General features: G+C 38.0%; 46 protein-coding genes, 1 tRNA gene and 2 CRISPR repeat arrays (2 of these 49 cut by a window edge). Of the genes, 17 read left to right on the forward strand and 30 right to left on the reverse strand.

Features of this window, described 5'->3' with window-relative positions:
* Positions 1–685 carry the 5' portion of an ATP phosphoribosyltransferase regulatory subunit gene (locus tag TOL5_RS12915; RefSeq protein ID WP_100885011.1) on the reverse strand. 482 nt of this gene lie to the left of the window's left edge, so only the first 685 of its 1,167 coding nucleotides appear in the window; it begins with the start codon at positions 683–685; the stop codon falls past the left edge of the window.
* A 355-nt stretch (positions 686–1,040) separates the two neighbouring features.
* Between TOL5_RS12915 and TOL5_RS12920 the strand changes: the two genes are divergently transcribed.
* On the forward strand, positions 1,041–1,550 hold the full coding sequence (locus TOL5_RS12920; protein WP_151781318.1) for a hypothetical protein: 510 nt from the start codon (positions 1,041–1,043) through the stop codon (positions 1,548–1,550).
* A gap of 65 nt (positions 1,551–1,615) precedes the next feature.
* Here the strand turns inward: TOL5_RS12920 and TOL5_RS12925 are convergent, their stop codons facing one another.
* The gene (locus TOL5_RS12925) at positions 1,616–2,158 is read right to left on the reverse strand and encodes a cysteine hydrolase family protein (protein WP_151781319.1); all 543 of its coding nucleotides are present in this window, start codon (positions 2,156–2,158) and stop codon (positions 1,616–1,618) included.
* 121 nt (positions 2,159–2,279) lie between these two features.
* Here TOL5_RS12925 and TOL5_RS12930 point away from each other — a divergent pair, with 121 nt between their 5' ends.
* Together TOL5_RS12930 and TOL5_RS12935 are read left to right on the forward strand one after the other, a co-directional pair.
* Positions 2,280–2,684, forward strand: a complete 405-nt coding sequence (locus tag TOL5_RS12930) for an Lrp/AsnC family transcriptional regulator (RefSeq protein ID WP_005029494.1) — start codon at positions 2,280–2,282, stop codon at positions 2,682–2,684.
* Between the two features lie 40 nt (positions 2,685–2,724).
* Positions 2,725–3,291, forward strand: coding sequence for an RNA 2'-phosphotransferase (locus TOL5_RS12935; protein WP_121775328.1), 567 nt, complete (start codon positions 2,725–2,727; stop codon positions 3,289–3,291).
* A gap of 3 nt (positions 3,292–3,294) precedes the next feature.
* Here the strand turns inward: TOL5_RS12935 and TOL5_RS12940 are convergent, their stop codons facing one another.
* Complete coding sequence (locus TOL5_RS12940) at positions 3,295–3,756, reverse strand: Lrp/AsnC family transcriptional regulator (protein ID WP_151713551.1); 462 nt, start codon at positions 3,754–3,756, stop codon at positions 3,295–3,297.
* Between the two features lie 149 nt (positions 3,757–3,905).
* On the opposite strand from TOL5_RS12940, the gene TOL5_RS12945 reads away from it, so the two are divergent.
* A complete protein-coding gene (locus tag TOL5_RS12945) occupies positions 3,906–4,649 on the forward strand; it encodes an AzlC family ABC transporter permease (protein ID WP_121775330.1) in 744 nt (247 codons plus the stop codon).
* Positions 4,646–4,945 carry an AzlD family protein gene (locus TOL5_RS12950; RefSeq protein WP_004831172.1) on the forward strand — a complete coding sequence of 100 codons (300 nt, stop codon included), beginning with the start codon at positions 4,646–4,648 and terminating at the stop codon, positions 4,943–4,945. Before TOL5_RS12945 ends, TOL5_RS12950 begins: the two co-directional genes overlap by 4 nt.
* Before the next feature lie 58 nt (positions 4,946–5,003).
* Here the strand turns inward: TOL5_RS12950 and TOL5_RS12955 are convergent, their stop codons facing one another.
* Positions 5,004–5,300, reverse strand: coding sequence for a hypothetical protein (locus tag TOL5_RS12955; RefSeq protein WP_004831174.1), 297 nt, complete (start codon positions 5,298–5,300; stop codon positions 5,004–5,006).
* Between the two features lie 119 nt (positions 5,301–5,419).
* Positions 5,420–6,442 (reverse strand): type I glyceraldehyde-3-phosphate dehydrogenase, encoded by a 1,023-nt coding sequence (locus TOL5_RS12960; protein ID WP_005029503.1) that lies wholly within the window; start codon positions 6,440–6,442, stop codon positions 5,420–5,422.
* 137 nt (positions 6,443–6,579) lie between these two features.
* On the opposite strand from TOL5_RS12960, the gene TOL5_RS12965 reads away from it, so the two are divergent.
* The 5 genes from TOL5_RS12965 to csrA all read left to right on the forward strand — a co-directional run bounded on the left by TOL5_RS12965 (position 6,580) and on the right by csrA (position 12,982).
* Positions 6,580–7,398, forward strand: coding sequence for a hypothetical protein (locus TOL5_RS12965; protein ID WP_042089570.1), 819 nt, complete (start codon positions 6,580–6,582; stop codon positions 7,396–7,398).
* A gap of 29 nt (positions 7,399–7,427) precedes the next feature.
* On the forward strand, positions 7,428–8,204 hold the full coding sequence (locus TOL5_RS12970; RefSeq protein WP_004831177.1) for a hypothetical protein: 777 nt from the start codon (positions 7,428–7,430) through the stop codon (positions 8,202–8,204).
* Between the two features lie 245 nt (positions 8,205–8,449).
* On the forward strand, positions 8,450–11,143 hold the full coding sequence (alaS, locus tag TOL5_RS12975; RefSeq protein WP_171496515.1) for an alanine--tRNA ligase: 2,694 nt from the start codon (positions 8,450–8,452) through the stop codon (positions 11,141–11,143).
* Positions 11,144–11,206: 63 nt separating this feature from the next.
* Positions 11,207–12,487, forward strand: a complete 1,281-nt coding sequence (locus TOL5_RS12980; RefSeq protein ID WP_004831179.1) for an aspartate kinase — start codon at positions 11,207–11,209, stop codon at positions 12,485–12,487.
* A 243-nt stretch (positions 12,488–12,730) separates the two neighbouring features.
* Positions 12,731–12,982, forward strand: a complete 252-nt coding sequence (gene csrA, locus TOL5_RS12985; RefSeq protein WP_004721174.1) for a carbon storage regulator CsrA — start codon at positions 12,731–12,733, stop codon at positions 12,980–12,982.
* Between the two features lie 80 nt (positions 12,983–13,062).
* On the opposite strand, the gene rnhB is transcribed toward csrA, so the two are convergent.
* Together rnhB and TOL5_RS12995 are read right to left on the reverse strand one after the other, a co-directional pair.
* Positions 13,063–13,632 carry a ribonuclease HII gene (gene rnhB, locus TOL5_RS12990; protein ID WP_151781321.1) on the reverse strand — a complete coding sequence of 190 codons (570 nt, stop codon included), beginning with the start codon at positions 13,630–13,632 and terminating at the stop codon, positions 13,063–13,065.
* 57 nt (positions 13,633–13,689) lie between these two features.
* Complete coding sequence (locus tag TOL5_RS12995; RefSeq protein ID WP_151781322.1) at positions 13,690–14,070, reverse strand: hypothetical protein; 381 nt, start codon at positions 14,068–14,070, stop codon at positions 13,690–13,692.
* 221 nt (positions 14,071–14,291) lie between these two features.
* Here TOL5_RS12995 and TOL5_RS13000 point away from each other — a divergent pair, with 221 nt between their 5' ends.
* A complete protein-coding gene (locus tag TOL5_RS13000; RefSeq protein ID WP_009583912.1) occupies positions 14,292–14,843 on the forward strand; it encodes a cytochrome b in 552 nt (183 codons plus the stop codon).
* 426 nt (positions 14,844–15,269) lie between these two features.
* Here the strand turns inward: TOL5_RS13000 and TOL5_RS13005 are convergent, their stop codons facing one another.
* The 8 genes from TOL5_RS13005 to TOL5_RS13040 form a co-directional block, all read right to left on the reverse strand.
* Positions 15,270–15,620: a hypothetical protein gene (locus TOL5_RS13005; RefSeq protein ID WP_151781035.1), complete on the reverse strand. Its 351-nt coding sequence runs from the start codon at positions 15,618–15,620 to the stop codon at positions 15,270–15,272.
* A gap of 68 nt (positions 15,621–15,688) precedes the next feature.
* Entirely contained in the window at positions 15,689–16,690 is a 1,002-nt protein-coding gene (locus TOL5_RS13010) for an adenosine deaminase (RefSeq protein WP_151781034.1), read from the reverse strand.
* Positions 16,691–16,809: 119 nt separating this feature from the next.
* A complete protein-coding gene (locus TOL5_RS13015; RefSeq protein WP_004831186.1) occupies positions 16,810–18,129 on the reverse strand; it encodes an NCS2 family permease in 1,320 nt (439 codons plus the stop codon).
* Between the two features lie 312 nt (positions 18,130–18,441).
* The gene (locus TOL5_RS13020; protein WP_058967754.1) at positions 18,442–18,633 is read right to left on the reverse strand and encodes a hypothetical protein; all 192 of its coding nucleotides are present in this window, start codon (positions 18,631–18,633) and stop codon (positions 18,442–18,444) included.
* 335 nt (positions 18,634–18,968) lie between these two features.
* Positions 18,969–20,366, reverse strand: a complete 1,398-nt coding sequence (locus TOL5_RS13025; RefSeq protein WP_221260396.1) for an efflux transporter outer membrane subunit — start codon at positions 20,364–20,366, stop codon at positions 18,969–18,971.
* A gap of 10 nt (positions 20,367–20,376) precedes the next feature.
* Positions 20,377–23,481: an efflux RND transporter permease subunit gene (locus TOL5_RS13030; RefSeq protein ID WP_221260397.1), complete on the reverse strand. Its 3,105-nt coding sequence runs from the start codon at positions 23,479–23,481 to the stop codon at positions 20,377–20,379.
* Positions 23,478–26,573 (reverse strand): efflux RND transporter permease subunit, encoded by a 3,096-nt coding sequence (locus TOL5_RS13035; RefSeq protein ID WP_151781031.1) that lies wholly within the window; start codon positions 26,571–26,573, stop codon positions 23,478–23,480. Before TOL5_RS13035 ends, TOL5_RS13030 begins: the two co-directional genes overlap by 4 nt.
* A 3-nt stretch (positions 26,574–26,576) precedes the next feature.
* Positions 26,577–27,785: an efflux RND transporter periplasmic adaptor subunit gene (locus TOL5_RS13040; RefSeq protein ID WP_046760286.1), complete on the reverse strand. Its 1,209-nt coding sequence runs from the start codon at positions 27,783–27,785 to the stop codon at positions 26,577–26,579.
* Between the two features lie 258 nt (positions 27,786–28,043).
* On the opposite strand from TOL5_RS13040, the gene TOL5_RS13045 reads away from it, so the two are divergent.
* Positions 28,044–28,562 carry an RNA polymerase sigma factor gene (locus tag TOL5_RS13045; RefSeq protein WP_046760298.1) on the forward strand — a complete coding sequence of 173 codons (519 nt, stop codon included), beginning with the start codon at positions 28,044–28,046 and terminating at the stop codon, positions 28,560–28,562.
* Positions 28,563–28,767: 205 nt separating this feature from the next.
* On the forward strand, positions 28,768–30,984 hold the full coding sequence (locus TOL5_RS13050; protein ID WP_046760287.1) for a TonB-dependent siderophore receptor: 2,217 nt from the start codon (positions 28,768–28,770) through the stop codon (positions 30,982–30,984).
* A gap of 198 nt (positions 30,985–31,182) precedes the next feature.
* Here TOL5_RS13050 and TOL5_RS13055 read toward each other — a convergent pair whose 3' ends face one another.
* The 11 genes from TOL5_RS13055 to efp all read right to left on the reverse strand — a co-directional run bounded on the left by TOL5_RS13055 (position 31,183) and on the right by efp (position 46,421).
* Positions 31,183–32,022 carry a sterol desaturase family protein gene (locus TOL5_RS13055; protein WP_221260398.1) on the reverse strand — a complete coding sequence of 280 codons (840 nt, stop codon included), beginning with the start codon at positions 32,020–32,022 and terminating at the stop codon, positions 31,183–31,185.
* A gap of 82 nt (positions 32,023–32,104) precedes the next feature.
* Positions 32,105–32,899, reverse strand: a complete 795-nt coding sequence (locus tag TOL5_RS13060; RefSeq protein ID WP_228136525.1) for a helix-turn-helix domain-containing protein — start codon at positions 32,897–32,899, stop codon at positions 32,105–32,107.
* A 160-nt stretch (positions 32,900–33,059) separates the two neighbouring features.
* A complete protein-coding gene (locus tag TOL5_RS13065) occupies positions 33,060–35,117 on the reverse strand; it encodes a TonB-dependent receptor domain-containing protein (RefSeq protein ID WP_151781030.1) in 2,058 nt (685 codons plus the stop codon).
* A 248-nt stretch (positions 35,118–35,365) separates the two neighbouring features.
* A CRISPR array of direct repeats spans positions 35,366–35,875; the repeat unit is 28 nt; unit sequence TTTCTAAGCTACCTATGCGGTAGTGAAC.
* A gap of 87 nt (positions 35,876–35,962) precedes the next feature.
* A CRISPR array of direct repeats spans positions 35,963–36,650; the repeat unit is 28 nt; unit sequence TTTCTAAGCTACCTATGCGGTAGTGAAC.
* Between the two features lie 484 nt (positions 36,651–37,134).
* A tRNA-Val gene (locus TOL5_RS13070) sits at positions 37,135–37,211 on the reverse strand.
* Positions 37,212–37,255: 44 nt separating this feature from the next.
* Positions 37,256–39,271 carry a transglutaminaseTgpA domain-containing protein gene (locus tag TOL5_RS13075; protein WP_151781082.1) on the reverse strand — a complete coding sequence of 672 codons (2,016 nt, stop codon included), beginning with the start codon at positions 39,269–39,271 and terminating at the stop codon, positions 37,256–37,258.
* A 9-nt stretch (positions 39,272–39,280) separates the two neighbouring features.
* Positions 39,281–40,189 carry a DUF58 domain-containing protein gene (locus tag TOL5_RS13080; protein WP_151781083.1) on the reverse strand — a complete coding sequence of 303 codons (909 nt, stop codon included), beginning with the start codon at positions 40,187–40,189 and terminating at the stop codon, positions 39,281–39,283.
* 13 nt (positions 40,190–40,202) lie between these two features.
* On the reverse strand, positions 40,203–41,162 hold the full coding sequence (locus TOL5_RS13085; RefSeq protein WP_151781084.1) for an AAA family ATPase: 960 nt from the start codon (positions 41,160–41,162) through the stop codon (positions 40,203–40,205).
* 164 nt (positions 41,163–41,326) lie between these two features.
* Complete coding sequence (locus TOL5_RS13090) at positions 41,327–42,370, reverse strand: 2-dehydropantoate 2-reductase (protein WP_151781085.1); 1,044 nt, start codon at positions 42,368–42,370, stop codon at positions 41,327–41,329.
* Positions 42,371–43,048: 678 nt separating this feature from the next.
* Positions 43,049–43,351, reverse strand: a complete 303-nt coding sequence (locus tag TOL5_RS13095; protein ID WP_004831204.1) for a YbdD/YjiX family protein — start codon at positions 43,349–43,351, stop codon at positions 43,049–43,051.
* A gap of 25 nt (positions 43,352–43,376) precedes the next feature.
* A complete protein-coding gene (locus TOL5_RS13100) occupies positions 43,377–45,479 on the reverse strand; it encodes a carbon starvation CstA family protein (protein ID WP_151781086.1) in 2,103 nt (700 codons plus the stop codon).
* A gap of 372 nt (positions 45,480–45,851) precedes the next feature.
* Complete coding sequence (gene efp, locus TOL5_RS13105) at positions 45,852–46,421, reverse strand: elongation factor P (RefSeq protein ID WP_004831207.1); 570 nt, start codon at positions 46,419–46,421, stop codon at positions 45,852–45,854.
* A gap of 404 nt (positions 46,422–46,825) precedes the next feature.
* Here efp and epmB point away from each other — a divergent pair, with 404 nt between their 5' ends.
* Genes epmB through TOL5_RS13120 form a run of 3 tightly spaced genes read left to right on the forward strand, consistent with a single transcriptional unit; the run spans position 46,826 to position 51,830 of the window.
* Positions 46,826–47,842: an EF-P beta-lysylation protein EpmB gene (gene epmB / locus TOL5_RS13110; protein ID WP_151779804.1), complete on the forward strand. Its 1,017-nt coding sequence runs from the start codon at positions 46,826–46,828 to the stop codon at positions 47,840–47,842.
* Between the two features lie 14 nt (positions 47,843–47,856).
* The gene (locus tag TOL5_RS13115) at positions 47,857–49,611 is read left to right on the forward strand and encodes a hypothetical protein (protein WP_004831209.1); all 1,755 of its coding nucleotides are present in this window, start codon (positions 47,857–47,859) and stop codon (positions 49,609–49,611) included.
* Positions 49,593–51,830, forward strand: coding sequence for an EAL domain-containing protein (locus TOL5_RS13120; RefSeq protein WP_151781087.1), 2,238 nt, complete (start codon positions 49,593–49,595; stop codon positions 51,828–51,830). The genes TOL5_RS13115 and TOL5_RS13120 overlap by 19 nt, the downstream gene beginning before the upstream one ends.
* Before the next feature lie 119 nt (positions 51,831–51,949).
* On the opposite strand, the gene rpmE is transcribed toward TOL5_RS13120, so the two are convergent.
* From rpmE to TOL5_RS13140, 4 genes are all read right to left on the reverse strand, one after another.
* Positions 51,950–52,174 carry a 50S ribosomal protein L31 gene (gene rpmE / locus TOL5_RS13125; RefSeq protein WP_004831212.1) on the reverse strand — a complete coding sequence of 75 codons (225 nt, stop codon included), beginning with the start codon at positions 52,172–52,174 and terminating at the stop codon, positions 51,950–51,952.
* A gap of 230 nt (positions 52,175–52,404) precedes the next feature.
* On the reverse strand, positions 52,405–53,385 hold the full coding sequence (locus TOL5_RS13130) for a bile acid:sodium symporter family protein (protein ID WP_151781088.1): 981 nt from the start codon (positions 53,383–53,385) through the stop codon (positions 52,405–52,407).
* A 164-nt stretch (positions 53,386–53,549) separates the two neighbouring features.
* Entirely contained in the window at positions 53,550–53,951 is a 402-nt protein-coding gene (gene gloA / locus TOL5_RS13135) for a lactoylglutathione lyase (RefSeq protein ID WP_004831214.1), read from the reverse strand.
* A gap of 311 nt (positions 53,952–54,262) precedes the next feature.
* Positions 54,263–56,449: an AmpG family muropeptide MFS transporter gene (locus TOL5_RS13140; protein WP_151781089.1), complete on the reverse strand. Its 2,187-nt coding sequence runs from the start codon at positions 56,447–56,449 to the stop codon at positions 54,263–54,265.
* 181 nt (positions 56,450–56,630) lie between these two features.
* On the opposite strand from TOL5_RS13140, the gene TOL5_RS13145 reads away from it, so the two are divergent.
* A protein-coding gene (locus tag TOL5_RS13145; RefSeq protein ID WP_151781090.1) for a Lon protease family protein crosses the window boundary here: on the forward strand, positions 56,631–57,671 show its beginning. It continues 1,584 nt past the right edge of the window; only the first 1,041 of its 2,625 coding nucleotides appear in the window; the start codon lies at positions 56,631–56,633; the stop codon falls past the right edge of the window.

Here is a 57,671-nt window from a genome sequence, read left to right on the forward strand (position 1 = left end):
TTTGCAAAGCATCTAAGTCACTTGCATAACGACCTAAAGCATAAAAATCAGCGCCATATTTTAATTCTTGCGTAAACTCAGCAAGTTCTGGTAACGCTTTACGTTGATATAAGTCTGACAACTGACGTTCTGTTGACTTATTTAAACCTGCAAGCTTGACCAAACTTCTAAATAGCCCAACATGCCCTAAATCAAGATGGATACCATCCACCATACCCGCTGTTTTAATCAGATTAAGCATGACGTCGATCATTTCAACATCAGCATCAATACTATCTGAACCAAATAATTCCGCACCAAGTTGTAAAGGTGCTCTCGTGGTATTAAAACCTTGTGGTTTAGTATGAAGTACTGTTCCTGCATAGCAGTAACGCGCCACACCTTGTACTTGATGTACATGGGCATCGATACGAGCCACTTGTGGTGTCATATCGGCACGCACACCAAGCAAACGACCAGAAAGTTGGTCGATGACTTTAAAAGTGGCTAGGTCTAAATCTTGATTCGATTCGGAAAGAGAAGAAAGTGATTCGATGTATTCGATGAATGGCGTATACACCAGCTGATAACCTCGGGATGCGAGGAAATCTAAAGCTTTACGGCGCAATTGTTCAATTACTTGCGCTTGCTCTGGTAATACATCAGCTACACCATCAGGTAATAACCATGTCTCTGAAATGGGCATGTTGTAAACCTAAATCCTGTCAGCGCGGAAGTAATCCGCATAAAAAAATCGGGAACACACCCGATTTCTCTTATTTTAGCACGATCATCCGCACCATGCATTAATAAAATAACTTTTGATTAATAAATTGCTAACAAGTATACAACTTACAGCAAAGTTAGAAACTGCAGCTTAAACTAAACACAATAGTTTGTATTTATTTAAATTTTCATTTTAAAGCCGATTGCTTTTTGCACTGTTCAAAATATAATTCATTTGCATAGAAAAGCATCACCAACATCAACATCAACATCAACATCAACATCAACATCAACATCAACATCAACATCACTTAAATATTAAAATCGGGGAACGCATGGAACTTCATAGCAACATTTATTACAAACACCCAAATCCAAACCTTATGCTAAAACTGGATGAATTATTTAAAGCACATCAAGGGGATCAGGATAGATTTATGACTTCTGCGGTTGAGATCAACCCAGAGATGGGACATGAACTGGCTGAAGATCTTTTAAATACTGTGGACAATGTTGAGTTTGACTTAGGTCCTGAGTCAATAAGTAGGATAGATGGTTATTCAATTGCCCATTTTGTACATGGTTCTTCAGGTGACGAATTTGTTGAAGCAATTGTGCTTTTCTTAAAATCTCTACTTGATGAGATTGATGTACGTGCGTGGGGATGCGGTGATGATGACCCGTGGGAATTCTGGTTTAAATTCGAAGAAGATGAATTAATTCGTGAAGACGACGAACCATTTAACGACCCAGAAGAAGATGAGGAAATTAAATCCTCAATCTATACATGGTGGCATGCAGGATTGCCTGAAAAAATTAAAGAAGGTTTTTTAAATCAAGAATAGAAGCTATTTTGATTTAAAATGGGAAATGCAAAAGCGCTATCCTTTTGCACTTCCTTTTATTTTGGTTATTTTAAATAATCATCGATACTGATGACTTGTGAAAACATCTGAAATGCAGATAAACATGCCGTTTGCACATCTTCAGCTTGTACTGTTTTACCAGCATAACTGAGTTGGCGTGTCGCTGTTGCTTCTGCAATGATTACAGGTTGATAACCCAATTCCGCTGCTACGCGAGATGTCGCATCGACACACATATGCGTCATCATTCCGCTAATAACCAAACGCTCTACTTTAAGCTGATCAAGCACTTGCTTTAAGTTCGTTTGAAAGAAACTGTTAGGATAGTGCTTTTCAATGATGATTGGGTTTTGATTGATCTGCAAGCCAGCATGCAATTCAGCACCCTCTGTTCCCTCTTGAAAAAAAGTTGCTTGCGCTTGTTTGGCAATATGTTGAATATAAATAATCGGTTGAGCATTTTTGATAAAATCAGCTTCCAATCGATTGATATTTGTTAAAGCTTGTTCTGCACCAAACAACGCCATCTTGCCTTGTGGAAAATAATCATTTTGAACATCAATCACCAATAAAGCAGTACGACTCATTTTCATTCTCACTGTTCTGTTGAAGTTTTTATAAGATTAAGCAAAATATCTAGCAGTTTGCAGACTCTCGTGAAAGAATAAATGTCTGACTACTTTCAAACTGAAAAAAGTTTAATTGCCCATGTTGCCAAATGACCCAATCGATCTAAAAATTTTAAAGATTCTAAAAACTGACTCTAGACTCAGTAATAAAGACATTGGACAATTGGTTCACCGTACAGGGCAAGCCGTTGGTAGTCGTATCGCCCGAATGCAAGACGAAGGTACAATTCAAAAATACACCATTGCTTTAAATCATCCAACGACTCAGTTTATCCGAGTAATGATGCAAAATAATGATTTTGAAAAGTTTGAAGCATTTGTTATGCAGTTTGAAGCGATCGAAAGTTGTTATAAAGTCTGCGGTTCTGCTTGCTATATGTTAGTGGCTCACTTTGACAGTCAAGCAATCAATCACTTTATCGAACAACTGTCCGAATGGGGACAATATTCGGTTGATAGTGTGGTAAAAACAATAGAACCATAAATTTAACTGTTTTTTACTAAAATTATGTAAGAATAAACCAATGAAATCTCAAGAAAAAAATCAGCAACAACACAGTAAGTTTCTCAGCTTAGTACTTAGACATCAACCAGAAACCATTGGAATCCAACTAGACTCCGAAGGTTGGACTGATGTACAGATACTTTTACAGCAATTGATTAAACATCACCACCCTCTTAAATTAGATGCACTTATTCAAATTGTTGAAAGCAGTGATAAAAAACGTTTTCAGCTTTCAAATGATCACTGCAAAATCCGTGCAGTACAAGGTCATTCTAGTACGCAAGTTAAACGTGATTATATCGCTATCACACCACCCAATACACTTTTTCATGGTACGGCAACACGCTTTGTCGACAGTATTTTAGATCAAGGTTTAATGTCTGGTGAACGACATCATGTGCATTTGTCCGCCGATCAAATTACTGCGGCTCAAGTTGGCAAACGGCATGGCAAAGTGTTTATTTTTCAGATTGATACTCAACAAATGCATCAAGATGGCTATCATTTTTATCAAGCAGAAAATGGCGTTTGGCTCACTGAACATGTTCCTGTAAAATATTTACGCCAATTCGTACACTCCGACTAACCATTAATCCAATGGCAAACTCGTGGTTAGTTTGATTTTTTGCAAAGGGATTTCAGTTTTTACATTCTGAATTCCTGATATTTTATTAAGATGATTGATTTGAAACTTTCGATAAGCTTCTAAATCAGAAACAACGATACGTAAGAAAAAATCACAATCGCCTGCCATCAATTGGCACTCTACGATCTGAGGAATATTCATAATCGAATCGATAAAACGGTTTACGGTTTGCTCATCCTGACTTTTCAACCAAATTCGAGCAAACACCGTCAAACTGAGATTGACTTTTTGCGGGTTTACCAAAGCCACATATCGGTCAATGATCCCTTCATCTTCAAGTTGTTTTACTCGTCTTAAACATGGGGAAGCGGATAATCCGATCTGCTCGGCTAACTCATTATTCTGCAACTTACCGTTTTGCTGTAAAGCGCGCAAAATACGACGATCTGTTTGGTCTAATTTCATAAAACCAGCCTTAGTATATAAATTTAAAAAATAACATATTTCAGCAATATTATTGCAAAATAAATTTTACAAGCAGAAAATTTAGAGAAAAATAGCCTATCAAGTGGCATAAAATAAACAAACACCGTATTTTCGACTTTGAGCTTCTCATGTTAAGTTTTAAAAACGCCGCAGCAGAACTGAATGATTCTATTGATTTCAGAGAATTTTTACGCGGTCTTAAAACATCCATTCCGATGTTATTAGGGATTATCCCTTTTGCCTTGGTACTGGGAACTCAAGCTGCTCAAAAAGGTTTCTCTGCTTTAGAAGTCCCTCTTCTTACAGGACTTAATTTTGCCGGTGGTTCAGAATTTGCCATTATTGAAGTATGGACCCAACCACCACAACTTCTTTTTCTGATCTTAATCACGTTTTTGGTGAATAGTCGCCATATTTTAATGGGCGCTAGTTTAGCACCTTATATTCGACATTTGCCCAACCGTAAAGCTTTGCCTTTGTTATTTTTTATGTGTGATGAAAGTTGGGCTTTAAGCATTACCGATGCCCACAAACAAAATCCACGAAATCCCTATGCAGGCTTTAGTGTTTTCTTTTATATCGGACTCTGCTTTGCACTTTATGTTATGTGGGTTAGCTTCACCACGCTTGGTGTTGGTATTGGCTCTTTTCTTGGAGATGTTACCAAATTTGGTTTTGACATGGCTTTTCCGGCTGTATGCTTAGTGCTTTTACGTGGAATGTGGAAAGGCTTTAAACCCGCATTACCTTGGTTGGTTAGCCTCATCGCTGCCACTTTGGCTTATTACTTTTTACCCAAAGGATGGTACGTTTTGGTGGGTTCTATTTCAGGAATTATTGCTGCCTTCTTGTTTATTGGAGATGACGAATGATTCATATGACCACCTTTATCGCGATTCTATGTGTTGGATTGACCACATATTCAACCAGAGTTTTAGGCTATTTGTTGTTAAAAAATCGACAGCTCAGTAAAAGAACCACACGGATTTTGCAAGTCATTCCAGGTTGCGTACTTGTTTCTGTCATCGCACCATATTTTGTTTCTGATCATCCAGCGAATTTAGTTGCAATTGCCGTAACCATACTGGCTGCTTGTTATTTGTCTTTACTTCCTACTGTAATGATCAGTATTGTCGCCACAGCGATGTTGAGATACTTGATCGCATAAAGTATCTCAACTGTTTGCGAGCATGATTTACCCATCCATCTCTACTTTCTTGAGCAAATTAAGGCTGTTTACTTTGTTGAAGTATTTTAATCAGTTCAGCATTTTGAAACTCAACTTGAGTCAAACGATTAGAGGTATTGTCCAAGACCTCTTGTTGTACATGCATCTTTTTTGCTAAATCCTGCATAATTTGTAATGTTTGTTTAAGATGATTCTCCTGTGATTGAATCAAATGTTCTTGGTGATTGGTTCGCTCAATTAAGGTGATATTTTGCTTATTCAACTTCCCCATTTGCCAAACCATAAAAATAATTGCCAAATAGACAATCACCAAAGTGATATACATAAAAAACATCATCATTCCCCAATTATAAGATGTGATCTATCATTATTTTATCTTTATTTCAGCACGTTAAAAGTGATGAATTCTCATCGTGTTGCATGCATTGTTATCACACACGCATCAGTGAATGTTCAATAGAATGATTCACACAGATCAAGCAAGCGATTCGCATAGCCCCATTCATTATCATACCAAGCAAAAACCTTAGCCTGCTGTCCTACAACAAGTGTTTGGGTGAGATCAACAATCAATGAATAAGGTGAATGATTAAAATCACTTGAAACCAATAGTTCATCTGTCACGGACATAATTTCCGCATAATCATATTTTGCAGCTTGAACCAAAGTTTGATTAATCAAATGCGTCGTCATCGCTGACTTTGCAACAAAGCTTAAATCAATTGCAGCCACATTAATGGTCGGTACCCGAATTGAAAAACCATCAATTCGATTTTCCATTTTTGGCATGACTTGCTTCAATGCACCCAGCGCTGAAGATGTGGTAGGAATTATGTTTTGACCTGAAGCTCTTGCACGACGCAAATCACGATGAGCATGATCCAATACCGATTGATCCGCTGTAACCGCGTGAATTTCTGTCATCAAGGCACTTTCTATACCAAAAGCATCATCAATAATTTTGACCAATGGCACCAACGCCTGTGTGGTACAAGACACACTGGAAATGATTTGGTCAGAGGCTTTGACTTCATGGTGATTAACACCATATACGATTGCAGCATCAACAGTATCAAATGGTGCAGCACCAACAATGACACGCTTAGCCCCAGCAATTAAATGCTGTGTTGCAGCCGCTCTAGAACGAAATAGACCCGTACATTCTAAAACAACATTAATATCCAATTCTTTCCAAGGCAACAGTGCTGGATTTTCTTGTCTTAAAATCAGAACTTTAAGTTTTATCTGACGAGCATCAATAGACATATAAAGCTGTCCATTTTCTTCAACAATATTGACTGCACCATCGAAACGTCCGTGAGTGGTATCATATTTAAATAAATGAACCAATGTTTCAACGTCTGCGATATCATTGATGGCAACAATTTCAAAATGAAAGTTCTTCGGATTTTCAAACCAAGCTCTTAATACATTTCGCCCAATCCGCCCGAATCCGTTTATTGCCACACGTTGCATCAGATGTCCTTTTACAGCCAAACTACCATAATCAGTTATATGGTATAAGATTTATGGTCACTACTGTTAATATATAGCTGACTTTAGCAAGAAAAATTTCGAAAACAATAGAATTTAAAACATCATTGGATAAAAAAATGTATTCATCTTTGCTCACCATGACTTTTATGCGGCATCTATTTTATTTTTGCTGTATTGCGATATGTATTTTTATATTGATTCCTTTCAGTTATGCCCAACAAATGAATATTCAAAATACTTATTCACGATGCAGCGAAACACAGACTCAGCAATTGCTTGATCAACTTAACCTAATTTCATCACAACACAGCGATACACGCTATCCAACATTTGAGACCTGTATCGAGCTGGATCAAAATCTGCAATTGATCGCAGTTAGTCAACCACTTCCTCTGTCGTCTGGGTATCCAGATTACGACTTAAATCTTTACTTAATTGACAATACATCTGAAAAAATTCTAAATCACTATCATTATCCGATGACGATTACTTCAGATATCGGTCAGTATGAAAACTTACAATTTGATATTCATCACTTTTCTACAGACTATGCCACACCCGTTATTGGTCTGGCTTTAACCTACAAGCATTTAGGCAGGATCGACAAAACAATACGTGAAATAAAGTTATTCAAAATCAACAATCACCAACTGCAATTGGTTTTAGATAAATTTATGACGAATTACTCAGGTAGCGAAAGACCGTCTATGTGTGAAAATAATCAACAAATCGAGACTCAAATATTACTCCACCCATTAAAACAAAACAGTCACGGTTTAGCAGATATTCAACTCACTGAAAAAACAGAGCGCATAACACTTGACGAAAAAAATTGTAGTACCCATCGTATTGTCAAAAAGCAACGTCATATCATGAAATTTGATGGTAAAGAATATCGTTTTAAACATCTTAAATTTTTAGACTTTGGAATTTAATTAGATTTTGAACTTTTAAAGATGAGCGTATGAAAATATTACAGATTTACCTTGGCATGGCATTGGTTTACATTTCAGGAAACTTATTTGCAGCCCCCTATCAACGTTGCTCAGAACAACAGCAACAACAATTGATTGACCAATTTAAATTGGTCAATCAGCGTTTTGCCAATACAGATGCTGAAACATATCAAAGCTGTATCAATTTGGACAATGCACAAAGAATTCACTTGATCGCCATTAGCCAGCCAATTGATTATAAATCTTATGATGACATGGAACATGATCTGAATTTATATCTAATTGATTCTTCACAGCATAAAATTCTGCAAAAGTATAAAGCACCAGAAACCTTTTACTCAGATGCCGATCATTATGATGGTGCACAACTACATACCACCCGTTTTTCAACATTAAATGATATTGATGTCGTGGGTGTTGAAACCTCATCGTCGCATCAAGGTGGTTTCACTTATAGCCACAGTAATTTAACTTTATTTAAAGTTAATCCTAAACACCCCATTAAAGAAATTGGCGGTATCAGCATGAATGAAAGCGGCTATGAACGAATTGGAAACTGTTCAGAAAACAGTAATTCAGAAGTCAGACGCATCCTTATTTTATCAAATAAGATTACACATGGCTTACAGGACATCATTTTAAAAGAAACCAAAAATCAGACCAAAACCAACTACAAAACCTGCACTTCGGTGAAAAAACAATATAAGCAACAACAAACGCTTAAATTTAATGGTCAAGTATATAAATTTCAACATCATAACTTTTTAAGTATTGATCCTTTTTAATTTGCGTTAAATGTTGTAATGACAATGTAGGGGTATTTTAAATTTTGTAGAATTTAAAACCTATTTGGACCAAAGTCGCAATTGTATAGAAAAACCAATAATTCACCTTAAAATCATTGGTGGAGCGTGTATTTTCCGTTATACTTTGGCGTTTTTAAAAATTAAGCCTGTGTGCAGACTGAGCAATAAAATTAGACTCAGTGACACACTTTTAGCCAATATGAAAATTGAGGAGTGACTTGGTTGTGAGTACTCGTTTTATGACTACTGCTGAAATACGTGAAGCATTTTTGCGTTACTTTGAATCGCAAGGACATACACGTGTCGCGTCGAGCTCACTTGTACCCGCCAATGACCCTACTCTGCTGTTTACCAATGCCGGCATGAATCAGTTTAAGGATTGTTTCCTTGGTCTAGAAAAACGCGACTATGTTCGTGCAACAACTTCACAAAAATGTGTACGTGCAGGTGGTAAGCATAACGACTTGGATAATGTGGGTTATACAGCACGTCACCACACTTTCTTTGAAATGTTAGGTAACTTTTCTTTTGGTGATTACTTTAAGCATGATGCTATTCGTTTTGCTTGGGATTTCCTAACAGGTGAAGAATGGTTAGCCCTTCCAAAAGACAAACTCTATGCCACTGTTTATCATACAGATGACGAAGCTTTTGATATTTGGAACAAAGAAATCGGTCTAGATGCTAGCCGTATCATCCGTATTGGTGACAATAAAGGCGAGAAATACGCATCTGATAACTTCTGGGCGATGGGTGATACAGGTCCTTGTGGTCCTTGCTCTGAAATTTTCTTTGATCATGGCGATCATATCTGGGGTGGCTTACCTGGCACACCTGAAGAAGACGGTGACCGTTTTATCGAAATTTGGAATAACGTCTTTATGCAGTTTAACCGTACTGCTGATGGCGTCTTGCACAATCTTCCTGCGCCATCTGTCGATACAGGTATGGGCTTAGAGCGTATTTCTGCTGTTTTACAACATGTCAATTCAAACTACGAAATTGACTTGTTCCAAAACTTATTGAAATCTGCAGCTGAAATCATCGGCGTAGATATGAGCCAAGCTCAAGCTGAGGCTCAGACTCAAAATAAACCAATTGAATACCCAGCTTCGCTTAAAGTTGTTGCAGATCATGCACGTTCATGCTGTTTCTTGATTGCTGATGGTGTAAATCCATCCAATGAAGGACGCGGTTATGTGTTGCGTCGTATTATTCGTCGTGCTGTACGCCATGGTAATAAAATGGGCGCAACAGGTACTTTCTTCTACAAAATGTTGCAACCACTCATTGATGTGATGGGTGAAGCTTATCCTGAATTGGTTGAGCGTCGTCAAGTCATTGAAAATGCTTTGATTCGTGAAGAAGAGTTGTTTGCAAAAACACTTGAACAAGGTTTGAAATTACTTGAAGGTGAATTAGCAAACCTGAAAGGTAAAATTATCCCAGGTGAGACTGTCTTTAAACTTTACGATACTTATGGCTTCCCAACTGACTTAACTGCAGATATTGCACGTGAACGTGAACTCGAAATTGATGAAGCAGGTTTTGAAGTTGAAATGGCTGCACAGCGTCAACGTGCACGTGAAGCAGGCAAATTTGCAGTTGATTACAACAGCATTGTAAAAGTAGATAGCGAAACTCAGTTTGACGGCTATGACGCAACTCAGGGTCAGGGACAAATTGTTGCGATCTATAAAGATGGTGTTCAAGTTGACGAAGTCGTTGAAGGTGATGAAGCATTGATCGTGCTGAACCAAACACCATTCTATGCAGAAAGCGGTGGTCAAATTGGTGACACAGGTATCTTCAAAAATGAAACCGGTATTTTTGAAGTTCAAGATACCAAAAAATCAGGTAATGCATTTGTTCATCAAGGTATTGTCACTGTAGGCAATCTAAAAGCAACACAGAGCGTTGAAGCTATTGTGAAAGCTGACATCCGTGACGCGACTGCACGTAACCACTCTGCCACTCACCTTTTACATGCTGCATTGCGTCAAATTTTAGGTGAACATGTTCAGCAAAAAGGTTCATTGGTTGCCTCTGATCTTTTACGTTTTGACTTTGCCAATGACCAACCTGTGAGCTTCGAACAACTGCAACAAGTTGAACGTTTAGTGAACCTTGAAATTATTGCCAATACTGCTGTATCTACAGAACTTCTCGGCATCGAAGCAGCCAAAGATAAAGGCGCAATGATGTTGTTTGGTGAAAAGTATGGCGATGAAGTTCGTGTACTGTCTATGGGCTCACTGAAAGATGATAAAAATTTCTCGATCGAGCTGTGTGGTGGTATCCATGTAAAACGTACAGGTGATATTGGTTTATTCAAAATCACTTCTGAAGGTGGTGTTGCTGCGGGTGTACGTCGTATTGAAGCTGTTACAGGCACGAAAGCACTGGAAGTAGTACAAAAAGTAGATGCCGATATTTTACATATCAATGATCTACTGAAAGCCCAAAAAGACCAAACTGTTGAGAAAGTTGAAGCAGCGGTTGAAAATGCGCATCAACTGCAAAAACAAATCGAACAATTGAATCAAAAATTGGCGAACTTCCAAGCTTCTGACTTGATCAATCAAGTGACAGAAATTGCTGGTCGTCAAACACTTATTGCCACAGTTCAAGGACAAGATGCGAAGTCAGTTCGCCATCTTCATGACAGTGTCAAATCTAAATTAGAGAATGCAGTAATCGTGCTTGCAGGTGTTGAAGGCGACAAAGTGAGCCTGATCGCATCTGTAGCAAAAGATTTCACTGCAAATCTAAAAGCAGGTGACATCATCAAACACTTAGCAACTGAGCTTGGTGGTAAAGGTGGTGGTAAACCTGACTTAGCACAAGGTGGCGCGCCACTAAACGAGAAGTTTGAACAAGTGATGACAGATTTAACTGCATGGCTTGCTCAAAAATAAAACTTCACCTTTTGTGTAACTGACTCTAATGCCAATTAGAGTCATGGCTTATATGGAACAACTATGGCATTAATCGTTCAAAAATATGGCGGTACTTCTATGGGTACTCCCGAGCGCATTTTAAATGTTGCTCGTCGTGTAAAGCGTTGGCATGACCACGGCCACAAGGTTGTAGTGGTTGTATCAGCAATGAGTGGTGAAACCAACCGCTTATTAGCTTTAGCGAAAGCCATTACCGAAACCCCTGATCCTCGTGAATTAGACCAAATGGTGTCAACGGGTGAACAGGTAACGATTTCAATGTTAGCAATGGCGCTCAATTCAATTGGTGTTGAAGCTAAGTCACTTACAGGTCGCCAAGTTGGGATTAAAACCGACAGCGCATTTACCAAAGCACGTATTGAAGCGATTGATACTGATGTAATGACCGGTCACTTAGATGCAGGTCGTGTCATTGTTGTTGCTGGCTTCCAAGGTTTTGATGCTGATGGTAATACAACAACTTTAGGTCGTGGTGGTTCAGATACATCTGGCGTTGCATTGGCTGCTGCCTTGAAAGCAGATGAGTGTCAAATTTATACTGATGTTGATGGTGTATATACCACTGACCCACGTGTTGCACCTAAAGCCAAAAAAGTTGATCGCATTTCATTTGAAGAAATGCTTGAAATGGCATCTCTTGGTTCTAAAGTTCTACAAATTCGCTCAGTTGAATTTGCAGGTAAATACCAAGTGCCTTTACGCGTGTTATCAAGCTTTGATAATGACAATGATGGCGCATTCGACGAAGACTTTAAAAAGAATGTCGGAACACTAATCACCACTGAAGCGGAAGACAGTATGGAACAGCCAATTATTTCTGGTATCGCATTTAACCGTGACGAAGCTAAATTAACAATTTTAGGTGTACCTGATGAACCAGGTATTGCTTCAAAAATTTTATCGCCTGTTGGTGCTGCAAACGTTGAAGTGGATATGATTATCCAAAACGTTGAAGAAGACGGTACGACTGATTTCACATTTACAGTAAATCGTGGTGAACTTAAAAAAGCCAAAGCAATTTTAGAAGAAACTGCAACAGCAATTGGCGCACGTGAAGTTGCAACACGTGACGATATCGTCAAGGTTTCTATCGTTGGCGTGGGTATGCGTTCACACGCAGGTGTTGCGAGTAAAATGTTTACAGCACTTGCAGATGAAGGGATCAATATTTTAATGATCTCAACATCTGAAATTAAAATTTCTGTGATTATTGAAGAAAATTATTTAGAACTTGCGGTACGTTCTCTTCACACAGCGTTCGGTTTAGACCGTGAACATGGCGAATCGAGTGCGCGTGCGTAATTTTTGATCAAATATAGCAACTTATTCGCTGTTTTGACCAAGAAAAAATCAGAGCCACTATAGTGTTTTCTATAGTGGCTCTGTTATATTAGTTTTTGAGGTTTTAAAAAATTTCAACGGAGGGGTGAGAAAGTGAAAAACTTGTCACATTATTCTGTTAAAATTATCGGTGCTATTTAAAGTTGTGTTTTCTATTTTTTTAGAAATTCATCGCAGGTTTAGCGTTTAAGCAAGGAGATAAACATGCTGATTCTGACCCGTCGTGTCGGAGAAACTTTGATGATTGGGGATCAAGTCAGTGTTACTGTGCTTGGTGTTAAAGGCAATCAAGTTCGTATTGGTGTGAATGCACCAAAAGAAGTTTCTGTACATCGCGAAGAAATTTATCAACGTATTCAACATGAACGTGCTATGCACGAACATTTGCAACATATTGATCAAGATTATCAACCTTCTTTTGAAGATGATAATTCGCAAAACACATATAATCGTTAAGATTATAAATGTTTTGAAATATAAAGCGGCTTATATAGCCGCTTTAAATTTATTTGAACCACTGGTAAAAAACTTTGTGCTTATTCAAGACCTAAAGCTTTTTTTACGGGTGAATAACTACGTCGGTGTTGATCAATAACCCCGTGTTCTGCAATAGCATCAAAATGTGCCTTTGTTGGATAGCCTTTATGCTTTGCAAAACCAAATTGTGGATATTGCTTGTCTAAATCTACCATTTCATGATCACGGGTCACTTTTGCCAAAATACTGGCAGCACTGATTTCAGCATGTAACGCATCACCTCCTACCACAGCGTCACAGCTCATGTTTAAGCCTTTCGGAACTTTGTTCCCATCAACCAATACATGCTCAGGAACAAGCTTTAATGCTTCTACAGCACGTCGCATTGCCAACAATGAAGCTTGCAAGATGTTTAACTCATCAATTTCTTGATGTGTTGCTTCAGCTATCGCCCAAGCAAGTGCTTTTTCTTTAATCTCAATAAACAACTTTTCACGTTTCTTTTCAGTCAGTTTTTTTGAATCATTTAATCCTTCTATCGGATTATTTGGATCTAAAATAACAGCTGCAGCAACAACTGATCCAACCAATGGACCTCTGCCTGCTTCATCAACTCCAGCAACTAACATCGTCTTTCCTATCAAATCCATAGCTAAATTATTAAAGCCTTAAACAATTCTAGGTAATTATTTCATTGCTTCAGCAACACAGGCATTAATTGTTTTTGTTACTGCATTGGAAACAATCGTTGCACGTGCCTGAGGATCTAGTGCCGCTGTTGCTAAGTCTACAGCAGAGACACTTTGTGGTGCTTTTTCACTCACACAACCACAAATTTGGCTTTGAACATTGCTTTTTTGTTCAGTAGTCATCACTCGTGTTGCCACTTTCCATGCAGGTAAGTTTTCTAATTCTGTCGTGCATTTTGCATTAATCGCAATTTTCATCGCTACAGCACCTAATTGCTGTGTCGTTGACCCTGCTACAGTAGGATCCATTGAATCCGTTGTTGCACAAGCAGTCAAAGCCAAGATCAAAGGTGCAATAAAGGCAGCAGTTTTTTTCACAATTTTTCCAGTTTATCGAATAAAGAATATATTTTGCCTAAACTTATAGTGAGATTAAACTAAAAATTCTAATAATCTTGTGCTCTGCCATTAAATGGATAATTATTTCTCATTTTCTGCATTAAGCGTTGCAAATTTAAAACAATCCGTTGATTTTTTGAGACTGATTTCCATGATAAAAACTCATATCATAAGCATCAAATTAAATTGGAATATGTAACATGCAACAAAAATCACAATACTATACAAGGACGGCACAGTGGTTACATTGGGTCATGGCAGTCATTTTTATCACGGCGTGGGTCATTGGTTTTTATAGTGGTAATTTTTTAAGCTATGATGTCGATGGTCCATTCAAAGGCGATGTTATCACCTTGCACAAAAATATCGCTTCAGTGATTATCTTTTTGGTGATTATTCGAATTTTTTGGCGTTATACACACCCAGTGCCAGAACTCCCAGCAACCATGTCTCCCTTGATGAAAACTTTGGCTCACTTGGGACATCTCGGTCTTTATTTCATGCTTTTGGCTTTACCGATCACAGGCTGTTTATTTAGCTGGAGTGCTGGTCATCCTGTTCCTGTATTATATCTGTTTGAGATTCCAAGACTGGTTCAAGACAATCCTGATTTAACTGCGATTGTAAAACCACTGCATATTTATATTTCATGGGCAGCCGGGTTATTACTGGTCGGACATATTCTTGCAGCGCTTAAACACCATTTTATTGATAAAGATAATGTTTTAAAAAGCATGACTCGTCAGGGCTAAATCTCAAGATACAACGATTTGAGATTAAAATTGTTTGCACTTAAAAGCACATCTAAATGATGTGCTTTTTTTAAATTTATTTTAGGACAGGACATATAGTCAAACCGCCTGATTATTCATACAAGTGATTTGGATGATTCATTTATTTTATACTTTTGAATCATAAACAGTATTGCTATCACGAGGCGACATGGATGTCGCCATGTTGAGCGGGGGTATTAGGATGTACCCCTCGCTCAACGGAAGATTTTTGTTACTTTTCATCTCTGAAAAGTAAAGTATCGCCTACGCAAAACAATTTAAACTCTAGAGCTAAAGCGTGGCAGTGCAAGGCGTATATCATCAAACAATATATTGATCGCTTTAATTTTATTGATCAACAGAAATGATATTCTGCTGTATGAATTTTTCAACAGATTGACTATATCATCTATAATTTAAAGCTTCTTTTGCACAACCTTTCAAGCTGTTCATAACCGCCTTTTGAACCAAACTGTCTTTAGCCGACTCGCTCACGGTCGCCTTAAGCAATTCTGTAGCAGGAATATCATTTAAAGCATTATCACTGACGCAAGCACAGATTTTCTCCTGCGCTTGGTTTTGCTGGGTGCTCGACCATAGAAAAGCCGAAGCTTGCCAAATTTTTGAAGATTTTAATTCATTGGCACATTGCAATTCTATCAAAGGCTTAAACATTTTTTGCGTCATGCTTTTATTGGAATCCGCACAAGCAACAGTGATGGGTAAAATCAACATCAATGCGATTAAAAGTTTCAAATCATTTTCCTCATGAAAAAAAACAGTGCTCACACACTGTTTTTAATATGGTTAGGATATACCTTGACTTAGCTTAATGCATCTATTTGATGATTCCAATTTTGCTTTTCTTCAGCAGAAATAAAAGCAGCATCAAATGAGTTTTTTGCCAATTGTTTTAATTCTTGTGTCGATAAATCCAAAGCTTCTGCAATTGATATAAAGTTATCATTCATATATCCACCAAAATAAGATGGATCATCTGAATTTACAGTCACATGAACACCCTGCTCTAATAAGCGCTGGATATTATGCTGCGCCATATCATTGACGACACATAGTTTAAGATTACTGAGTGGGCAAACCGTTAAAGGCATTTTTTCAGCAATTAAACGTTGCATAAGTACAGGATCTTCTTCTGAACGAACCCCATGATCTATACGATTGACTTTGAGGAGATCTAAAGCTTCCCATACATATTCAGCTGGACCTTCTTCACCAGCATGTGCAACAACCAAAAATCCAGCTTGACGTGCTTTAGCAAAAACACGTTCGAATTTAGCAGGTGGATGCCCTACTTCACTTGAATCTAAACCAACACCAATGATTTGATCTTTATATGGCAGTGCTTGTTCCAAGGTATCAAAAGCAGCTTCTTCACTTAGATGACGCAAGAAACACATAATCAAATGTGAACTAATCCCAAGCTTAGCTTTTGCATCATCACACGCACGTTGTAAACCGTTGATCACCGTTGCAAATGCTACACCACGGTCTGTATGTGTTTGTGGATCAAAGAACATTTCGGTATGTACCACATGATCTTCTGCGCATTTCTCAAAATACGCCCAAGCCAAATCATAGAAATCCTGTTCCTTAACCAGTACATTCGCGCCTGCATAATAAATATCAAGAAATGATTGAAGATTATGGAAGTTATATGCCTGTTTGACTTCCTCTACAGATTTATAAGGAATATCAATCTGATTACGTTGAGCAATCGCAAACATGAGTTCTGGCTCGAACGTGCCTTCAATATGTACATGGAGTTCCGCCTTTGGCAAAGCACGGATGAGTTCTAACCTATTCACGATATATCCTCAAATTTCTTAAATTAAATCAAAATATCCAAATCACTTGGATTTATATCTACACATTAAATAAAAAAGGGTGCAAACATGAGTTTACACCCTCTACGCATTTCTGGATATTAGCCACCAAATGCAACGAATTTAATCACCCAAAGCACAGCAATGATCCACACCATATAAGGTACAGTTTTAGCTTTACCTGTAAACAGTTTAACCAAAGCATAGCTAATGAATCCCATTGCAATACCATCTGCAATTGAGTAGGCAAACGGCATAAATACGATGGTCAAAAATGCAGGAACAGCTTCGGTAATGTCATCCCATTCAATGTTGGTGATCCCTTGGATCATCAATACACCAACAAATAATAATGCTGGTGCTGTTGCAAAACCAGGAACAGATTGTGCAAGCGGTGCTAGGAATAAACATGCAAGGAATAATAAACCTACAACAACAGCAGTTAAACCTGTACGACCACCAGCAGCAACACCTGCGGATGATTCAATATAAGGTGTCGTTGAAGATGTTCCTAAGGCAGCACCTGCAACAATTGCAGTAGAGTCTGCAAACAATGCTTTTTTCAAACGTGGCAATTTACCATCTTTTAACAAACCTGCACGATGTGAAACACCAACCAATGTGCCTGTTGAGTCAAAAAGATCAACCAAGAAGAATACAAAGATAACGCCGACCAAACTTGCTGAAAATAAATTTTCAAAATTCATTTGCATGAACGTTGGTGCAATTGAAGGAATTGTACCCACAACACCCTTAAACTCGTTTAAGCCGAGCGCTGTTGCAATTCCTGTTACTGCTAAAATGCTGATAATAATTGCACCACGAACTTTATAGTGATGCATAATGACTGTGAGGAAAAAGCCTAACAAAGTCAATAAAACAGTCGGTTGTTTTAGATCACCTAAACCAACCAGCGTTGCTTGATTCGCAACAATAATGCCTGAGTTTTTCAATGCAACCAGCGCAAGGAATAAACCAATCCCTCCCCCTATTGCAAACTTCAATGACATTGGAATGGCATTTACAATGGCTTCTCGGATCTTAAACATACTAATTGCAATGAATACCAATCCAGAAACAAATACAGCAGCCAATGCTGTTTGCCACTCAACCCCCATTCCCAAGCAGACTGAATAAGTAAAATACGCATTCAACCCCATACCTGGTGCAAGCGCAATTGGATAGTTCGCTACCACCCCCATAACCAAACAACCAATTGCAGCTGCCAAACATGTTGCGACAAATACTGCACCATGATCCATACCTGTCTCAGATAGAATCAATGGGTTAACAATGATGATATAACACATCGTTAAAAACGTTGTTAAACCTGCAAGTATTTCGGTTCTAAACGTTGTTTTGTTTTCACTTAATTTAAATAAGCGTTCGAGCAAACCCGCTGAAGGATTTGGATTCGTCATTGTTGAGCCCCTGTTAAGTTTGAGCTATTCGTTGATAAAATCGAGTTGATTGAGTAAATGATACATGGCATCAATTTAGCCGTAGTTAAGCATTCAATAAACATACCAAAATGACATTTCCGATAAAAAACTTGAATTAAAAAAGCTGCGAATGCGCAGCTTTAGTATTCTAGAATGTATAAACGGACTTGATCGGTTACATTTCGCAAATTATATCATACTGTTTATATAATTTTATCAAACTGAACGTCCTCCCCCGTTCATTTCATCGGATCTGATAATTTTTGAACATCAGCTTAGCCACTCTTGAGATTATATGGATGAATGATTGCCCTTTAAAATGCTCTGATTATTTGGGTTTGCTTCAACATTTTTAATGGTTAAATTTGCTTCTTTAATGATATTCAGCATTTCTTGCTGTTTTTTCTGTTGCGTATCCACATAGGTAAAATAACCAAGAAATAAAATCCCAGCGAAGACTGTCAAAGTTATGAGCTTTACCATTTTTAAATCATGTCAAGTGATAAATTTCGGCGATTATACATATATTTTGTGACTTGCATAACACTTTTATCTAAAAAAATGAATCAAGATGCATTTATTAAAATATCGCACTTGAACAGTGCATTTTTATGGACCAAACACCCTAAAATGACAACAATTAAAGCAAAATTCGGTTTAGGGCGTTAAGTTTGAGACTTGCTTAAATTAACCTACACATCGCCTATCAAGGAGGTGTACATCTTCCTTGATGATACACGGCATAGCAGAATCTAAAGACTCAATACGAGAAAAAAAACCATAAAGCATTATTCAATAATCAACATTGATGAATGCTTTTAATTAATCTGTCCGCCTGATGCTGCAATCAATTGTGCTGTATTGTTTAACTGTCGTTGTTTTAATTCCAAAGTTGCTTGTTCTGCTTGTAAGCGCAAATTTTGTGCCGTAACCACTTCTAAATAACTCACCATACCTGCTTGATAACGGCGAGTGACCACTTGTTCATTTTCTCTTGCTAATTCAAATAAACGACCTTGTTCATTTTGTTGTTGCCTAAAACTGGCAGATTGTAGAAGTGCATCTTCAACTTCCTTCCATCCTCTTAAAACAATGTGTTTATAATTTGCCGTTTTTTCAGCATAACGTGCTTGTGCAAGCTCAATTTCAGCTTTACGTTTACCTCCATCAAAAATCATTGATGTCGCTTGCAAACCTGTTGACCATAAGTATTGTGGCGCTTGGAATAATTGACTCAAAGTTTGAGCATTGACTGAGCCATTTATACCGATACTAAGATCAGGTAGCCAAGCCGTTTGCGCTAATCCAAGTTCTGCATGTGTGGCTGCGAGTTCTCGTTCAGCACGTCGAACATCTGGACGCTGAATTAATAAACGGCTAGGAATTTGTGTGGGTAAAACAGGTATTTGAAAGGTTTGTTGCTGCCGAGCCATGTGAAATTGTGAAACCGTTTTGCCCTGTAGTACAGCCAAAATATTTTCTTGTAAATCACGATCACGTTGTACTTCAATCTGCTGAATTTCAACTTGTTTGCGCTGTGTTTCTGCTTGAATCACATCTGCACGTGCGATCATTCCAGCAAGATATTGGTTATTCAGAATCTCGACAGATCGTGAATAACTTTTTTGGGTTTGCCGTAATACCGCTAACTGCGCATCCAATATCCGTATATTCCAATAAGCCTCTGTTGCTAATAATTGCTGATTGAGTCTTACAGTATCTAAGTCTGCTTGAGAAGCGGCTAGATTTGCATTTTGTCCTTCAATCGCTTTTGCAACTCTGCCCCACAAATCTGGGATCCAACTGGCTTGAATACCCGTAGACCATTGATTTTTTGCTGAGCTTTGCTTGCTTGCTTGACGATTTACCCCACCCTCTACGGTTAACTTTGCTGAACGTTGCGCATACTGTTGATTGAGCAATGCAGCAGCTTGCAGATATCGTGCTTCAGCCTGTTTTAAATCCAAATTTTCGAGATTGAGTTGTTGCATCAATTGATTCAAGGTTGAATCATGATAAATCTCCCACCATGCATTTGAGTGTACTTTTAAATTTTTGGTTTGTTTCCAGTTTAAAGTTGAATATTTATAGTGCTGATCTGCTTGAATAATTGGCACTTGATATTGTGGTGGATGCCAAACTTTGGTTGATTGACATGCTGTCAAAAACAACACACAACTTAGACTGATCACATTTTTTTTGATTAAATTTTGCATGTTATAGTTCCTACTGACTTGACTGAACGGTATGGCTACGCTTCAATCTTGCGCAAAATTCTGCACACTTTTCCAAAGCTAAATATAAGACAGGTGTGCTATATAAGGTGAATAACTGACCCAGTGCTAATCCCCCCACAATGACTACACCTAAAGGTTGGCGTAACTCAGCCCCTTCAGCCCAGCTAAGTGCCAATGGAATCGCGCCAAGTAGTGCTGCGCTATTGGTCATTAAAATCGGACGAAAACGCAAGCTTGCAGCAGACAACACGGCTTGGTATGCGGACTTACCTTGACGCCGTTCAAGCAAAGTAAAATCAATTAAAAGGATGGCATTTTTCACCACGATACCAATCAACAAAAACATGCCTAAAAGTGCAATAAGGGTAAATTGAAAATCAAATAACCATAGGGTAAATAGCGCTCCCAACGCCACAGCAGGGATGGTAGATAAAATAGTTAAGGGATGAACCACACTCTCATAAGTAATCCCTAATAGAATATAAATCAGTAGTATCACCACCAAAATTAACCATGCTGTGCTTAAGCCACCTTGTAAACTTTCTGCTTCCACATCTTTATCCGTGGTCATAAATATTTCATTGGGCAACATCACTTCAGGCAAAACAGATCGTATCGCAGCATCGGCCTGTTCATAACTGTAACCTTGTTTCACCACATAACCGATCCCCATCGCTGCAAACTGATTACGGCGATATACTCGATCGTTGCTAATCCCATAGGACCATTTGGCAAAGTTACTCAATGGTACAGATGCGCCCTGTTGATTCGGTATATGCACATTCGCCAAAGCTTCTGGATGCTCAGTAAAATGCTTATCGACTTCCATCACCACATGAAATTGTTGATTTTGAGCATAAATGGTTGAAATCTGACGTTGTGAAAATGAGTTATTCAATACACTCGATATATTTTCAATCTCTACACCCAAACGACGGGCAGCTTCACGATCTATATCTAATGTAACATGCTGAGCGCCTTCATCTCCCATGCTTTCAACTTCTTCAATTTCTGGAAGTTTCTGCATGGCCTGCGCAACTTTGGGCACCCATTGGCGTAATAAGGCAACATTGTCAGATTGCAGAAGCAACATATAATCTTGACCACTCCCGCTTGAAAATGGATCATCTAGTTCTAACTCTTGCTTGACACGTGCCGAGAAAATTGCCCCAGCTTGCCAAGGTGCATTTTGCTTAAGTCTCTCAACAATTTCATGTGAAGATTTTCCACCACGCTCGGCTTTAGGTTTTAAACTCACCATGAGAAAAGAGTTCGTGGTTCCTCCTGCTCCGCCTGAAGTCCCAATGACATCTTTTACGGCTGGGTCTTTTAAAACACTTTGACTGAAACTGGCAATTTTCGGCTGCATAATCTGAAAAGAGAACCCATCATCACCACGTATAAAGGCATCTACACGACCTGTATCTTGCTCAGGTAGCACCCGTTTCGATAAATTCTGGTAAAGATATGCGGATGCCCCAATTGCCCCAATCCACAATAGAATTGCAATATAGGCATGTCCAATCATCCATTTCAGGGAGCGCAAATAGAGCTGAGTTAAATATTGTGTTGTACGATGGCTAAACTGGTACAAAGCTTGATGCTGATAACTTTTAAGGGGTTTAAGTGTCCGTGCAGACAAACTGGGGGTCAGAACCAATGATACCAATACAGATAAAATGACAATAAACACTAAAGTTAAAGAGAACTCTCTAAACAATCGTTCAATCACTCCGCCCATAAATAGTACGGAAATAAAAATCATCACCAAAGCTAAGTTCATTGCCACCAAAGTCGCCCCAACTTCGCTGATACCTTTAATTGCAGCTTGAACAGGCTGTTCACCTTGTTCAATATGACGCTCAATATTTTCTAAGACGACAATGGCATCGTCCACAACCAATCCGATTGCCACAATCACAGCCATGATCGACAAATTATTCAGTGAAAAACCTGCGAGATAAATCAAGCTACATGCGCCAATCAAAGTCACGACCAAGGCAATACTGGGCACAATTGCACTTTGTAAACGTCCCAACATCAATGCGACGACGACGATCACCAAGAACATGGAAAATAATAAAGTATCACGTGCTTCATCAAGACTTGCTCGAATAATCTCTGATCCATCCATCACGGTGATGAGTTGAGCGTCCGCAGCAATCAAGGCATTTAATTCAGGTATCTTTTCTTTTATTTTTTCAATGGTCGCAACAGTATTGGCATTGGGCTGACGGCTGATTTTAATAATCACAGCAGGTTGACCATTATGAAAACCACTGACATAACGATTTTCAACGGAGTCTTGTACCTCTGCAACGTCTTTTAAATGAACCAATGTCTGCGCATTTCGATAAACCACCAAATCAGCAAAGTCTCGTGCAGTTTTTAAGTCATTTGAAAGTGCGACCTGCCATCGTAATTTTTCAGTCTCTATGACACCCAATGCCTGTGTTCGATTTGCCTGAACAATCGCTTCACGAACTTGCTCCAAAGAGATACCTTGAGCAATCAAAGCATTCGGGTTAAGTGTCACTCTCACCGCAGGCATAGAAGCACCATCAATGGCAACTTCACCAACACCACTGACTTGAGCAAGATTCGGTTGTAATTGATTCGCAGCAATCTCATAGAGTTTTCCAGCAGATAAATGCTTTGAACTCAATGCCAAATAAAGAATCGGGCTTTGACTTGGATTAATTTTAAAATATTCAGGTGGGCTAGGCATACCAGAAGGAAGCTGTGACATTGCCGCATTAATCGCTGCTTGTACTTCTCGAGCAGCTTCATTAATGTCCGTATCCAAAGCAAAATGCAAAACCACTTGACTTGAACCTTGACTACTTGAAGAGTTAATGGCTTTAACCCCTGACACCCCCATCATGGCTCGTTCCAAAGGGGTTGCCACTGTCGCAGACATACTTTCTGGACTTGCTCCAGGTAAACTGGCTCGTACAACAATTGTGGGGATATCAGCTTGCGGTAGAGCTGCCACTGGCAAGCGGAAATAAGCCAATATGCCCAACAATACAATTGCTATACCCAACAATATGCTGGCAACGGGTCGATGAATAAAGTTTGAGAGCACCTTCAAGACTCCCTCCCTACTTCATTTGCCGTTATTGTTGATGAATTAGAGTTCGAAAAAGATTGTTGCAATCGATCAAAGAATAAATAAACCACGGGTGTTGTAAATAAGGTGAGTAACTGACTGACAATCAAACCACCGACCATCACGATGCCGAGTGGTTGGCGTAATTCTGCACCAGCGCCCGAAGCCAACATGAGTGGAATCGCTCCGACCAATGCTGCAAGTGTGGTCATTAAAATCGGACGAAAGCGCATTAGTGCTGCTTGATAAATCGCCTGCTGCGGTGTCAAACCTTCATTCCTTTGCGCAGCCAAAGCAAAATCGACCATCATGATACCGTTTTTCTTGACCAGACCAATTAATAGGATGATTCCGATCAATGCAATCATATCCAACGGTCGTTGTACCAAAAACAAGGCCACTAAAGCACCGATTGCAGCAGAGGGTAATGTTGAAAGAATGGTAATAGGATGAATAAAACTTTCATATAAAATCCCCAAAACAATATACATCGTGACAATCGCGGCAATGACCAGCCAAAATGTATGTTGCTGGGCATTTTCAAATGCTGCCGCCGCACCTTGTAATTTCAACTTCACATCGATAGGCAAATTGAGCTGTCGTTCCACTTCATGAATGGTTTTAATTGCATCTCCCAATGCCACACCTGAAGCAAGATTAAAAGACACACCACTGGCAGGAAATTGTGCTTGTTGTTGTAAAATAATCGGCACTCTTTTTTGAACAATTGTAGCAACAGTACTGAGTAATATGGGTTCACCATTACCATTATGAATATAAGTTTGCCCTAAATGATCCAAACCTTGTGTCAAATCAGGATTGAGCTCTAAGACAATACGATACTGATTTGATTGGGTATACAGTGTCGCAATCTGACGTTGGGCAAATAAATTCTGTAAAGCCAAACTAATATCTTCAACGCTTAAACCTAAACGAGATGCAGCATCTCGATTGACCTCAATAAATGCCTGTAAACCTTGTCCACTCCCCTCACTGGTGACATCTGCAAATTCAGAACGTTGTGCCAATGCATCTACCAATAGAGGCGTCCATTTTTCTAAGTCTGAAGCTTGTGTTGCACTTAAACTGAGTTGATATTGAGTCCGACTAATTTTGTCTTCAATACTCAACTCCTGTACCGGTTGCATCCATCCATAAATACCTTGAACTTGACTCATTTGTTTACGCAAACGGGACATCACTAGATCAGCATCATCACGCTCAGCATGTGGCTTTAGGTTAATTAAAATACGCCCATTGCTCAGTTTCGGATTATTGGCATCTACTCCAATAAATGAAGATAAACTTTCAACCGCAGGATCTTTGAGAATTTGACTGGCAAGTTTTTGCTGACGTTCACTCATGGCTTGGAATGAAATATCATCTGGTGCTTCAGTTACGACTTGAATCACCCCACTGTCCTGCACTGGGAAAAATCCTTTGGGAATCGCCCAATATAAGAATCCTGCCAGCAATACTGTACTCAACATTACGACTAAGGTCAGGGGTTGATGGCGAAAAACCCACGTCAACCCTTTAGCATAATAATCAATAACTTGATCTAAGCTCCAAGACTTTTTTGAAGTTGCATGCTGAGTTTTTTTGAGTAAATAGGCGCACATCATCGGTGTCAATGTTAAAGACACCCCCAAAGAAATTGCGATTGCTGCTGCCAAAGTGACTGCGAACTCATGGAATAAGCGCCCAACGACGTCGCCCATAAACAGTAATGGAATCAGTACTGCGATCAATGAGACTGTCAAAGATATAAGAGTAAAGCCAATTTCTCGAGCACCTTTCAATGCTGCTTGTAATAAATTTTCTCCAGACTCTCGGTGCCGTGCAATATTTTCCAGCATCACAATCGCATCATCGACCACAAAACCCGTCGCAATCGTCAGTGCCATTAAGGTCAGATTATTAACAGAGAAACCTAGAAAATACATCACCACAAAAGTACCAATAATTGAAAGCGGTACAGCAATACTTGGAATGATGGTTGCAGATAAATTCTTTAAAAACAGAAAGGTCACCATGACCACAAGACAAACAGCAAAAACCAATTCTTTTTGTACATCTCGAATTGAGCTTCGAATACTTTCCGTACGATCTGTTAAAACCCGAATTTTAACGTTTTCAGGTAAATTCTTTTGTAATTCAGGCAATACCTGCTTAATTTGATCAGCAACCTGAATCACATTGGCATTCGGTTGGCGTTGAATATTCACCAAAATCGCTGACTGGCTGTCTGCCCAAGCCGCCATATAACGGTCTTCACTGCCTTCTATGATCTTTGCCACATCTTTTAAACGTATCGGTGCGCCGTTATTCCATCGCAAAATTAAATTTTCATAATCGTGAATTGAGCGAATCTGGTCATTGGCATCCAACATTGTGGTTCGAAAAGGACCATCAAAACTGCCTTTCGGTTGATTGGCATTGGCTGACTGAATCGCTGTTCGTACTTGCTCTGCACTCATTTTGTAAGAAGCAAGCGCGGCTGGATTCATTTGTACCCGTATTGCAGGTCTTTGCCCACCTGCAAGACTGACCATGCCCACACCAGTCAGTTGTGAAAGTTTCTGAGCAACACGTGTATCAACCATGTCATAGACTGTAGTTAAAGGCAAAGTATCAGAACTAATGGCCAAAGTAATCACTGGAACATCGGCAGGATTAACCTTGCGATACACAGGTGGTGTGGGCAGATCATCGGGTAACTTATTGCTGGCTGTACTGAGTGCGGACTGCACTTCTTGCTCAACTACACCCAATTCCGCACTGAGTTCGAACTGTAAAGTAATTACCGACGCACCAACAGAACTACTGGACGACATCTGTTTCAACCCTGCAATTTTCCCCATTTCACGTTCAAGTGGCGCGGTAATGGTTCTTTGCACCGTATCGGGATTTGCACCGGGTTGAAAGGTATATACCTGAATAATCGGATAATCGACTTGTGGCAAAGCAGATACAGGGAGCAAACGCCAAACTAAGAAACCACTGAATAACAAGGCAAGCATTAACAGCGTCGTAGCGACTGGACGTAAAATAAAGAATCGTGAAATATTCATGATTTATCTCTGAGTTGCGTCCACGTTTGAAGTTTGTTGGCGCTGATCTGAAACGATTTGAACTTCTTTTCCTTCTGATAGTCGATCAATCCCTTCTAAAACCACCTGCTCTTTTGCTGTTAAACCCTCTATCACTTCAATTTGACCGTTTGAAGTCATGCCCAGTTTTAACATGCGAATTTCAGCTTTATGTTGTGGATTAACAATATAAACATAGGTTCCTTTGGCGCCATGTTGCACAGCATCATTTGGAATCGTGATGGCATTCTGAATCGTCTGTGTATTCAAGCGAACATTGACAAATTGATTAGGAAATAAAGCATCGTCTTGATTGTTAAATACTGCTTTTAGCTTTAATGTTCCGGTACTGACATCAATCTGATTATCCAGTGATTGCACATGTCCCATCGCTAACTTATTTTGCTCGCTTTTGTCCCATGCACTCACTTCAATTTGCTGTCCTTTTTTCAAAGTATCACGTAGCCCCATCAAATAATTTTCGGCAACTGCAAATTGCACATAAATAGGATGGACTTGAGTAATTGTGACCAAGCCTGTTGTTTCATTGGCCTGAATCAAATTACCGGCATCTTTTTGTCTAAAGCCTACTCGCCCTGCAATCGGTGAATAAATTCGTGTATACGATAGCTGTAATTTAGCCGCATCAACTTGGGCTTTGTTTGATTGTATTTGCCCTTTAAGCTGATTCACCAATGCTTGTTGTTGTTCGACTTGCTGTTTGGCAATCGAGTCTTGCTTAAACAGTAATTGATAACGTTTTAACTCTGTTTCTGCATTTTGCAGTTGTGCTAAATTTTGCTGCTGGGTGCCCTGCGCCTGTGCCAATGCAACTTGAAACGGTGCAGGATCTAATTGTGCAAGTAGCTCGCCTTTTTTAACCCATTGACCTTCTTTAAAATAAATTTGTTGTAGCACACCAGAAACTTGACTTTGAACATTGACGGTATGTGCAGGAATTACCGTTCCTATAGCTTTGATCTCAAGTTGTAAATTTTGCTGCTGTACGGATACTGTTCTTACAGGAACAGGTTTACTCCACTGACTGTATTCCTCTACAGGTTTAGACGTCGATTTTTTCCAATAAAAACCTGCCAGCGCCAAGCCAATGAGAATGATTAATCCAATTAAATATTTAAACTTCTGCTGAAGTGAACTCTTTTTGGGGCTTATATTGACTAATGGATTACTCATAAAAACTCTTATTCAGACAGTCGCAGAATTCGCGATATTTACAAAGATCAAACCTAATAAAGTGATAATTCACTAAAAATCAGTGCTCATTTCATCCATTCGCTTGATGAAACTTGATTTAAATCAGTTCAATACTACATGTTGCTTTTTGTAATGTTTATTATTACATTTAATAATCATTATCACTATCATTATTTTCAATACTTATATCTACCCAGCAAAACTTTGTTCTATTCGCTGATTCAACAGGCAACTTCAATGAATTTGAACGTAGAAAAACAGCAATGGTTCAACCATATTTATCAAGACTATCAAAGTAGTTTGGTTTTGTGGTTTAAGCATAAGCTGCATAATCACCATTCTTCAGAAGACTTGAGTCAAGAAGTTTTTTATCGTGCATTAAAAAGCAACTATCGTTTTGAAGAAATCAAAGAACCTAAAGCATGGCTATTGGGCATAGCCAAACATGTCATCATTGATCATTGGCGACATCAGCAAATTGAACGAGGTTATTTAGAGACACTCCCTTCAATCACTCAAGATGATTATCCTTCGACTGAACATCAAATCTGCATGCGCGAAACTTTGAATCAGGTCCAACAAACCCTTGAAAACCTTCCCAATCGAGTTGCTCAGGTTTTTTTATTATCTCAGTTAGAAGGAATGACTTATCGCGCCATTGGTCAGCAACTCAATATTTCACAGGCCACAGTAAAAAGAGATATGAAGCAGGCATTCAGCGCTTGTTCTAAAACCTATAACAATACCTTGAACTAGATATATCGTGATCAGATTAAAATTTTCTCGATGATATAAAGGCTTTACAAATTAAAATTCAAGCCATTGATTTATATAAAATAACAAATATTTCTTTTTAATATTTTTATTTCCAAATTGTCTAAAAGTAAAAAATTTAGAAAAATTTGAGCTTTTTTTTCACATTAAACGACTAATAGATAAATATAACTCGTATGAGAATCTTATGAAGGAACATCAAGCTAAGCATGCTCTGACTGTGGCTATTCGAACTGTACTTTGGGGTGGATCTATTTTGGTCAATGGATCATTATTTGCAGCATCAGATAATACTGAGAATCTGCAACAAAATTCCGAACAACTCCCTACCATTACGGTCACTGCTGCCAACAGTGATACATTAACAACAGAAGAAACAGGTCTTTATACGGCGAAAGCAACCACTGCATCCACTGGATTAGCCCTCAGTTTAAAAGAAACACCGCAACTGGTAAGTGTGATTACTCGCCAGCAAATGGAAGATCAAAATCTCACCCAGTTAACAGATGTGGTCACTCAAGCTGCGGGTTTAACCATCAATCAAGGCGGAAATATCGGCTCCGATAACACACCAATTTATGCGCGTGGTCAAAGCGTAGACAATTACTTATTGGATGGTGTAAAACTCCTAAACTCTTATTCAAGTATCTTTCAAAGCCAAGATACTGCGCTTTTTGACCGTATTGAAATTGTACGTGGTGCTAATGGTTTAATGACTGGTGCCGGTTCAGCAAGTGCCAGTATCAACATGGTTAGGAAAAAACCATTACAGAATTTTAAAGCTTCAGTGAGTGCAAGTGCTGGCTCATGGGACACATATCGTACCGATATTGATGTTTCATCACCATTAAACCAATCAGGAAGTCTTCGTGGTCGTGCCGTATTGGCTTATCAAGATGGCGACTCTTATATCGATCGTTATGCTGAAGAACGTAAAGTTGCTTATGGTGTACTTGAAGCTGATTTGACTGATCGAACCAAAGCAAGTTTCGGTATCAGCCACCAACAAATTGATATTACAGGCATCGCACGTGGGGGCTTACCTTCATACTATAAAGATGGATCACTGATCAATTGGTCACGTTCTGATTCAGCGGCAGCTGACTGGACCTATTCAGACCGTTCAACAACAGGTTATTTTGCAGATATTGAACATAAATTTAATGATAATTGGAAACTCAAGGGAACGATTTCTCGAACTGAAACCTCTTCTGATGAGGTAGTCGGCTATGCATATAGTTCAGGAATTGATAAACAAACAGGTGCTGGCGCATTAATTTATGCCACACGTTGGGATTATGAACCTACACAGAATCTATTTAATTTAACCTTAAATGGTTCCTTTAATCTGTTTAACCAAACTCATGATGTCGTCGTAGGGACAACCTATACAAAAAGTGACAATCAACGCCCAACATATTCCGGTTGGAATAATGGAATGTCTTGGGATGGTAATCTAGGTAATATTTTCACTTGGGATGGACATAATCCAACTCGTCCAGAAACAATGATTGATGGCTGGTACAGTGGTGATGACAGTAGTCGCTCTATATTCGGCGCTGTTCGATTAAAGCCTTCAGACAAAGCTGCAATTATCTTGGGGACACGCGTTGAAGATTGGAAGCGTGTGACCAAAAATCATGACAATGCCACAAACACTACCGAAACAACATCACGCAAAGAAACAGGTGAAGTGATTCCTTATATTGGGTTGACTTACGATTTGACTGAGCAGTGGACCACTTATGCCAGTTATACCAGTATCTTTTCTCCACAAGACAGAAAAACTGTGAGTGGTGACTATTTAGATCCGCTTATTGGAAATAGCACTGAGCTTGGAATTAAAGGTGAGTTCTTCGACAATCAATTAAATATTGGTGCTGCCATTTATCAAACCAAAGAAGACAATAAAGCCATTGCTGTCGATGGAGTTTTTGCTCCAGATGGCTCGCAAGCTTATCGCGCTGAATCAGGTACAGAAAGTAGAGGTTTTGAACTAGAAGCAACTGGAAAACTGACAGAGTTATGGCAGGTTTCAGGAAGTTTCACTCGTAATCTATCAAAGGATAATAAAGACAACGCCATAAATACCAATATCCCCAACAATACAGCAAAAATATTTACCACTTACACCCTGCCTTATTTCGATAAAGCACTGACAGTAGGTGGCAGTCTACGTTGGCAAAGCGATATTTATTCGGATGTGACTCGCCCTATAAATACACGCTTTACTCAAGACAGTTATACAATCGTTGATTTGATGGCACGTTATAAAATCAATGAAAATTTGTTGGTCAATCTCAATGTGAATAATCTATTCAATGAAAAATATCATTTAGCGACCACCAATAGTTATTATGGTGCACCCACAAACTTTAATGTAGGTGTTCGCTACAGTTGGTAATTCTGTTTTTAAATTTATGATTAAATCCGAGCTTAAATAAATTCAATCTAGTAATGTGTTTGAGTTTTAAAATAAAACGATAAAGTGGTCGTGATGACCACTTTATGCTTATAAAATAACAGTCCTTTTAGTCAGTACTAAATTTGACTACCAGAAATACAATGAGTTTAATTTGCTCTAGACTAGACATCTGTCTGACTACTTTTGAAATGGCCATTTTAATTGCGCCAAATATTCATTTGGAATTGGGCTACGTACACCTACTTGATCTGGTTTAATCTTTTGCTTTTCATAATAGAAGCTTCCAAAAATAATATCCCAAAAGATAAACACCTCACCAAAATTTTTCCGACCATGCCCGTGTTTATGATGAATGCGATGTACTTCAGCAACAGCAAAAATATATTTTAAAGCGCCGACTCGATTGTCCACATTGGCATGTTGAAAAAATAAGTGTACCGCCATGTACATCATCCAACAACCAATCAATATACTTGGAGCACCTAAGATTGCAAGAATCATAAGGCTTGGTCCTGCAAGTATTAAGGCACTCAATGGATGCCTTTTTTCAGCATTCAACCAGTATAGCCGACTAGAATGATGGTGAATTGCATGTAATTTCCATAGAAACTTATAACGATGACTGAAACGATGCATCAACCACAATCCAAAGTCGATCACCAAGGCGACAAGCATAAGTTGCCAAAACCATGACCATTGCTCTGGCCAGAGACGTGGGAAAAATCTAAATATATCCAATATTTCAATTATTTTAGATACAGAAACAATCAAAACTAAATTAAAAATAGCATGTAAAATATCGGTCAATCCATCTTGATGTGACTCTAACCAATTCGGCTGATAGGGCGAATGATATTCAGCCAAAGCAATCATCAAACCACTCAGCACAATAAATAAGATCGAACTTGACCAATATGTAATCTGCCCCGATAAAATCAAAAGCATAACCCAAACAGTCAAAGCCATCCAAACTGGGTAAAATAAATACCTGAATGACATCTTTAACAAGGTATTCAATTCATCACTCCTTTTCCGTTTAAAATGTCATTTCAGTATGTAGATTAGAAAGAGAAAAGAATTGAATGAAACAGCTAGATTACTATTCAAGTATAGGATCAGATGGTTGCCACATCGGAATCTGTTCGATCGATGGAATGAATTTTAACAGTGAAGGTTGAATACCAAACATCTGTTTGCACGTTCTACTGAAATGAGCTTGATCAGAAAAGTGGGATTGATATGCCGCATTTGTCAGGGTAGTTTGCTGACTAGTTGATTGAATCGTTTGAAGTAGTCGTAACCATTTACGATAACTTCTATAAGAAATACCAAAGCTTTCACTAAACCAGTGACTAAAACGACTTTCTGAGAGATTAAATTGTTCAGCGATTTGTTTAAGGGTTAAATCTTGCTGTTTACTCGAACTAAGAAAATTGGAAAGATGCTGTTTTCTTATCGTGGGTTGTTTAAAATGATTAATTCCACAGTAATTTAGCAGCATTTGAAAAGCTTTATCGTGATGACGCTGCTGGATAAAATATTTACGAAGTACAATCACCAAATCTTCAGGTAACACAGTCATTGCAGAGTTGGGTTGTAAGTATTGATGGATGATCGACGCAAGAAAATGTGTTTGATCAATATAAATTGAACAATATGTTCCTGACTTTAAATGGTGCAATGTATTTGCTGTAATATATACGCCACTGCTAAATATGCATTGTTCCTCACCACTGACCTGAATACATTCTCCTGCATTTTTTGCAAAACTTAATTGGTGCGCATGGTGTCGATGTAAATCGTTGTCACCAACATTCCCTTCAAAATACCCAATGCCATAGCCAATTGAGATTTTTCCCAGCCAGTATTTAGAAGATACGTCACTTTTTTTCACAAAAGTTATCGCCTTATTAAATTGATCATTTAAATTTATACAATAGCATTTTGACTACTTATTCATCCCTTTTAAGCACCTATTTAAAAACCACCGGTGGGTGGTTTTATTCATTCATTTCTAGAAAGAGTGTACTTAGCTTAACAAGTCGATGTGTCGACTAGAACTTATAGGTTGCACCCAAAAATATTTTTTGACGCTCAACCAAATAAACGTCTGAACCATTCGATAACTTCTTATCTAATAAGTTAGTAAAACCGCCACGAAGCGTTAATTTATCATTTACGCTATAATTACTGGCTAAATTTACAATGGTGTGTGGTTTTTGCATTGTCGGCTTTACTGTCTTATCACTTAAATATTGCTTACCTAAATATTGTGCAGACAATTCAACATTCAGTGGATCTAATGCTTGCCAATTCAATGCTGAGTTTATTGTTAATTTTGATGTATTGATTAGATTTGCACCTGTGTCTTCATTTTTTGCTTTTAAGAAATAGGTGGCATTATTATTCCATTTTAAATTATCAAGGACTGGAAAATTTGCCACCATCTCGATACCACGCGTTACTGCGCTTTGTATGTTTTCATTACGCGTAAACCAATTTCCATAAAAATAACCGAGTGGAGAATAAGCGATTTTATTTTTAAAATCTGTATGGAAGAACGTCAACCCCAAGTCTGTTCCAAAGCCAGTATAGTTCACACCAATCTCATAGTTTGTACTTTCTTCAGGCTTTAAGTTTGGATTACCTGTCATATAACAGCCCCCACTTACATAAGTGTGAGGCGCTCCCTTTTCGTCATACCAAACTTGACCTTTCAATCCATTACAACCATTCCCTCCTGATTGAGTCGCACCACCTGGAGAAGACTCTTTTACCGTGGGTGCACGGAAACCTTTTGCTACACCGCCTTTAATAACAAGGTCATCAGTTGGACTATAAACTAAATATCCACGTGGACTATGATGAGTTCCATATTTATCATCATGATCTAAACGGTTACCGACAGTGAAAGTCAAATTGTCTAGCAGTGAAATATTATCTTCAAAGAATAATGCCCAGTTCTTATTTTCTACTTTGGGGTCACTATAACCTTTTCCATCCCAACTTCCACCTGGTAATGTCCCTATGGTATCTGAATTGGTCAATTCTTGACGTTTCCATTGCCCCCCAACAGTTAAAGCCTGCTTAAACACCGCTTCAAATGGCATGGTTAAACTACCTTCAACAATCATTTCGTTTGATTTAGTCGTAAGTTCACCTACACTCGAATCATAATCATTGTAATAGGCACTTAATTTAGATTGACCAATCGCCCAGTCACCCTGATGCGAAATGCTGAATGTATTGTGTTCTAATTCTGCAGCACCCCAACTTGTGGTTTGTTCAGCTCCCGTAGTTTGATTGATTTGCGAACCTTTCTCATTCTTTTGAATGCTGTGTCCTGCTTCAAAACTAAATGACTGTTTGTCTGTTGGCTGATAGTGCAACATTGCATTATAGTTTTGATCTTTAGAACCTGTTGTACCATCACCCGCTTTATATTTTTTATCTGCTTCTCGTTCAGTCATTCCTGCGGTTAGTCGTAACCCCAGTGTATCCGTCAATGGACCAACAGCCATCACACCTGTTTGTAAAGTCGTACCTAAATCTGAAGACGTTGTAGGTTGAGTATAATTTAGTGTGACATTGCCACCCCAAACACTTGGGATTTTTTTGGTGATGATATTAATGACACCACCCATTGCATCTGAGCCATACAATGAAGACATTGGTCCTCGTACAACTTCAATTCTTTCAATCATATCTGGAGTTATCCAGTTTAAATCCTGACGTCCTAAATCTGGACGATAACTGACATCACGGGAAGAACCGATACGTTTACCATCCACGAGAATCAGTGTGTAATTGTCAGGTAAACCGCGTAGTTTAATTTTAGAGCCTTCTTTGCTAGGACTAATTCCACCAGTAACCCCAGGTACTTTACTTAATAACTCGCCAAGACTACCCACCGGTTGTTTTTCTATATCTTCACTGGTAATCACACTAATACTGGCTGGTGCTTCTTTAACATCGACCGCCTGACTACTTGCTGTAACGACGATCGTTTTAAGCTTGGAAGAGTCTTCTGAAGTCTCGTTTGCATATGTTGAAATTGACATTGCTGAGAGTATGGAGAGAGATAGTGCTTGAAGTGTTAATTGTTTATTCATGTTAATACGCAACTCAAATTACGGAGGGATTGTGTAAGAATTGTTGCACATTGTATTTTACCAAATATTCAAATGCAATTAATAATGCAAATAATTATCATTTAAATTATCATCTTTTATTTACTATAAAAATTATTCCATATCGTTTGTACTTTCCTAAATTTAGCGAAGATGTTAAGGCGTTTATATTTTTAAGGGATTTATACGGTAGTGAACTCAGACTTTTCGGCAATTCAAAACGTTAGCAATTTCTAAGCTACCTATGCGGTAGTGAACTATCGACAGTTTTGTCTATATAGTCTTCTGCATTTCTAAGCTACCTATGCGGTAGTGAACATCGTTAATGTGGCTACGATGGCTCAGAATGTTTTCTAAGCTACCTATGCGGTAGTGAACACTACTTTGCAAGCAATTCTGATTTCAAGTTATTTCTAAGCTACCTATGCGGTAGTGAACCGCTGTCCAGTTCAATTACCAATAGTTTTACTTTTCTAAGCTACCTATGCGGTAGTGAACTTTTAAAAGTATTTTTCATAATTTTTGGTTTGGTTTCTAAGCTACCTATGCGGTAGTGAACGTTAGTAAGGTTGTAGATAAATCAACTCAATTTTTCTAAGCTACCTATGCGGTAGTGAACTTTCCCATTCAGTAACAGCAGGCGAACTCACTTTTCTAAGCTACCTATGCGGTAGTGAACTAATTGATAAAGCTATTAAAGGATTTTTCTGTTTTCTAAGCTACCTATGCGGTAGTGAACCACTACGAATCACATAAATATGCCCATCTTGTTTTCTAAGCTATGCGGTAGTGAACATGTTGCCACATGATTGGAAGCACAGAGAAAATTTCTAAGCTACCTATGCGGTAGTGAACGACTGCGCCATCTCCGTGACGGTATAACTCAGTTTCTAAGCTACCTATGCGGTAGTGAACAAAATATTGATGTTAGCGAAGTTTGGGGAGTTTTTCTAAGCTACCTATGCGGTAGTGAACTTCAAGCTCAAATTCAGGTACGTTCCCGATATTTTCTAAGCTACCTATGCGGTAGTGAACGCCCTAAATAACAAATGGATTGAATTTGAGAATTTCTAAGCTACCTATGCGGTAGTGAACGAATCGCAGAAATGCTGAGATGGTTGCAAACTTTTCTAAGCTACCTATGCGGTAGTGAACGACGGTATATTCGACAATATCAACACCGTAATTTTCTAAGCTACCTATACGGTAGTGAACAGTTTGAAAAAGAGGCGTTCAAGCAATCTGGATTTCTAAGCTACCTATACGGTAGTGAACGGCTTGTAGGTGCGTAATTGCTTGTTGCTTGATTTCTAAGCTACCTATACGGTAGTGAACCAAAAACATTATGACCTTGTAAAAGTTTTAATTTTCTAAGCTACCTATACGGTAGTGAACTATAAGCCACGGCATTGTATTTCACTGAGTCATTTCTAAGCTACCTATACGGTAGTGAACGCATTAAAAACATCACAAATATAACAAGTTTTTTTCTAAGCTACCTATACGGTAGTGAACTATAATTTTAAAACAAAAAATAAAATAATAACAGTAAGTTAAACCTAAAAATCATCAAATGACCTAAGTTTTTACTTACAATTATAACTTATTGATTTTATTCAGTTGTTAAAGAGTTAAAAAATATTGGGGTAAAATTTTAGAATATTTGTTTGATTAATTAAGCCTATATACTCTAAATCAGCTACTTTTATCTTATCACTAAAAGATTTTCCAATATTCACACATGTTTTTAATGCCACTCATTTAATTTATCATTAGAAAATGAAGAAATCTTACATTTCATTATTTTCTTAGTAAAACAAACTTCACCACGTTTAATCGGTTTTGGTAACTTCATTCATCCTCATCTTGGTGCATTCTTGGTGAAGTCTAGTAATTATTTCTATGATTTTTTGATAAATCTAGTCAAAACAACAAAATTCTAACCATAAAAAAAAGGCTTACAAGTCTTTGAAAATACTTGTAAACCCTTTAAAAATCTTGGTAGGTATATCCAGACTCGAACTGGAGACCTCTACGATGTCAACGTAGCGCTCTAACCAACTGAGCTATACACCTGAAGTGCTGAGAATATTATTCATTTTTCAGCAATATGACAAGACTTATTTTTTAGCTTTTAACGCATTCGAACACTCTTTAAGCAATTTCTTAATTTTTTGAATATCTTGTTGATTTTCATTAGCTAAATACGTGATTTTTTGAAAAACTTGATTTGCCTGTTCAAAGGAACTTTTTTCTTCAACCTGACTTGCTAAACGAGACATCCATTGTTGAAAAGTTTCAAATTGTGCTTTTTGATTTAGCTCAGGTAACTGCTGATTAAATTTAAAAATCAAGCGCTCAAGTTCAGACATCTGACGCACTCGAAAAAGTTTTATCACTCCCCAGTAAATCAGTAACAATCCAATGATTCCAAAAATTAAAACTAGTCCATAACTATAGACTGAAGTTAGCCCCAGTTTTTTCATCCACCCACTTTGCTTTTCCGCATCATAACCCACGACTTTGCTTTGCCATTGAAAACTTGCGTAGTCACTCCAGACTCTTAATGTTCTCAATACGGATGAATGCTGAAAACGTAAATTTGAATAAGCTGCATCCCCAAAAATCGCAGCATTGCCATCTATGGTCGTTTGCATTCCCTGATCTATTCGCATCGGCGCAATGATGGCTGTAGGATCAATTCGACGCCATTGTCCTTGTTGATACACTTCTGTCCATGCATGAGCATCTAACTGACGTACTTCCCAACTTTTTCCGTCAGGTGCAAGTTCTCCGCCCTGATAACCTGTGACAACCCTAGCAGGTATTCCGACATAACGCATAAGCAAAACAAAGCTTGAAGCATAGTGTTCACAAAAACCCTGTTTTGATTGAAATAAAAACTCATCAATTCGGTGATTCCCCAATTTCCCCGGAGCCAGCGTGTAAACAAAATTCTCTTTTTTATACCAGTTTAAAATATTTTGAATATAGATATCAGGGTTTTCTTGGCTTTGATGAAACATACTCACTGCAAACTTCTGCGCTTGTAGATCACGATTTTTAGGATATTTTAGATTATTTTTAAGCATCAATTGTTCAAACACCGGTGCTTGAACATCCTGTATACGCTGACCAATCCATTGCAATTCGATAGGTTGCACCCGTTGTACAAGCCGTTTCGGTGTAATAGACCAGTCTTGATGTAGTTCAAAACGTTGTTCTATCGGTATCGATTTTTCCAAGCCTGTGATCCACTGCTGACTTGGATCACTGGCTAAATACTGATAATGAAATCCATCCACTTGACCTGCTATTTTGGAATAGGATTTGCTCTGCTTATTGGTTAAATCACTTGTCCAAGTTGTGCCATCATAACGATCCAATACCATCGCTCGCCAATACAACTCATTGCGGCTTGGAAACTGTTTCATGTCTCCAATAATTCGAAAAGCCAAGGTACTCGATTGCGACAATGATGCAATATCACCTGGGGACATTCGATCACTCAATCCTGTCACCGCTTGATTATTGGGAATCGGAATTTGCCAAAGTGGAGGCAGGCGTGGAAAAAACAAAAATAGTAAAATAAAAAAGGGTGAAGCCAAACCAATAAACTTAACGATATGGAATGAGTCATTTTTAAGAGATTGTAAAACAGGCTGTTTAATTTCAAAATTGGCTGTCTGTACGCGGTACAATCCAACCAAGCAACTGATTAAGCAGCACAATACTAAAACAGCCATTAAAAAAGATTGGCTGTGTAAAAATAAACTTGCACTCACAAACAAAGCAAAATTAAACAGGATAATAAAGTCACGTTTAGACTTGGTTTCAAATGCTTTGGCAAATAAGAATGTAGAAAGTACGGCAGTTCCAGCTTCTACGCCTAAAAATGTTTGAGTGTGCAGATAGATAATTAATAAGGCAAAAAATGCAAATAATAGCTTCGGCGCTTGCAACAAAAAACGAGGAACATTGAGTGTTTGATGAGTATTTATTTTATGATAATACCCCCCTAAACCGAGGATATTCACCAAGAACAATATCGACAAGGCAATTGGCATATAAGCAAGCTGTGCCAACCAAATCAAACTTAAGGCAACTAAAATTGAAACTTGAATTGATCTATTCATACCCACTCCTCAAGCTTGCGCCAACAAAGTTTTGATATGAATATAATGCTGCTCCCCTACACCATTTTCAGTCTGAGCATGCGGTAAAATAATACAATAAGGTGATTGTACTTGTTCACAACGATCAACCAATTCCATCATTAAACTGAGTTTTTCTTCATGTTCTGCACTGGGCATTTTTGCATATTCAATTTGCATGGCATGGGTATCGAGTAAATCTTCAAACTGCTTCACAAAAAGTCCTTGTCCTCGAGCAGCCTGCTTCCATGAAATACTTTGTAATGAATCACCAATTTTAAAATTTCTTAACTCTTTAAACTCGTCCAAATCAGGTTGACCAGTATTCGCCTGAATATGTGAATTTTGCACACCAGACTTTGCTTCAGGGGCTATCCAATAATCATGGGTCAGATAAATGTAAGTCCATGCTCGGACTAAGCCTAGTGGATAAGTTGAATAAATCTGAATTGGAGGAATTGAAAATTTGCCACGCTTTTGCGGTATAAAATTTAATTCAACACGCTGTTGTTTATCCTGAAATAAAAAAGGCTGTAATTGATCATCGAATTTAAAATTTAAAAACTTCGGGCTTGCACGATGTTGTTGCAAAATCACGGTGACTTTAAAAGCTTCATTAACCTTGCCAACTTCATCCACAATGACTTCTATTGTCACACCATGCAATTGTTTAAAACTCAAATAAAAACTAATACACAAGATGGCACTTATTAAAAAGCAAAAACCTAAAATTAAGTTATTTGAATAGTTAATTCCAGCAATAAATGTGATCAAAATAAGCACAAGATAGAGGAAGCCTTGTTGGTATATAAAGACTAAGACTTCATTTTGTTTGAGTGTGCGTATACCTGTATAACGAAATCTTTGATGCAACCATTGCACGAATCTTTTAGCAAACATGGTCAAATCCCAATTAACCTTGAACAGGAACTTTTTGCATCAAAGCTAAAGTTTCAGACTCACCCAATCCTATACGATGCGAAGTAACTGCAACAAATACGGCTTGTACATCATCTGCAATTACAAATGATCTTTTTTCAATAAATGCATGCGCTTGAGCAGCCTTTTTCAATGCCAATACACCACGCGTAGACAACCCATGACGTCCCTTTCTGGTTTCTTCTGCTAAATCAAGTATATAATCAAAAACCAAATCATTAATTGCAATGTTATTGACTATACATTGTAATTGCAGAATCTCTTCTTGTTTAAAAATGGATTGTAAATTTTCGATTAAGTCATGACGAGAATGTTGTTGTAAAAGTAATTTTTCTGCTGAACGTGATGGATAACCTAGGGATAATCGCATTAGAAAGCGGTCTAACTGAGATTCAGGTAGGCTATACGTACCACTTTGAAAAAGTGGGTTTTGTGTTGCAATCACCCAAAATGGCTGTGGCAGTGTATAACGGACACCATCCACTGTGACATTACCCTCTTCCATTGCTTCCAACAATGCACTTTGGGTTTTTGGACTACAACGATTGATTTCATCCGCAAGTAATATTTGAGTGAAAATAGGTCCATACTTAAATTCAAATTGATGTTCTTTTTGATTAAACATATTAATCCCAATCACATCACTGGCCAGCATATCATTGGTAAATTGAATTCGTTGAAAATCAAGCCCTGCTAAACGAGACAAACTGCTGGCTAAAGTCGTTTTACCTAAGCCTGGCAAATCTTCAAAGAGCAAATGCCCTCCAGCCAATAAACTACACAAGGCAAGTTTTGTTTGTTGCTGTTTATCTAAAATGATTTGGTTAATTTGCAGTAAGAACTCATCAACCTTCGGATAATAACGTGATAAGTCTAAATCACTTAATTCGGAATTCTGTTGCAGTGTATTTCCTTGTGTTGTTCCCCAAATCACCTTATTTTCCCCAATCGTAATTTTTTAAGTAATTTGATTAACATACACGTTTTTAAGGGATACTCAAAGTGCAACAATTCATGAATTTCACCACTTGGTTCATTTCGACTAAAAACCGATTCTTATCATTCTTTAAAGATTAATTTAGGGGCTAAATTATGTGTTCATACAAATCTATTTTGAGCATGGTTTAATCTTGATTTTAAATCATCTGCACTTATTGAAAATTCAATATCTGAAACCTCAGCTTGCTTAATCAATTCAATGAGCAATTGATTAATAGGTGCTTGGGTGTTGAGTCGATGTGCTAACTTCACCACCTCACCGTTAATCCAATCAACTTCAGTGCTTCGCCCTGCAATCAAATCATCTTGCATAGACGAACGAGCCAACGGATCAATTTTCAGCATTTTACGACTTAATATTTTAAATAAAATATTCGGCAGACTCATGATTTTAGGAAGCAAATGTGCAGAAATTGCAGTCAACTTTGCAGGCTTGATCTGCGCCAAATCCAGTAAATCAAGTGCTTCTTGTTGCGCCATTGCGAGACATTGACGATATTGCTGATTCGATAATTGTGCTTTTAAAGGTAATTTTGATAAGGCATTAATAGAATTATTTAAGTTAAGTAAAATTTTTGCCCACTGCACAGCAAGCATGTCCTGATCAAATACAATATCTAATTGCGATTTCTGAAAAAGTTGGGCTAAATCTTGTTGTTTGGAAAATTTTTTGACATGAATTGCCCCTGATGTACCTTGATGAAAATGTCCAGATCCCAAGGCAGCCACATTAAAAGGAACCATCCCCGCTAAGATTGTCATATCTGGTAAAAACTGTTTAAGTTCAGCAACATTACTTAATCCATTTTGAAAACTCAGGATATAAGGTCTGTGCTTAAGATCAGCATTACTTTGAACGAATATTTTCTGAAGCGCTTTGGCGACTTGTTCAGTTGCCGCTGATTTAACACAGACAAAAATAATATCAGCATCTAAAGCAATACTCGGATCTTGTGATAATTTTAGTTCATTTGCAGGTATAGATAAGTTATTCCCTAAATAATCCGTAAGTTTCAAACCAGATTTGGATAATTCATCATACATGCGTGGACGGGTCATAAATGTAACGTCTACACCTGATGCAGCCAATCGACCACCAATATAACACCCAATACTTCCCGCGCCATAAATACAAATCTTCATCTCAACATCCCTTTAACAAATATATTTCTATCATTTTTCTGATTCAACATTTTATCTGAGATAATTGAAATGAACTGTCCGCTATCCGACAATTCATAATGTTTATTTCATGGCAATTTGCAATAACGCTTTGCAATCACAATTTACCTAAGTCCACGGAATAAAAATGATAGCGAATATAGTTAAACCGCCTAATAATTCATACAAATATATCACTGTAAATAATTAATATTTAATAACATTTACACCCACTAGAAGATTTTGATCATTCATTTACTTCGCCCTTTTGAATCATAGAAGCACTTGCTATCGTGAGTCGCCATGTTGAGCGAGGGTATGTGAGCAAAAACAAAGCACTGCTTTGTTTGCAGCACAAGATCCCTGTTAAACGAAAGATTTTCGTTACTTTTCATCTCTGAAAAGTAAAGTGTCGCCTACGCAAAACAATTTAAACTTTAGAAGTAAAGCGTGACAGTGCAAGCTTTGGCTCATCAAACAATTTATTGAGCGCTTTAATTTTAATAATTAAGAGAAATGATATTTTACTGTATGAATTTTTCATCAGATTGACTATACCTTAACTAAATCACTATCCAATGAAAAACGGCACCGAAGTACCGTTTTAACTACCATTCAAAACAGCATCAAAGTACTGTTCCATGTGATTACACACTCATCTCAACATGGACACTTTTTCATCGTACCACCAGCACTCGGATAACGAGCATCTACACAGTAACGATGAAAAGTTTTCTCATCCATTGCATCCATATCAGGATGATGCTTTTTCATATGTTCCAAATAGTTTTGATAATCTGGTACACCAACCATCAAACGAAAACTCTGCTGTAAGCGTGTCCACAATGTTGCAATTCTTGACCAATTCTTAGGATTAAAAATTAGATCCTTTTGCGACATGATGGTCATTTTGATGATTTTATAAATTACCGTCTTACCACCTTTGGCGAATTTAAGATTCATCTTACTCACCTCACTTATAAGTCAATTAATGCTTTGCAGACGTGACAACAGTTTCTTCAGGGTCAGCATATACTGCAGGCGCTTCATTAACTGTTGGTGTTGGACTTGCCAATGCACGGCGAATTACCCCAATAGCGGCAACCAGCATTACGACCGCAACAATCATAAAGAATGCACACAATGCTGCATTGATCTGATTCGATAAAACAATCGTTTGCATCTCTTCAAGTGTTTTTGCAGGTTTTAAAATTTCACCCTGAGCAATTGCCGCTGAGAATTTATCTGCTTGTGCCAAGAAACCAATCTTTGGATTTGAATGGAATATTTTTTGCCAACCCGCTGTCATACAAGTAATGAATAAGAAAACTGTAGGTACAATCGTGACCCACACATACTTTTCTTTTTTCATTTTAAATAGAATGACCGTACCAAGAATAAGCGCCATAGCAGCGAGCATTTGGTTACCAATACCAAATAAAGGCCACAAGCTATTGATACCACCCAGCGGATCAACAACACCCTGATACACAAAGAAGCCCCAGCCAGCAACCGCCACCGCTGTACCAATCATGTTTCCAAAGAAGTTATGTGAATTTTTAAGTGCAGGAACAACTATACCCACGGTATCCTGAACCATAAAACGACAAGCACGCGTACCCGCATCAACCGCAGTCAAAATGAACAATGCTTCAAATAAAATCGCAAAATGATACCAGAACGCCATCATCGAACGATTATTAAAAATATCCGTGATGATATGTGCCATACCAATTGCAAATGTTGGTGCACCACCAGTACGAGAAAGAATGGTACTTTCGCCTACTTCTTTAGCCAGTAGACTTAATGTTTCTGGCGTCACTACGAAACCAAGATTACGTACTGCTTCTGCGGCACTTTCTACAGTTGTACCCAATACTGCTGCAGGCGCATTAATCGCAAAGTAAACACCAGGCTCAAGTACAGTTGCACAAATCATTGCCATAATCGCGACAAATGATTCCATGAGCATGCCGCCATAACCAATAACACGAATATTGACTTCGTTATCTACCAGTTTAGGTGTAGTCCCTGAAGAAACTAAGGCATGAAAGCCTGAAATCGCACCACAGGCAATGGTAATAAATAAGAATGGGAACATTGATCCAGCAAAAACAGGACCAGTACCATCAACAAAATGCGTTACAGAAGGCATTTTTAACATCGGCATGGCAACAATGATACCCACTGCCAAACCTGCAATTACACCAATTTTTAAGAAAGTTGATAAGTAATCACGTGGCGCCAATAGCAACCACACAGGTAATACTGAAGCTACAAATCCGTAAATGATCAGTGCCCAAGTCAGTTGAGTCCCAGTTAAAGTAAAGAATGGTCCCCAATAAGGGTCAGCAGCAACATTACCACCATACACAATTGCAGCCATCATCAAAACAAAGCCAATAATCGACACTTCTGCAATTCGTCCAGGGCGGATATAACGCATATATATCCCCATGAACAAGGCAATTGGTATGGTTGCGGCAATACTGAATACGCCCCACGGACTGTGTGCAAGCGCTTTAACCACAACCAATGCCAGTACAGCAAGGATAATGATCATCACCCCCAATGCACCCAGCATCACCACAACACCAGCAAATGAGCCAAGTTCTTGCTTTGCCAGCTCCCCCAATGAACGTCCATCGCGACGTGTTGAGATAAATAGCACCAAGAAATCCTGAACAGCACCCGCTAAGACCACTCCGACTAAAAGCCAAATTGTTCCAGGTAGGTAGCCCATTTGAGCGGCAAGAATAGGTCCAACTAATGGACCTGCGCCTGCGATTGCTGCAAAATGGTGACCAAAAAGCACATACTTATTGGTTGGCACATAATCCAGACCATCAGCTAAACGATGTGCAGGGGTTAACCGTCTCGGATTGAGCTCAAAAACTTTATTGGCGATAAATAAACTATAAAAACGATATGCAATGCTATACACACACACTGCAGCAAGCACCAACCAAACAGCATTGACATGCTCACCTTTACTGACTGCGAGTATTCCAAAAGATACTGCACCAATTATGGCGACAATCACCCAGACCAACTTTGATAAGGGCGATGACTTTGTCTGAATATTTTCCATTAAAACCTCACATCTTGATTACAAAAAGCAGTTCCATTGTTTTTATAAAGCGTAATGCATTTCCGTGTGACTCTTTCCCTGGTGACTCTACTCCTCATTTTTTGTTTTCATCTAAGACTTTGGATGTAAAACTGGTTTGAATATGTACTATTAGCATGACATCACAATGACTTAAACTATTACAATGTTATTTTTATCATTCTTGTCATATTCCGACTATTCGACTCTACTATTAATTATTCTCAGTCGATCTACGACTTTAGTCGGAAATTTATCCATAACTCGCTACTGTCAACGCCCCTAGCTCAACTCAAATTAAAAACAAAAAAAGGGATGATTTTCATCATCCCTCGCATCATCATTGAAAAATGATTAAGCACGCTCTAAGTAGTCACCTGTACGGGTATCTACACGAACGCTTTCTTCTTGCTGTACGAATAATGGAACACGTACCACAGCACCAGTTTCAAGCTTCGCTGGTTTACCGCCACCACCAGAAGTATCACCACGTACACCTGGATCAGTTTCAACGATTTTCAACACCACAAAGTTAGGCGGGCTTACTGTTAATGGCACACCATTAAACAGCATAATGGTACATTTTTCATTTGAATCATCTTTTAACCATTTCGCAGCATCACCCATCGCAACTTTATCAGCAGCAATTTGCTCGAAAGATACAGGATCCATGAAGTTCCACATTTCACCATCGTTGTAAAGGTAATCCATTTCAACTTCAACGATGTCAGCAGCTTCTAATGAATCACCTGATTTGAAAGTTTTTTCTAATACTTTACCAGATTTAAGGTTACGTAATTTTACACGGTTGAACGCTTGACCTTTACCTGGTTTTACATATTCGTTTTCCATGATTGAACATGGGTTACCATCAAGCATAACCTTTAGGCCAGCTTTGAAATCATTTGTAGAATAATAGGCCATGAAAGGCACACTCCAAACTTACTAATTTAAATCTCTAATGTCATGCGATCAACAAATCATCTGATTTGTAATCGGGTCTATTTAACACTTCAAAATCGCTGAATTGCCAACACACCCAGAATGATCACTCTCAACAATAAAGAATGTATTATACATTTTTCGTATTCTAAATGAGCAATACGTCGTGAAGCAATGAAAAATTACCCATGTTCTGTCAGATTGAGGGTAAAATCTCCGATTCATTGTTTTTTTGCACTGATTGACTCTCCTTTCGGTCCGATGTAATGAATCAGCTGTATAGGTTTAGATACAGCTCACAATGTTATTATGTCCAATCTGACAGATTTAATCTGAATAGACATTTGAACCCTTTTCTCCTCCATTGACTATTTATCACACGTGGCATGTTAAATTATTTATATCAAGAGCAAAATTGGCAATCTCAACTCAGTGATTTAGTGACTGATCCACTCGAATTACTTGAACTTCTCACATTGTCGAAAGAACAATTATTGTCTGGTGCAATTCTTGCAACTGCTCAATTTAAATTACGTGTACCTCGAGCGTTTGTTGCAAAAATGGAAAAAGGCAATCCGTTAGACCCCCTTCTTTTACAGGTACTCCCCCATCATCTTGAACTTGAAGAACATGAAGGTTTTGTAACGGATCCATTGGGTGAGGAACAGGCAAATCAAATTCCAGGTGTTTTACATAAATATAGATCACGTTTTTTATTGACCTTAACAGGTGCTTGTGCAGTTCACTGCCGTTATTGCTTCCGTAGACATTTTCCATATCAAGAAAATCTACCTAAAAACGATGATTGGCTGAATATTAAAAACTATTTAGAGCAACATCCAGAAATTAATGAAGTGATTTTAAGTGGGGGGGATCCCCTAACCTTATCAAATCGCAAACTGGCACTCTGGTTAGAACGTCTAGCATCTCTAAGTCAAATTAAAATCCTGAGAATTCATTCACGAGTTCCTATTGTTATTCCTGAAAGAATCGATGAAGAGCTGGTTTCTTTATTGAAAAACAGTAGGCTACGTGTGATTCTAGTGGTACACTCAAATCATCCAGCTGAACTCGATAATTTGACATGTTCAAAACTTGCTCACTTGGCAAAACAAAATATTCTTGTGTTGAATCAAGCCGTTTTACTTAAAGGTGTGAACGATTCTGCACAAACAATCGTTGATTTAAGTCAGCGACTTTTTGAAGCACAAGTTTTACCTTACTATTTACACGTTTTAGATAAGGTCAAAGGTGCATATCATTTTGATTTGGGGGCAGAAAAAATTGATCAGATCTACAAGGATGTATTAGCCAGCTTACCTGGATATCTAGTCCCAAAACTGGTTCGAGAAGTTGCGGGAGAAAATAATAAAACACCGCTGTTTGGAGTCACAACCTTTTAAGAGTTGAAACGCTCATGATAAATAAAGAAATTTCTGAAATTTTTCAAAATATCACGGTTCTACAACGAGAAAGTTTAAGTTTTGCAAATCCCTCTGTAGATTCTGTGAGCGCATGGGTGGCAACGCTCTCAATCATGCAATTGGGCGACACTTCTGAGTCTGTTTTAAATGCGATTTGTGAAATTGCAGAGCTAAACTGTAGTGAAATGCTCCGTTTTGACCTTATTCAGGTGTTGCACCCGATTACGGAAAGCATTCTATCCAGTTTAGAAAAAAGCATTCTGAATCAAGGGCTTTCTCAAACAGATCGAATTGAGCATATCATTGATTTATCTTCCAGAATTCGTACCTATTTTGCCAATGTTTACATCAACATCGTGCAAAGAAGCCATCAAACATTAACATCGAGTAAATTCTCATTTTTTAATTTTAAACAAAAGAGAAATTTGCAAACTGCTCGGACTTTGGCAACATTTTATGCATTAGAACAATTGGGTTTGTTGCTTGTTCAGCAACAAATGATTTATAGCGGTCCTTTAACCCATCAATGGCTTACTACACACCATTTATATGAGCTCGCTGTTAAAAACCAAGAATTCAGCATAAATATCAATCAGCTACAAGGTACACATTTTACTATTCATAATATCCAACAAGCCTATGCACAAGTTTTACTGTTGGATATTTTCAATACGCATCAAATTCGCCCATCTGAAACTCAGGCATTATATCAATGTACATTTGACTGGGTGAAATTGGTCCAAATCTTACCAAGAGAAACCAGTCTTTCTCGTTATATTGTTGATGGTTCTAAAGATATACCACCGATCTATAACCGCAAACAACATGCAAACTTTCATACATCCTTATATATTTCCACGCAAAATTTACTTGAACATATTAATTTAACTATTCATAAAGAAACTGAATATTTATCGAAGAATGAGCAGATTTATTTATCAGCTGCCTTAAAGTTTCATGTACAAAATGTATTAGGAACAACCATTGAGCGTCGTCATGAACGTTATGAATACTCAGCTCAACTGCAAATCTGCTTTAGTTTACAAACAGCACATTTTTATCTATCTAAAGCTAAAAATTTCTATGAAACCCTCAACCTCAATAACAATTATGCTTTTCAGTCGGAATCAAATATTCATTCCTCTATTTCGACAGGTTCAAGTACGGGATCTAATTTAAGTCAGATTAAAAGTTTGGACCGAGAAGCCAAACAAATTTATCAAGCACAAGTACTCGATATTAGTGTCAACGGTTATCGTATTCGCTGGTCAAATGAAGCCCCTCGAAATCTAAGAACGGGGGAATTTATCTTGATCAATGAAAGCCTAAACAATAAATGGAAAGGTGCAATCATCCGCTGGATTAAACAATCGATCCAGAAAACCTATGAAGTCGGTTTAGAGGTTTTAGCACAGGACATCTACCCTTGTGCAGTAAAGGTTCCTGCTGATCGCTCAACGATTAATTATCATCCATGTCTCATGGTACAGGTACCAAATCTAAATGAATCAAATACTTCAATTATTTTGCCAAACTTACCTTTTTTTAAAGAACAGCAAGCAATTTATCTGCGTTTAGATACTGATGAAATTAAGGTGTATTTAACGAAAACATTGTTAATTACCCAAAGTTTTGTTCAGTTTGAATTTGAGTTGATCAATGATGAAGAAAATCATCGTATTGAACAATTCATTCAACTCCAATCAACCAATTTGAATAATCAAGATGTATGGGAAGCTTTAAAGTGAGAAATTTATTATTATCGAAAAAATTAAAACTCTCGGAAACTAGATTACTTATTATTGATGACAATCAAATTCGCTATAATGAAATTATCAATTTATTTCAAAGCAAAAATCATCAAGTACAGGCGATTTTACTTGATGAGTTAAAAAGCTTTGAAAAACAACTTAATACATCGTGGGATTTAATTATTTTTGGTCGCGCTTACGATATTAAGATTGAGCAAGCGGTCACCCTTATTCAGGCTTCTGCGGAAATTGATATCCCTGTTTTATTGCTAAAACCTGAAGATTATCAACATAGCCAATATCAATCATATATACAAAAAGGTATCTATGATGTTGTAAACCTAGAATATACTGAACGTTTTTATATCAGTTTAATTAGAGCACTCTCCTATAGCCGCACACTACAAAGCAAGCAACATTTATTGACAGATCTTGAAAGTGCAAAAAATCAGGCACAAGCTTTGGTTGAAGAACAACATAAAGCTGTCGCACTGATTCAAGAAGGTATTCACACTCAAGCCAATGATGAATATCTAAAATTATTCGGTCTAAAAGATGAGAATGAAATCATTGGCTTACCTTTATTGGATATTTTACAACCTCAAAATATCAACGATTTCAAACAACGTTTTAAAAAGATTTCCCAAGGACAATTTGATTTAGCACGTTTTGAAATCGATACACTCAATAAAAATGCCAAATCTGAAAATCCTTTGAAGATTGAATTTCTTCCTTCCAATGAAGAAGATTGTATTCAAATTACCATTGAAACGCATTCTGTCTCTCAAAAAACATCTACTCAATCCAGCGAATCGAGCAAAAAAGCGATTAGCCCTGTCGTCAACAGTTTGCAACAAATCCAATATGCGCTGATTAATCAACCCGCCAATGCCAATGCGCTGGTATTATTTAGTTTTGCAGCTTGTCCTGATCATATTTTGTTATCCAATTGGAAAACTGCGATTCAGTATTTAGATGGCTTTAAAAGTTTTATTAAAGAACAGACCAATACAACAGTCTATCAAATTGACATGTTGCTATATGCGGTGATTTTACAAGCAGAATCAGATGCCATTTTAGAGTCACGTATTCATGGTCTACAAGCTTTAGAAAAACCTCAATTACTTGAAATTGATGGAACGACTTATCCATTAAGCATCAAAATTGGTTATACCAACATTCAACAAAATAGCTTTAATGAAAGCAACTTTAGTGATGTTTTAGAACAAGCCTATGATCATCGTCTAAGCAAAAAAGGCTCTGTTTCTGAACAACAATTAACAGCAACATTACAAGATACTAAAATTGAATTGTCTTTAGTTGAACCTGCTTCAACTCCTGTAGAACCACTTCAACTTGAACGCAACTCACTTCAATTAGAGCCAAAGCCGCAACCAGATCCTGCACCAACACATCAAGATACTGCTGCCCAAGATATACAAGCCAAACCAATTTTCAAAAATGCACCGATCCTAGAACAGATCATGCAATCTCTCGACAAAGGTGAAATTCAGCTTAAATATCAACAGCTTTATGATAAGCATGATAGTAGTCTTAATACTTATGAAGTCACAAGTGGTTTTATTTTTGAAAATCAATGGAAAAAAGTTAGCAATTTAATTGAACTCGATGACGATATTGAACTGTCAATTAAACTTGATCGCTGGATTTTAGTGGAAGCCTGCAAGCAACTTCATAACTTTATTACTCAATATCCACAAGCAAAATTAATTGTTAATTTGAATCGACATGTATTATTCCACGATAAGCAATTTCCAGAGCTTATTTCTAAACTCCTAACCATTGTTGGCAGCCGTCAATCACATCCATTGATTCTACAGTTTGACGAAGAAGATATTGCAAAAAGTATTCTCGAGACACAAAAGCAATTTGCAATTCTACGCGACCACGGTGCTGAGATTTCAATCCGTCGCTTTGGCTCAAGCATTTCCAGCGAAACGATATTAAAACAGTTAGATGTCAGTCTATTAACGCTGGATGAGAAATTCACGCAGAAGCTAAATAGTGATACGACCATGGCTCAATTTCAGCAGACACTTGAAAAGTATCAAACCATTAAACCTGTGGAAATGCTGCTTAAAAACCTAAATGATATGAGTTTATTCGCAAATGCTTGGAATGTTGATGTTCGATTCTTACAAGGTGAATATTTCCAGAAAAAACTCGATCATCTAACCGATGTTCAAGATCAATAAATAATGTTTATTTAAGATTGAGTATAGGGGTTCAATACTCAATCTTTTATACATCAATCTTTCATTGATCATAGACACAAAAAAACGGGCAAAAGCCCGTTTTTTTATGTTTTGTCGTATTAACGCTTAACAGAGCGTGACATACCAGCAAAACGTTGTTTGAACTTATCGATACGACCGCCAGTATCAACATTCTTCTGTTTACCAGTATAGAATGGATGGCAAGCTGAACATACGTCTAGGTAAATCGTTTCTTTACCTAAAGCAGAACGGGTTTCGATAACGTTACCACATGAACAAGTAGCAACTAATTTTTCGTATTTTGGGTGAATATCGGCACGCATGGTCGATTCTCCTAAGTTAAGAAAGGTTTAGCTGTCATCGCAATTAACCACTCTCAAACATCTAAAAAAGCTTTGAGGAAGGCTGAACATCTTCAGCAGGTTAACACCACAACAGACCATTTCTTTTGGCCCACCGAGACTATAAGTGTCAGAGCTAAGCACAACAAGTGGGCAACATTATACGTGATAAATATTTCGATTGCGATCTATTTTCAACAATTTGATTAAATTTACTCGCCTGAATGTTGCTGTTTAGACCAATAGTTTGCAATGACTCCACAGACCATTAACTGAATCTGATGAAAAATCATGATCGGCAATACGATCATACCTAAGGGTTGACCAATAAATAAAATTTGTGCCATCGGTACACCACTGGCGAGAGTTTTCTTCGAACCACAGAAGAAAATAGAGATTTGATCTGCCTGACTAAAGCCCAACCACTTTGGAATGTATAAGGCTAATAGCATAATCGCAGTCAATAAAACCGAGCAAGCCAATACCAAATAGATTAATGTGGTTAAGCTGACTTGATGCCATAGCCCCGCAACAACTGCCCCACTAAATGCGCCGTACACCACCATTAAAATAGAACCTTGGTCAAAAACTTTGACAATTTTTGGCATTTTTTGCATTAAAGGAAATACATAAGGACGCAAAACCTGTCCAAGAATAAAAGGCACCAACAGCAATAAGGTAATTTCAATGATCGATGAAGTTGGATCGTAATTGTGCTTCGATTGTCCAAATATAAACAAGCTGACTAAAATTGGAGTAATAAACATCCCGATTAAATTTGAAAATGATGCACTACATACTGCTGCCGCCACATTACCTTTTGCCACCGAAGTAAATGCAATGGATGATTGCACCGTGGATGGTAAAAAGCACATGAACAGAAAGCCCCAATACAATTGTTGACCCAATATAGGTTCAAGTACGGGTTTAACCATCAACCCCAATACAGGAAATACAATAAATGTGATCGCAAAGACCAAAGCATGTAATTTCCAGTGCAGAATACCTTCAACCACAGCTTCACGAGATAGCTTTGCCCCATGTAAAAAAAACAAAACTGCAATTGCGATTGTGGTAACTTTACCAAAAATAGCGGCTGCTTGACCTGAAATGGGTAAAAATGAAGCTAAAAGCACCATTGCTACCAACAGTATCGTAAAGCGATCTAATGCCAATAGTTTCAACATTTTCATAAGCAACTTCCTGTATTTAAAATATGAAAAAGCTCAGTAGTTTAATTTTACTTTGAGGTAAAATTCAATCTTACTGAGCTCCAAAAATAAAGCTACTAATTTGGCTAAATGTTCACTATTTATTTACGACACATATCAACTTAATTTAACACACTGTTAGGTGATTAATTGTTTCTTGCATTTTGATCTTGTTGGATTAATTCAATTTTATAGCCATCTGGATCTTCAACAAAGGCTATTACAGTTACTCCACCTTTCATTGGTCCAGCCTCACGCACAACATTTCCACCACGTGCCTTAATCTCTTCACATGCTTTATATGCATCTTCAACACCAATCGCAATATGTCCATAAGCATTGCCTAACTCATAGCTTGCAGTGTCCCAGTTATGGGTGAGTTCCAATACAGTATTATGCTCTTCATCACCATAGCCGACAAAAGCAAGGGTAAAACGCCCTTCTTCATAGTCACGTTTACGAAGTAATGTCATACCGAGAACTTCAGTATAGAACGCCAAAGACTGTTCCAAATTGCCTACGCGTAACATGGTATGTAGCATGCGCATGATTGATTGTCCTATTAAATCAGATATTGCCTGTCAATATAGGCAATACTGTTCGATTTTTCAATTTTTACCAATTTAGCAAGATTAAAGCACATATCAGATGAATGAAGTTTGACCACAAACTGACTTTTTTACTGAGTCCAGCCTCAAATGAAGTTTTGCTTTGCCCCTTAATTTAAACTTCCATACGGTATAAATTGCCTTTCACTTTCGATTTGTCAATCTCAATAAAAAAACCTATTTTATCTTCACGATAAAATAGGTCATTTTCCAAAACATTCCATCAAATTGAGCAATAGGAATAAGTCGTTTTAATCTTGCGTCTCTCTTAATTGATGTTCTCTTAATAACTTTGCCACCCACAATACCAACAATAAAATTGGGATACCAATTAAGGTGGTCATTAAGAAAAATTTTGGATAGCCGATATTGGTGACAATGGTTCCAGAATATCCACCTAATATTTTAGGCGTTAAGGTCATTAACGAACTAAAAATTGCATATTGAACAGCAGTGAATGACACACTCGTTAAACTAGACAAGAATGCAATAAAGGCAGCACCTGCTAACCCTGAAGCTAAATTATCCACCACAATCGCAAAATACAACCATCCTGAGCTATATTGCTCAATCACCTTACCTTTAATTTCAACAGATGTATTGGTATCTGCTTTCACCACAGGAACAGGTTGAATATCAACGTCAATATCTACTTTTTTCTCAGTCAATTGATAGCGCTGATCAGTGTAAAGCGATGTTTTTGGATTTTTATAATTGACGACTGCAATGATCGTTTTAGATGCTGATGCTTGTAAATCTTTTCCATCGATCGTCCCACTAAACAAACCATCTTTGTCCAGTTTAGCAGGATAAGTTTTAGCATCCAGTTTTAAAGTAATCGGTTTATCTTCTTGAAGATCAGTAAGTTTCAACCCAACTGTTTGACCTTTAATCACAATACTTTGCTTGGACTCGGCAGCAGTTAAGCTATTATCGCTAGTGACCGGAAATAATTTGATTTGGGTAGTACCATTGTCAATTAAATAAGGCACTGTATATTGCTGAGCTACTGTTTGATCTGCTAGAGCGGCATCGATACGTAATGTTTTAGTTTGAACCAAATCTTGGCTTGGTATTGTGACTTTCCAGTACCCCACCTCATCAGGCGTTGCTTGAAAAGTTTTATCAGCAACATGGATTTGAACCGCTTGCATCGGCGCGCCAGACTTCACCAAACCAATAAAAATCAAGTTAGTTGAACTTGCCAGAACCGCTCCAACAAACATTAATTTCATAATGTTCATACGTTGTGCAAGTAATCCACCAAGAAAACCACCCAGTAAGCTAAAAATTACACCATATATTTTAACAGCTTCAGCAATTTGTTCTTTGGTAAAGTTGAGATCTTGATAAAAAACGTTTGAAATAACGCCTGCAATAATGTCTGAAATTCGATAAAAACCAATAAGCAACAATAAAACCAATGCCAACTTTAAACCATAACGTTTAAAAAAGTCTGCGATCGGATTCACCCATGTTTCATAAGCCATCTGTTGATTGACAACCCCCAATCGAATCAACACAGATGCAACAAACACAGCCCCAGCACCTGATCCCAAAAACCGCACAGCTTCCATTAAAAATTTAAGAAAACTATCTTCAATTTTCCAAATTGATTGCAGGTATTGAATGAGGTCATCTGAATAAATATAAAAACATACAAAGCTTGCAACCGCTAAAACAAATACAAGAACCAGACGATAATAATCAATATTCTTATAGTGCTTATCAACACGGTTAACCTGTGGTTCACGGATCAAAAGTGTGGTAACTAACCCTACAACCATGACAACAGCCATCGTTAAATATGTATATTTCCATGCCTCATAAATATAATTGCCTTTTGCTGTTCCTAATGACGCAGCTAAAAACAGTGCACCAGCACCTGCAACAATCATCCCCAAACGGTAACCCGCATTATAGGTGGATGCCAGTACAGTTTGCATTTCAGTTTCAGCTAACTCAATTCGATAGGCATCGATAACAATATCTTGGGTTGCAGCGGAGAAGCCTAGCAATACAGCACCCACAGCCATTTGGTAAATATAACTTTGACCCAATGCTGGATCTGAAAATGCCATAATACAAATTGCACAAATAATCAGTAATTGTGCGATCAACAGCCAAGCTCGTCGACGACCCAATTTTTTCGTTAAAACAGGTACTGGCAGTTCATCAATCAATGGCGCCCAAACGAATTTAAAAGAATAGCCCAAAGCTGCCCAACTAAAAAAAGTAACAGCACTTTTTTCAATTCCAGCCTCTCCCAGCCATAGAGATAAACTCGAAAAAATCAATAAAATCGGAATACCTGCTGAAAAACCAAGAAATAGCATGATTGCAGCGCGGCGGTCTAAAAATGCAGCAAAAGCAGATTTCCATCCATTTTTCGCGGTTGAATTCTGCTCAGACGATTGCTGAGATAGTTGCGTTGTCATTGCGTTGTTATTTTCTGAAAAATGAAATAATGCTATTCAACCTTTTAATGCTTAGAGTTTCAATCACTTTTATGCAACTAAGGTCGCCTTTTACAGATATTTCCGCTATAGATGCTTGATCTTTACCCCCAATCCTGTATACCTTAAAGCTTTCAACCCATATAAGTTTTGGATTTCACCTGTGACCCAAAGACACGATCAATTAAGCTCTACCGCTGTTTCAAATACTCACACTGCAAGCCTAATACAAAAAACTGAAACCCATTTTCCATCTGCTTTTGATCAAACGGAAATTCAAAATACCTTGACACTCACAGCCCTAAAACCTGAACAACTGACGCATATCCCAGATCTCTCCAAGATTCCTTCTTCAACCAGAAGAATCAAACCCTTAAACAATTTTTTGGGTCAAGATCGTGCTAAAGCCTCTGTTGAGGCAGGTATTGCCCTACCTTATTCTGGCTATAATATTTTTGCTGTAGGTACAGCAGGACTAGGCAAACGTACCATGATTAAACGTTTGCTTCAGCAACATGCCAAAGCGATGCAAACACCAGATGATTGGGTATATGTCTATAATTTTAAAAATGCACGCCAACCTATTGCATTACGCTTTCAAGCTGGGCAAGCCAACAAATTCCAAACACTGCTACATCAAACTTGGCAAACCATCCTTAAGCAGCTTGAACGTCGTTTTAGTGCAGAAACCTATCATAACCGTATCGAACGCATTCGCCAGATTACAGGCAATGAGCAACAGCTTGCATTAGTTGAACTGACCAAAGAAGGTGAAGATCTCGACTTAAAGCTAGTCAATCGAAACGACGAACATATTTTTGTACCCATCCATGTCAAAGATGACAAAGTATTGGAAATGTCACAAGAAGACATTAATGCACTTGATAGCAAACAACGTGCAGAAATTAACTCCAATATGCGTTATATGGATAAAAAGCTGGAACGCCTCGGTCTGCAATTAGGTGATCTTGAAGATGACGCACGTGATCAAGTTTCTGAACTCAATCGTGATATTGCCAAGCAAGTGGTGCTTCCTCGTATCGAACAGATTCTCAATAAATTCAAAACAGTGCATGGATTAGAGCAATATTTAAAGCTTTTTGCGGCTGATATTATTGACAATGTTGAAACAATTTTAGATCAAGAAGGCGAAGAATTTTCTCCATCGCTCTTTAATCGCGTCCCTTCCAGATACCAAGCCAAT

Origin of the sequence: Acinetobacter sp. Tol 5, assembly GCF_019702905.1 — a bacterium.
Classification (GTDB): Bacteria; Pseudomonadota; Gammaproteobacteria; order Pseudomonadales; family Moraxellaceae; genus Acinetobacter; species Acinetobacter bereziniae.

Excerpts from the sequence above, each read along its gene's own strand:
- TOL5_RS12920 (WP_151781318.1), top strand. The coding sequence starts at position 1,041 with ATGGAACTTCATAGCAACATTTATTACAAACACCCAAATCCAAACCTT.
- TOL5_RS12925 (WP_151781319.1), bottom strand. The coding sequence starts at position 2,158 with ATGAGTCGTACTGCTTTATTGGTGATTGATGTTCAAAATGATTATTTT.
- TOL5_RS12930 (WP_005029494.1), top strand. The coding sequence starts at position 2,280 with ATGTTGCCAAATGACCCAATCGATCTAAAAATTTTAAAGATTCTAAAA.
- TOL5_RS12935 (WP_121775328.1), top strand. The coding sequence starts at position 2,725 with ATGAAATCTCAAGAAAAAAATCAGCAACAACACAGTAAGTTTCTCAGC.
- TOL5_RS12940 (WP_151713551.1), bottom strand. The coding sequence starts at position 3,756 with ATGAAATTAGACCAAACAGATCGTCGTATTTTGCGCGCTTTACAGCAA.
- TOL5_RS12945 (WP_121775330.1), top strand. The coding sequence starts at position 3,906 with ATGTTAAGTTTTAAAAACGCCGCAGCAGAACTGAATGATTCTATTGAT.
- TOL5_RS12950 (WP_004831172.1), top strand. The coding sequence starts at position 4,646 with ATGATTCATATGACCACCTTTATCGCGATTCTATGTGTTGGATTGACC.
- TOL5_RS12955 (WP_004831174.1), bottom strand. The coding sequence starts at position 5,300 with ATGTTTTTTATGTATATCACTTTGGTGATTGTCTATTTGGCAATTATT.
- TOL5_RS12960 (WP_005029503.1), bottom strand. The coding sequence starts at position 6,442 with ATGCAACGTGTGGCAATAAACGGATTCGGGCGGATTGGGCGAAATGTA.
- TOL5_RS12965 (WP_042089570.1), top strand. The coding sequence starts at position 6,580 with ATGTATTCATCTTTGCTCACCATGACTTTTATGCGGCATCTATTTTAT.
- TOL5_RS12970 (WP_004831177.1), top strand. The coding sequence starts at position 7,428 with ATGAAAATATTACAGATTTACCTTGGCATGGCATTGGTTTACATTTCA.
- TOL5_RS12980 (WP_004831179.1), top strand. The coding sequence starts at position 11,207 with ATGGCATTAATCGTTCAAAAATATGGCGGTACTTCTATGGGTACTCCC.
- csrA (WP_004721174.1), top strand. The coding sequence starts at position 12,731 with ATGCTGATTCTGACCCGTCGTGTCGGAGAAACTTTGATGATTGGGGAT.
- rnhB (WP_151781321.1), bottom strand. The coding sequence starts at position 13,632 with ATGTTAGTTGCTGGAGTTGATGAAGCAGGCAGAGGTCCATTGGTTGGA.
- TOL5_RS13000 (WP_009583912.1), top strand. The coding sequence starts at position 14,292 with ATGCAACAAAAATCACAATACTATACAAGGACGGCACAGTGGTTACAT.
- TOL5_RS13015 (WP_004831186.1), bottom strand. The coding sequence starts at position 18,129 with ATGACGAATCCAAATCCTTCAGCGGGTTTGCTCGAACGCTTATTTAAA.
- TOL5_RS13020 (WP_058967754.1), bottom strand. The coding sequence starts at position 18,633 with ATGGTAAAGCTCATAACTTTGACAGTCTTCGCTGGGATTTTATTTCTT.
- TOL5_RS13025 (WP_221260396.1), bottom strand. The coding sequence starts at position 20,366 with ATGCAAAATTTAATCAAAAAAAATGTGATCAGTCTAAGTTGTGTGTTG.
- TOL5_RS13035 (WP_151781031.1), bottom strand. The coding sequence starts at position 26,573 with ATGAATATTTCACGATTCTTTATTTTACGTCCAGTCGCTACGACGCTG.
- TOL5_RS13040 (WP_046760286.1), bottom strand. The coding sequence starts at position 27,785 with ATGAGTAATCCATTAGTCAATATAAGCCCCAAAAAGAGTTCACTTCAG.
- TOL5_RS13045 (WP_046760298.1), top strand. The coding sequence starts at position 28,044 with ATGAATTTGAACGTAGAAAAACAGCAATGGTTCAACCATATTTATCAA.
- TOL5_RS13050 (WP_046760287.1), top strand. The coding sequence starts at position 28,768 with ATGAAGGAACATCAAGCTAAGCATGCTCTGACTGTGGCTATTCGAACT.
- TOL5_RS13065 (WP_151781030.1), bottom strand. The coding sequence starts at position 35,117 with ATGAATAAACAATTAACACTTCAAGCACTATCTCTCTCCATACTCTCA.
- TOL5_RS13075 (WP_151781082.1), bottom strand. The coding sequence starts at position 39,271 with ATGAATAGATCAATTCAAGTTTCAATTTTAGTTGCCTTAAGTTTGATT.
- TOL5_RS13080 (WP_151781083.1), bottom strand. The coding sequence starts at position 40,189 with ATGTTTGCTAAAAGATTCGTGCAATGGTTGCATCAAAGATTTCGTTAT.
- TOL5_RS13090 (WP_151781085.1), bottom strand. The coding sequence starts at position 42,370 with ATGAAGATTTGTATTTATGGCGCGGGAAGTATTGGGTGTTATATTGGT.
- TOL5_RS13095 (WP_004831204.1), bottom strand. The coding sequence starts at position 43,351 with ATGAATCTTAAATTCGCCAAAGGTGGTAAGACGGTAATTTATAAAATC.
- TOL5_RS13100 (WP_151781086.1), bottom strand. The coding sequence starts at position 45,479 with ATGGAAAATATTCAGACAAAGTCATCGCCCTTATCAAAGTTGGTCTGG.
- efp (WP_004831207.1), bottom strand. The coding sequence starts at position 46,421 with ATGGCCTATTATTCTACAAATGATTTCAAAGCTGGCCTAAAGGTTATG.
- epmB (WP_151779804.1), top strand. The coding sequence starts at position 46,826 with ATGTTAAATTATTTATATCAAGAGCAAAATTGGCAATCTCAACTCAGT.
- TOL5_RS13115 (WP_004831209.1), top strand. The coding sequence starts at position 47,857 with ATGATAAATAAAGAAATTTCTGAAATTTTTCAAAATATCACGGTTCTA.
- TOL5_RS13120 (WP_151781087.1), top strand. The coding sequence starts at position 49,593 with ATGGGAAGCTTTAAAGTGAGAAATTTATTATTATCGAAAAAATTAAAA.
- rpmE (WP_004831212.1), bottom strand. The coding sequence starts at position 52,174 with ATGCGTGCCGATATTCACCCAAAATACGAAAAATTAGTTGCTACTTGT.
- TOL5_RS13130 (WP_151781088.1), bottom strand. The coding sequence starts at position 53,385 with ATGAAAATGTTGAAACTATTGGCATTAGATCGCTTTACGATACTGTTG.
- gloA (WP_004831214.1), bottom strand. The coding sequence starts at position 53,951 with ATGCGCATGCTACATACCATGTTACGCGTAGGCAATTTGGAACAGTCT.
- TOL5_RS13140 (WP_151781089.1), bottom strand. The coding sequence starts at position 56,449 with ATGACAACGCAACTATCTCAGCAATCGTCTGAGCAGAATTCAACCGCG.